Genomic DNA, 51,570 nt, shown 5'->3' with positions numbered 1-51,570 from the left:
GGCCAAGGCGTCCAGGGCGACGAGGCGGCCATTCCTTCGAAGCCACAACCGCAGCAGACAGACATCAGCCACACCCCGTCGCCCCGGGAATCCAGAGCGACTCACTCCAGACAAATCGATCTTAGGGGAGACAGACATGTCCAGGGAGTCTCTGGAGTGGCTGAACGCCAACACCTTGATTGGCTTCACCGAGAAGCGCGGTACGGCCTGGCACTACCGCGCGAGCATGCAGGCCGAGGAACCGAACCACTATCCCGGCCCGATCCCCGTCGACGACGTCAAGCGTCGGCTGTTCGGCTGGGAGGCGCTGAGCAGCCCGGTCTACGTGGAAGACCCGCGCGGCGGGCTGGCCCAGGTGCCCGGACGACAGGCCATCGTGCGCAGCGACAACGGCCATGTCATGGGCATCTTCTCCGACGGGTACGAGCCACATCCCTACGTCGAGTGGCTGATCAACACCGTCTCCCGGCTTCTGGACGCCGATCTGTCGATCGGATCCGCCGGACTGCTCAAGGGGGGAGCGGTCGCCTGGGTGTCGGTCGAGGTGCCCGAGAACGTCGTCACGCCCGAAGGCGTCGAGTTCCGGCCCCCACCTGTTCGGGGCGACCTCCTTTGACGGCTCGCTGGCCACGACGTTCAAGCGGGCGGTGACCAACATCGTCTGCGACAATACGATGGCCGCCGGCCTCGCGGAGCGTGGGCAGCAGGTGAAGATCAAGCACTCCCGGCACTCGAAGTTCCGGCTCGCCGAGGCCCGCGAGGCGCTGCACATCGTGTACGCACTGGCCGACGAGTTCTCGACGGCGGTACGCGACCTGTGCCGGGTCGAGGTCACCGAACGGCAATGGCATGCGTTCCTGGACGCCCACATACCGATGCCCGGTGAGCGAGGCCGCAGCCGCACCATGGCGGAGAACAAGCGAGACATCCTGGCCAAGCTCTGGAACCACGACCTACGGGTAGCCCCGTGGCGTGGTACGGGTTGGGGTGTGGTGCAGGCGGTGAACACGTTCACCCATCACGAGCAGAACGTACGCGGCGCCGAGCGAGCCGAACGCAACATGCTCCGCGCGGTGACCGGCGGCATCGACGAACTCGACCAGGGAACCCTGTTCACCCTGTCCAAGGTGCTCGGCGAAGACGTGATCGCTCGCCTCCGTCCTTAGTCCCGGGACGGCGCGAGGGCTGTTGCGCTGCTGAGAGCGTAGCGTGGCCCTTCGCTCTCAGGAACGCGAGTCACATAGACGGGCTTATCACCGGGGGTGCGGTCTGGGAGGAGAAATGCGTTTCGGCTCTACTCAGGCGACGCCACTGGCGACGAGGTGAGCGCGGATGGCGGACTAGAGCTGACAGGGCCGAGTGGGGCCATAGGGTGTTCTCGGCGGTGGTCCGCGTCTACATCACGGGAGGAGAAACAGGGTGAATGCCGAGACGGCGAACCTGCTCTTCGACGTGGTTGAGCGCCTGGAGAAGAGCATCGTCGCTCGTGACTGCCCCGCAGTCGTCGTGCTGGATGGAGAGCGCCGTCTCGTCCTCAGCGACTACGACTACCTGCGCGATCGAGAGACCGCCGTTGCCTTCGAGCGTAGAGCCGCCGCGAAGGCCGGTGAGATCGGCGTGAGGCGCTGGGTCCTCGCGGTGCCGCAGGTGTGGATCTTCGAGCCGCCCAGCACCGTGGCCACGCGCGCGGTCTCGAACCATGCACTGCGCGAAGGCGAGCAAGAGGCGATCACCTGGATGAGCTTCGACCGTGATGACGGCGTCGACTACGGCCGCGTGGCCTATGCGCGCCGCCCCAGCGGGGAACCGGTCTTCGAAGAGCCGGAGATGTTCGAGGTCGGTGTACGGCCGAGGGAGATCATGCCGGGGTTCACGCTGCTGCGGGAACTCCTCAACGAGTAGCGGGGCCGCCCCCAAAGGGAACGGCCCCTGACCGGTTTCACTTCCTTCGCCAAAAGAGAAGGTGAGATCGGCCATGTCCAGCCTACGGCCCCAGAGTCGACGGTGAAGAGCATTCGGCGGTCACGTCGCGAGGACAGCCACAAGGCAGCCGGCGAACATGAACGGTCCATACGGTATGAGGGTGGATGCGGAGCCCATCCGGCTGATCAGCATGGTCACCGCGTATAGCGCCGCCAGTATGAGCCCCGCGCCGATGCCGACGACCCAGGCGTGTACACCGATGGTCCCGAGGACCCCGCCGACAAGACCGGACGCCTTGACGTCTCCCGGCCCGAGTGCGGTGTTCATCCGGCGGAAGCACCAGTAAAGCGAGAAGGCGCCCATCGCGCCGAGGGCCAGGCCCACGGCGAGTTCTCCGTCCCTGCTCACTATCCCGCCGACGGCCACGAGCGCCAGAAGGATGACGTACGAGGGCAGCGTGAGCGCGTCCGGCAGTCGTCGCGTCCGCAGGTCGATCATGCTGAGCGCCACTCCAGCAGCGGCCATGTAGAGGTATGCGGGGAGAAGCGGAGCAAGACCGATCCGCCAGCCGAGCAGCCCGAACACCGCCGCAGTGATGACCTCGGTTAAGTACGGCATGCCCTTTCGCGGGGCGAAGTGGTTGGCGATGACCCGGGTGGCCCGCCCGATGGGGAGGCCGACGGTGGCAGTTCCCAGGGCAACGCCGATCGTCGACACGATGTCCCCCGCTCAACAGGTGCTCTCGTATGAACCGCAGCGAGAGCAAAGGATAGCTGTGAGTGATCGACCATGTTCAAGCTGTTGCGCTTGCTCCGGCCGCGAGGAACTACACGACCTGCCGGCTGAGGGGAGGATCGGAACGACCAGTAGTGAGAGCGGTCAGCTGGTGAAAGGTGAACAGCGGCAGTTGATGAATGGAAGGCTGGGGCGCGTTGGCGACGTCATCTCACCGTCCCCCTGACCCGAGAGGGAGCCCGATGCCCCCGACCCGCACCCTGCTGCTGCCCCTCGTGCAGGACGCCCTGGCCGGCCTGTACCAACTGGACACGCTGCTCCTGAGGCTCCGAAACGTTCTGGTCCTGGACCACGAGGGGGGGCCGATCCTGGTCCCGGACGCTGAGGGGGTGCCGATCCCCAGCGCGCCCATCGAGGACGTCTCCGAGGCGTACTGGCGGGTGCTCGACGCACTGCCCGAAGGAACGGAGGAGCTGGTGGACGGGACGGAGGAGTACCCGCCCAACATGCTGCTGTTGCTGAGTTCCGACGGTGGGGCGGTGGTGCACCTGACCGCCATTGAGGTGGCCGAATCGGACCTCGCGCTACTCGCCGCGTTCGCCGACGCACTCGACCGCGCGGCAGGCCCGCGCCCCGGCATAGAGTTCGAAGCCCTGACGGAGGCGCTGGGCGAACTCGGGCGGGAACCCTACTACCAGTGGATGCCCGAGGGTGACGAGCCCACCGTCGCCCGCTGGGTGCGGCGGGCACTGTCGCCGATCCTGCGCTCGCCCTTCGAGGGCCCGCACGGCGCCGCTGACCACGAGATGCTGTTCAAGCTGCTGCGGCACGCCGAGGGCTGTGACAGCGTCATCGTGGACCAAGACGAGGAGGAGGCGGCCGAGCGCGCGATGCTGAGCATGTTGCGCGCTGCGCTGCCGATCTGACGGGTCGCCGGGGCCGGAGCGGCCTTGAAGTCTTTCCACGGATAACACCCTGAATGTCTGCGGCATCGATCGCTGAGCTGCGGCTACGCCGGGCTGGGAGTGCGTGAAGAGACCCTGTTATCTGCGGCGAGGGGCTCCCGTCCCGCGAGTCCTTAAGCCTTTGTCAGCAGGCTCTTAAGACGGCCGTACGGCTCCGGCGTAGTCGCTTCGCGACATCGGGGCGATCTGCACGTGGCTGCCGGTGTACGGAGCGTGGACCATCTTCCCCTTGCCGATGTAGAGGCCCACGTGGTGAATCGCCGCTCGGCAGTCGAGACGATGTGCCGTACGGCACGCTCGCCCGCACATCGCGCGGCCTGGCACAGTCGGGCGCGTACGTCCGTGGTGTCCAGATCCAGGCGGCGCAGGGCGCGCAGGTAGCCGCCCAGGATCTCGGAGTCGACGTCGGCCGGGTCCCCGTAGGGAAGGTCCCGGGTGAGCGCCGCGGCGATCATTCGCAGGGTGGGCATCGCCATGCCGACGGCGGCGACCGTCCACGCTCCCTTACGCACCCGTGCCCGCGTGACCAGCTCCCGCCAGACGGCGTCACGCGTCTCGTCGCTGACATGCCGGCTGGTGAGCAGCATCCGCAGCTCCGCGAGGTTCACCTCGCCTCTGGCTCAGGGCCTCCCGAATCGGCCCCACCGGCGTACTCTGCAGGGCCCGGTCATGGCCGGAAGCGTAGGCCGGGCGTGCAGGTCGAGATCGTCACCGTTGGCGGATGCGAAGGGGACGAGCTCGACGCACGTCAGCACGCCGTCATCTGGGAGATCCTTCAATGTCTATTCGAACGGCAGGAGCCGTGAGTTACCCATGGGATGCGCCCGATGCCGAGGCCGCCATCGAAGCCAGCGGGATTCCGCTGGCGGTGGCATGGCTCGGGCGCACCTCCACCGACGATCAACAAGATCCCACTCTGTCCCTGCCGCGTCAGTTGCGTAGCTGCCGGGACGCGCTACCGGACGGGTGCCTGATCGTCGCTCATTTCTATGACGTCGAGTCCGGGCGGATGGATCTCGCCGCCCGGGGTCGTGGGCGAGCGCACGAGGCGTTCGACATTCCGATCGCGCGCGATGGCGGGATTCAGGATCTGCTGGCTGAGGCGAAGCGGCCTGACCGCCGCTTCGCCGCCGTCATCTGCGAGTCAGTCGAGCGGGTGGCCCGGCGTACGTACTTCGGCACCAAGATCGAGTATGAGCTGGAGCAGGCCGGGGTGATGCTGCTCGCGGCCGACGAGCCCTTGCCGCAGCTCGACCGCCCGCGCGGCGGACGCGCACGCAAGCGGGCGACGCCCGTGCTCACACGTCGAGTTAAGCAGGCCGTGGCCGAGTGGTACGTCCTGCAGATGCTGGAGCTGTCGTGGGACGCCTTCTGCGAGCACACCGAGCAGGGCTGGAATGTCGGCAAGCCCTGCTACGGCTATCGCGCCAAGAAGATCCCACATCCGGTCGCAGCCAAGCGCGCCGAAGGCAGGAGCAAGACCAGGCTCGTCCCCCACCCGGTTGAGGGCCCGACTGTCACCCACATCTTCACGCTGCGCGCGGTATACCGGCTCGGGTACGACGCCATTGCCGACAAGCTCAACCTCGAACCCGAAAAGTATCCGCCGCCGATGCCTGTGGACCCTCGTCGTGCGCTGGGCCGGTGGAGCGGCTCGGCAGTGCGGGAGATCCTGTGCAATCCGAAATACACGGGCTACATGGTGTGGAATCGTCGGGCCACGAAGAAGGGCGGCAAGAACAATCCGCCGAGCGAGTGGATCTGGTCGCCTCGCCCCACCCATGAACCGTTGGTGACCAAGGAGCTGTTCCAGTCGGTCACCCCCATCGGGAAGGTCCGGCAGGGGTCTCGGACCACGCCCGGGGCCAGCTCACACCCTCAGACTCACAGGAGTTACCCGCTCCGCTCATACGTGTCTTGTGGGATCTGCGATCGCCGGATGTATGGCAAAACCAAGAAGGATGTGCCGTACTACGCGTGCGAGCCAGACATGCGGCACCACAAGGATCGCCGCGAGTGGTATGCGGGCCACCCGAGGAGCCTGTGGATTCGGGAGGACGACCTGCTGGATCTTGTCCACGAGTTCTTCGCCGAGCGCGTTTTCGGCCCGCACCGTCTGGCCACTCTAGGCGCCAGGCTGGCAGAGAACATCCCGAGGGACGACACGGCGCTTAAGCGTCTGAAGAAGGAGATCCTCGACCTCGACAAGCGGCAGAACAATGTGCTCGCCCAGATCGAGGACCACGTTCCGACGGGCGACGACGACATCGACCGCGACTTCCGCGAACGGCTTCAGCGGCGGTACGCAGACCTGGCGCGTGCCCGCAAGGCCAAGGCCGAGGAGCTCAAGGCGCTGACCGAGCAGAAGCCACAGGCCCGCGAGGATCACAGCGTTCTCGGCGAACTCCCCACCCTGGCCACGAGCCTCGCCGCGGTCCCCGAAGATCTCCAGCGCAAGCTCTTCGACGCCTTCAACCTTGAGCTGCGCTACCGCCCCGCCACCCACGAAGTGCTGATCAGGATCACCGTCAAGGAGGACAACTTGCCCGCGATCAACGCCGCCGCAAAAGAGATCGCCGACCCTCCCGAAGGAGGATCGGCGTCCAGAGAAGTTTCCCTTGTTCTGGGTGCCCCCGGCAGGATTCGAACCTGCGGCACCCGCTTTAGGAGAGCGGTGCTCTATCCCCTGAGCTACGGAGGCGTGATGTGCACCAGTAAGCCTAGCGAAAGGTTGGGCCCGCTCGCGCCTCCACCGGGGGTGTCGTTTCGAGGTCGCCGGTCATCGGCGGGCTGACCTGCGGTAAAGGCATGGCAAGTCGTCGTACGGCGACCAGGGGAGGGTGGTTACCGTCGCTGGCCGTGACCGTAACGAGACGTGGATCCGCGCGTGGGCTGCGATCGGTGGTGCTCGTCGCGGCGCTGCTCGCGCCGGCGATCCTGGCCTCGGGCATGCTCATGGCCGACTTCAGCGGCTACGGGGAACGGGTGCGGAGCGATCTCTCACGCGAGGCGGCCGTACGGGCGGAACCGGCCGGGACGGCGGATGGGAAACCCGCCGGAGCTGCCGGCGAGACGGCGGGAGACCGGGCCTCCGCCGGGACGCTCGGTGAGCGGCCGGCCGTGCTGCCGAATCTCGCGGACGGTCAGGAGGCCCGGGGGATCGCCGTGGTTCCGATGGCGGGGACGGTGCGGGAGCCCCTGCTGAACCCGACGCCGGTGCCCGAGCCGTCCGGTCCCGCGCGTCTCTACGAGGGGATCGTACGGATCCTTCCAGTCGTCCAACCCGTCCGCGAGGTCGTTCACCGGGATGCCCCGAAGGTGAGCCGGCCGGTGGAGAAGCCGGAACCTCGCGAGGAGACGACCTTCAGGTGTGCGCCCGAGTGGCGGGACACGTGGCTGTGGGAGCTCTGCCGGGAACGTGAGGGCCAAGCCGAAGGCGGGCGATGAGCGGGAAACGCGCAAATGCGACGTGACCGGTCAATAGCGCTTATGCGAACCGGGGCTCGGGCACACAGGGCGCTGTAGTAACGTGCGTCCCTGACCCAGGTCACGAGTTCGCAAACGGGGGAGTCGATCGTGCCATCTCCTCGATCAGCCAGGCTGATCGCGGTCGTCACGGTGATGACTTCGCTGGCCGTCTCGGCGCCGTACGGCACGGCGACGGCGGCCCTGGCCGACACCACGACCGCGGAGGGCTCCGCGAACACCCGTGCGGAGGCCGCCGGAGATAGCGTCTTGGCCGGCGTGCTCGACAAGGAGCCCACCACGCTGACCGAGCTGCGGCGGGAGGCTCAGAAGGCGTACAAGTCCATCGAGGACGCGAACAGGGTGCTGGTGGCGCGGCAGAAGAAGTTCGGCGCCGTGGAGAAGGAGCTGGCGACCAAGCTGCAGAGTCTCCAACAGGCCACGGCGGAGCTCAACAAACTGCGCAAGCCGCTGTCCGACCTCGCCTCGTCCATGTATCAGGACCCCTCACTCGACGGAATCAGCCCGTTCTTTCGGGCGGGGAACGGCACCGAGACGCTCCGGAGGATCGCCGACCTCGACCACATCGTCGCCGGGCGGAACAACGTGCTCGGCGACGCGGTGAAGCTGCTGGAGCGGCAGCAGCAGCTCGCCCAGGAGGCGCAGGAGCTCCGGGCGGCCAGCCTCCTGCAGGAGGCGCAGCTGAGCGCACAGGTCACCGCTCTGCGCAAACGCTCCACCACGCTGGTCCGGTCGCTGACCAAGGCGCTGATCAAACTCGGCGTGAAGATCGGCGATGGAACGCAGGGGGCGGGCGGCTGTGACCCGACCAGGATCGGTCAGGCGGAGCAGTATCCGAACGGCCTGCTGCCCAAGAACATCCTGTGCCCCCTGCCGCAGGCCGGAGAGGAACTGCGGGCGGACGCGGCGATCGCCTTCGCCGATATGAACATCGCTTACAAGAAGCGCTTCGGCACCTCGATGTGCATCTCCGACAGCTATCGCAACCTGAGCGAGCAGCAGTCCATCTACTACCGGCGGCCCGGATTCGCGGCTACCCCGGGAAAGAGCAACCACGGCCTGGGGCTCGCCGTGGACCTGTGCGGCGGAGTGCAGAACTTCCGGTCTGTTCAGTTCAACTGGCTGGAGGCCAACAGCAAGCGGTACGGCTGGATGCACCCCGACTGGGCGTATCACAGCCCCTTCGAGCCCTGGCACTGGGAGTACGACCCCAAGCTCGGCTCGCTGCTCTGACGGATACGCGCAGGCCGAAAAGAACGGGTCGCGTCAGTTCGCGTCGAGGTGGACGGCCTGGCCGATGTAGTCGCGCAGCGCGGCCTCGTCCATCCCGTCCAGTGTCTTGATCTTGACGTGGCGGGTCTTCTTGCCGACTCCCTGCAGAAGGCCGTACGGGTCGGACATCTCCGCGCCCCGCTCGAAGGCGAAGGTGAGATGGGTCTTGCTCTGGCTGATGACGGCGAGGATCTTCTTGCCCCGCCAGGCAGGCGAGCCGTACGTGAGACATTCGACCGCCTGGGGGGCCTCTTCGGCCATAAGGGTGCGCAGGGCCGCCACGATCTCGTGGTACTTCGGGTCGAGCGTCGTCTCGACGTAGGTGTCGATCTCGCTGGTGGTCATGGTCATGATCCCCTCGCTCTCCGTTCTCCTGGAGGTCGGCCGTGCGTGTTCTGAGCGCCACAGTATAATCACGATTATTGACAGTCAATGATCGTGACTAAATTTGCGGGGACGGTGAATCGTGACGGTTCCTGACATCGGCGTGCTGGCCGGTCAGTTGATGCGCGCTCTCCAGGAGGAGCTGTTCGAGACCCTCGCCGAGCAGGGGCATCCCGACGTGAGTCCGCGGCACGGAACGGTTCTGGCGTTCCTCGAGCCGAACGGCGTGCGCGCGACGGACCTCGCGGCCCGGTCGGGCCAGCACAAGCAGATCATCGGCACGATCCTCGACGAGCTCGTCAGGCTCGGCTACGTCACCCGCGAACCCGATCCCGCCGATCGCCGGGCCAAGCTCATCGTCCCCACCGAGCGCGGCATCGACGAGATCAACAAAGCGCGCGCCATCCTCGCCGCCATCGAGGAGCGGCACGAACGAATGCTCGGCGCCGAGCGCTACGCCGGGTTCAAGGAGATGCTCCAGCAGGTCACGCGTGACCAGCGGGCCTGGAGACAGGCTGGGGCGAGCACCGCCTGATCGGCGTCATCCGCCGCCGGACACGGCCGATCAGTGGGGGTGAATGGTCACCGAGAGCCTGCCCTGTGCCTGGGCCTGGGCGAGCTGGGCCGCCTGCCCGGGGGTCGTGGCCAGCACGAGCAGCGCGCCGCCGTCCGTACGGCCCGGCGGCCGGGCGATCACCCGCACCTCCTGGGCGACGGTCCGGGCCTGAAAAGGGCCCTCCTCGAAGGCCGCCAGGATGTCGATCACGTCGCCCGGCGAGAGCAGGCGGGCGGCGTCGGGATCGGCGATCCTGACCGGCGTCGCAACCATCCCCGGCGTCCCTGCCATTCCCGGCGTCCCTGCCATCCCCGGCCCAGCGGCCGGAGCCCCCGATTGCGTGGCCGGGGCCCATCGCCCCGCGGCCGGACCACCGCCGGCCGACCCTCCGGACGCCTGACCGCCGGAGCCCTGCCCAACCGGCTCCTGCCCGGCGGATGCCTGCCCGATCAGGGACTGGCGGAACAGGCCCGGGCCGAGCAGCCGCGCGTCGGTGAGGAGTTCGCCCCGGCGCAACGGACCGGCGAGCACGCGGCCCGAGACCGGGGCGCCGGGCGCGTACGCCCCGGCGGGCACCGTGTCGGGCGGGAGCCGTACGACCACGACGTCGGAGGCGGTCAGCCGGCCTCCGGTGAGGTCGCGGGCGGCGGCGAGGACCTCCACCCCGTCAGGACTACGGACGGCCAGCAGCACGCAGGCCACCGCCATACCGGCGAGGACGGCGGCGATCGGACGGCGACGGCGCGCCGTCAGCCGCCTCAGATCACGCATGACCACCTCGTGTCAGGGGAGCTCGATCGGCAGCTTGATCCCGTCGAGGGCGTTGCCGCAGGGGCAGGGGCGCTCCTCCGGAAGGGCCTCGACGACCTGCGCGACCAGAGTGCGCATCCGCTCCACGTTGGCGGCGAAGAAGGCCAGGACCTCTTCGTGGGTGACCCCCTCACCGGCCTCCACGCCGGCGTCGTGGTCGGTCACGAGGGCGAGCGTCGTGTAGCAGAGGGCGAGTTCGCGGGCGAGCACGGCCTCGGGGTGCCCGGTCATGCCGATGATCGACCAGCCCGCCCCCGAGAACCACTTCGACTCGGCCCGGGTGGAGAAGCGGGGCCCTTGGACCACGACCAGAGTGCCGCCGTCGACCGTGTCCCAGCCCGTCTCGCGCGCCGTGGTCACGGCGGCCGCCCTGCCGGAGGGACAGTAGGGGTCGGAGAACGACACGTGCACGGCCCCGCCCGCGTCGTAGTACGTCTGCTCGCGGCCCTGCGTGCGGTCCACGAGCTGGTCGGGGATCACGAGAGCGCCCGGGCCGATCTCCGGGCGCAGGGACCCGACCGCGCTGGGCGCGAGCACCTGGCGGACGCCGAGGGACCGCAGGGCCCACATGTTCGCCCGATAGGGGATGCGGTGGGGAGGGAAGGTGTGGCCGCGACCGTGCCGCGGGACGAACGCGACGGTCCGCTCGCCGATGCGGCCCACGGTGATCGAGTCACTCGGCGGGCCGTACGGCGTCGTCACGTCGATCTCTTCGGCGTCCTCCAGCAGCGAGTAGAACCCCGAACCGCCGATGACCCCGATGTCTGCGCGATTGACCATGGGCCGACCCTAGCGAACGGCGCCGCACACCCGCCGCGTCCCGCCGACCCCTGTGGATAACCTCAGGCGGCGGCGGTGGAGCCGGACGACGACGTGCTCGACGAGGAGGTGCTCGACGAGCTCGTGGAGGTCGCGGGCTCCTTCTTGCCCGAGTCGCCGGACGGCTTCGAGGACGACGTCGTCGTGGTGGACGTGGTCGTCGACGAGCTCGACGAACGGCTGTCGGTCCGGTAGAAGCCGGAGCCCTTGAACACGATGCCAACGGCGGAGAAGACCTTGCGCAGCTTGCCCTGGCAGGCCGGGCACTCCGTGAGCGGGTCGTCAGAGAACTTCTGGACGGCCTCCAGCTGCTCACCGCAAGCGGTACAGGCGTACTGGTAGGTAGGCACTCGCTCCTCCTGAGACTGGCACTCGACCGGGTCGATTGCTAATGGTAAGCAGTCAACAAGCCCAAACGCCACTCCAGCCCGGTTTATTGCCCCGCGCCGTCCCATTCGCTCACCCCACGATCCGCCCGCGAAACCTCCGCACAACCGCCGGGCGACAGCGGTCAGCCGCCGCGTTCGCCGTACCAGCCGGCGAGCTTGCCGCGGCGGCTGACGGCGCGCAGGCGGCGTTCGACCGTCTCCCGCTGGGCGGCCGTGGTGACCACGAGAAGCTGGTCGCCCGCCAGCAGCCGGGTCGTCTGCGTGGGCACGAACGACTGTCCGTTCCGTACGACGAGCGTGACCATGGTGTTCGCGGGCAGCCGGAGCTCGAAGATCTCCACACCGTGCATGAGCGAGCCGCGCGGGATGCGGACCTGCAGCAGGTCGGCGTTCAGTTCCTCCAGCGGCGCGGCCTCCACGTCGAGGTCACGGGCCTCGCCCTCCGCCGTCACGCCGAGCAGCCGCGCGAGGTACGGCAGTGTGGGCCCCTGCACGAACGTGAACACGATGACGATGATGAACACGTCGTTGAACAGGCTCTTCGCCCCGGGCAGGCCGGCGGCCCAGGGGATCGCGGCCAGCACGACGGGCACCGCGCCGCGAAGCCCTGCCCACGACAGGAACACCTGCTCGCGCCACGACAGCGAACCGAGGCGCAGGAGCCGCACCAGCACCCCCGACACCAGCACGGACGCCGGGCGGGCGAGCAGGACCAGCAGCAGGCCCGACACCAGGGCCGGGACGAAAACGACGGGCAGTTCGCGCGGGTCGGCCAGCATGCCGAGCATCACGAACAGCCCGATCTGGGCGAGCCAGGCGGCGCCCTCGGCGAAGCCGCGCGTGGCGGCGCGGTGGGGGAGACGGGCGTTGCCCAGGATCAGCGTCGTCAGGTACACCGCGAGGAACCCGCTGCCGTGCAGCAGCGTGGCCCCGCTGTAGGTGACGAGCGCCAGCGCCAGGACCGCGATCGGGTAGAGGCCGGAGGCGGGCAGCGCGACCCGGCGCAGCGCGTACACCCCTGCCGGTCCCACGGCGAGGCCGACGGCCGCGCCGATGAGCAGTTCGACGGCGGTCTCCAGCAGGACGTGCGGCAGCGAGAGGGTCAGCGTCGGGCCCGCGCTCAGCATCATCACGAGGATGACGGTCGGGGCGTCGTTGAAGCCCGACTCGGCCTCCAGGATCCCGGCGAGCCGGGGCGGCAGCGGTAGCCGTCTCAGTACGGAGAACACGGCCGCCGCGTCGGTCGACGCGAGGAACGCGCCGAGCAGCAACGCCATCCGCCACTCCATGCCGAGGAGGGCGGCGACGGTCACCGCGAGCACGACGACGCTGACCGCGATCCCGACCGTGGCGAGCACGAGCGCGGCCGGCACGGCGTCGCGTACGTGGTTCCAGTTGGTGGTGAGACCGCCTTCGGCCAGGATCACGGCGAGCGCGATCAGGCCGAGTTGCTGGGCCATCTGGGCGTTGTCGAAGTTGATGCCCCCGATGCCGCCCTCGCCGAGCAGCAGGCCGAGGCCGAGGAAGATGAGCAGCGTGGGAAGGCCGGTGCGGTGCGCGATCCGTACGGACGCGATGGCCGCGATGACGACGGCGGCGGACAGGAGCAGCCAGACGTTCAGACCCACCCGCTCCCTTCGCCGTCACTTAGGCCAATCTTGTCACATCTGTACCAATCGGGCGATTCCGCTCGGAAGGGCGGCGAAGCGTACGCGCTGGTCGTGAGGCTCCGTGGGGACCCCTTCCATCAGCTCACCCTCGTGCAGGAGCGCCACCGTCGGTACGTTCGGCCCGACTCGGGCGAGCGCCCGGTCGTAGAAGCCGCCGCCGCGGCCGAGCCGTACGCCGGTGACCCGGTCCACGGCCAGGGCCGGCGCGATGACCAGCGCGGCGGTGCGGATCGCGTCCACGCCGCGCCGGACGTCCACGGGTTCCATGATCCCGTTCGGGCCGGGCGCCAGCGAGTCCGGGCCGTCGTACACCGCCCAGTCGAGGTCGCCGTCCGGGCGCTGCACCGGCAGCATCACCGTGGCGCCGTGCTTCCACAGGGCCAGGATCAGCCCCTGTGTGGACGGCTCGGTGCCGGTCGACCAATAGCAGGCCACCAGCCCCGCCATCTGCACCCACGGCTGGTCGAGGAGTAACTCCCTGATGGCCGCCGACGACTCGCGCAGCGTCCTGGGATCGAGTTCCGACCGGCCGCGCAGGATACGCCGACGCAGGTTCATCTTGTCCAAAGACTGCTCCGTTAGTGTCTACTCATGGCTGACTTCGATCCCGTGACCAAAGCCGTCGTGCCCGCCGCGGGTCTCGGCACCCGCTTCCTTCCCGCGACGAAGGCGACCCCCAAGGAGATGCTGCCCATCGTCGACAAGCCGGCCATCCAGTACGTGGTGGAGGAGGCCGTCTCCGCCGGGCTGCTCGACGTCCTCATGGTGACCGGCCGCAACAAGCGCTCGATCGAGGACCACTTCGACGTAGCGTACGAGTTGGAGGACGCTCTTCGCGCCAAGGGCGACGAGGAGCGGCTCAACCAGGTGAAGGAGCCTGTCGATCTCGCCACCATGCACTACGTGCGGCAGGGCGAGCCCAAGGGCCTCGGCCACGCCGTCCTGTGTGCCAAGCAGCACGTCGGCCACGAGCCGTTCGCCTGCCTGCTCGGCGACGACATCATCGACCCCCGCGACCCGCTGCTCAAGCGCATGATCGAGGTGCGCGCGACCTACGGTGGCAGCGTCGTCGCACTCATGGAGGTGCCGCGCGAGCAGGTCTCCCTGTACGGCGCCGCCGCCATCGAGCCGACCGACGAGGACGACGTCGTCCGCGTCACCGACCTCGTGGAGAAGCCCCCGGCCGACGAGGCGCCCTCGAACTGGGCCATCATCGGCCGGTATGTGATCGACCCCGCCGTGTTCGACGTGCTGGAGCGCACCCCGCCCGGGCGTGGCGGTGAGATCCAGCTCACCGACGCCCTGCGCACGCTGGCCTCGACGGGCCCGGAGGAGGGCGGTCCGGTGCACGGCGTGCTGTTCCGCGGCCGTCGCTACGACACCGGCAACAAGCTGGAGTATCTGCAGACCGTGGTGCAGTTCGCCGCGAACCGGGACGATCTCGCTCCGGAGTTCCTGCCCTGGCTGCGGGAGTTCCTGAACAAGTCCGGACAGTGAGCCGATGAAGCCCGTCGACCGCCATCTCGCCGACATCCTCGCGACGGTGCGACCGCTCGCACCGCTCGAGGTCGAGATCGAGGCCGCCCTCGGCGCCGTATTGGCCGAGGACGTCGCCTCGCCCGTCCCGCTGCCGCCCTTCGACAACTCGGCGATGGACGGCTACGCCGTACGGGCCGAGGACGTGGCCGCCGCGCCCGTCACGCTGCCCGTGATCGGGGACGTGGCGGCGGGCGACGGCGGGCTGAACGCCCTCGGCCCCGGCCTGGTCACCCGCATCATGACCGGGGCGCCCCTGCCCGCCGGCGCCGACGCCGTCGTGCCGGTGGAGTGGACCGACGGCGGCACCGCCCGCGTACGTATCGACAGGCCGGCGCCGGCCGGCAACGCGATCCGGCGGGCGGGGGAGGACGTGCGGGCGGGCGACGTGGTGCTCCGCGAGGGCGCCAGGATCGGGCCCGCCCAGGTGGGGATCCTCGCCGGGGTGGGCCGGCGCCGGGTGCTGGTGCGGCCCCGGCCGAGGGTGGTTGTGCTGTCCACGGGTGCCGAGCTCGCCGAGCCCGGCACCCCGCTGGGCACGGGCCGCATCTGGGAGTCCAACAGCTTCATGCTCACCGCGGCCGTACGGGAGGCCGGGGCGGAGGGGTTCCGGGCCGGTTCGGTGACCGACGACCCCAAGGAGTTCATGGACACACTGGACGCCCAGCTCCTGCGGGCCGACGCCGTGATCACCAGCGGCGGTGTCTCGATGGGGGCGTACGAGCCGGTAAAGGAGGCCCTCTCCCCGCTGGGCACGGTGACCTTCGAGAAGGTCGCCATGCAGCCGGGCATGCCGCAGGGCTTCGGCGTCGTGGGACCCGACCGAGTGCCGATCTTCACGCTGCCGGGCAACCCGGTCTCGTCGTTCGTGTCGTTCGTGCTCTTCGTCAAGCCGGCCCTGCGGGCGATGCAGGGCCTCCCGGCCGGTCCGCCCCCGACCGTACGGGCCACGGTGACCGCGCCGCTGCGGTCTCCCGAGGGGAAGCGGTCATACCTGCGGGCCGTGCTGAGCAGAGATACCGGGGAGACGGGGGAGACCGTGGCGCCGGTCACCCGGCAGGGCTCGCACCAGCTCGCCGCGCTGGCCGGGGCGAACGCGCTGATCGTGGTGCCCGAGCACGTGACCTCGCTGCCCGAGGGCGCCGAGGTGGAGGTGATCCCGCTGTGAAGCTCACTCATGTGGACGAAACCGGCGCCGCCCGGATGGTGGACGTCTCGGAGAAGGACGTCAGCGCGCGCACCTCCGTCGCGACGGGCCGGGTGCTGCTGTCGCCGGAGGCGGTGGCCGTGCTGCGCGCGGGAGACGTGCCCAAGGGCGACGCGCTCGGCGTGGCGCGGATCGCCGGGATCATGGGCGCCAAGCGCACCCCCGACCTCGTGCCGCTGTGCCACCCGATCGCCCTGACCGGTGTGAAGGTCGACCTGGCCGTGGTGGACGAGGGAGTGGAGATCACCGCCCGGGTCCGTACGACCGACAGGACGGGCGTCGAGATGGAGGCGCTGACGGCCGTCACCGTCGCGGCGCTCGCGCTGGTGGACATGGTCAAGGCGGTGGACCCGGCGGCGGTGATCACCGACGTCCGGGTCGAGGAGAAGACGGGCGGCAAGACGGGCCACTGGACCCGTTCCGGACAGGAGTGAGGGCGTTGCGCGCTTTGGTGGTGACGGTGTCCAACAGGGCGTCCGCGGGCGTCTACGAGGACCGCTCCGGGCCGCTGCTGGCCTCCCTCCTCAAGGAGGCGGGCTGCGACCAGGTGGACGGGCCCCGCGTGGTCCCGGACGGGGACGCCGTCGAGGCCGCGCTGCGCGAGGGCGTCGCGGCGGGCTACGACGTGATCGTCACCACCGGGGGGACCGGGGTCACGCCCCTCGACCTCACCCCGGAGATGACCCGCCGGGTGCTGGACCGGGAGATCCCCGGCATCGCCGAGGCCGTACGCCTGGTCAACCGGGAGAAGGTGCCGGCGTCGATCCTGTCCCGCGGCCTCGCCGGGCAGGCCGGCAAGACGCTGGTGGTCAATTTGCCCGGGTCCTCCGGCGGTGTACGGGACGGCATGGCCGTGCTGACCCCGATCCTGGGCCACGTCGTCGACCAGATTCACGGGGGCGACCATGCCCGCTGAGGAGCCCGCCGAGACCGGGGCGCGTCCCGCGTGGCGCGTTGACCGTGTTCCGGTGGATGATTGACGAATGGATCGACTTCGCGGCTGGCCGGCGTCCATGGCCGAGGGGGCCGTCGGGCTGCGGCCGCTGCGCCTGCGTGACGTGCGGGACTGGCGCGACACCCGCCTGCGCAACGCCGAGTGGCTCCGCCCCTGGGAGCCGAGCAACCCCGAGACCCCGCTGTTCCGCACCGGCCTCGGGCCGTACGTCTCGATGGTCGGCACGCTGCGCCGCGAGGCCCGCCAGGGGATGGCCATGCCCTGGGTCGTCACGTACGAGGGACGGTTCGCCGGGCAGCTCACCGTGGGGGCGATCGTGTGGGGCTCGGCCCGCTCCGCACAGGTGGGCTACTGGGTCGACGGCGCGCTTGCGGGGCGGGGCATCATCCCGACCGCGCTCGCCATGGCGGTGGACCACTGTTTCTTCACGACCGGTTTACACCGGCTTGAGGCCAACATCCGGCCGGAGAACCACGCCAGCCGCAGGGTCGTGGAGAAGCTCGGGTTCCGCGAGGAGGGCATCCGCCGGCGTCAACTGCACATCGACGGCGCTTGGCGCGACCACATCTGCTACGCGCTGACCGTCGAGGACGTGCCGCGCGGACTGCTCGTCCAGTGGCGCCGCACGATGAACTCCGCCGCCCGCCGCAGCGAGTCCAGCCCCGGTTAGGAGGCGGCGCCCGGCCGGTTGCAATCGAAGGACAAACCGATCACTAGCGGGTGCTGTGATGCTCCGTGGCGGTAACCGAAACCGCGTCACGGGAGGCATCCACATGAGGAAGCGGGCTCCGTCCATCGCACCCCGGCCGCCGCTGGCCCAGCGGTAGCACGTTCTCACGGCGAGCACCGGCGTGCCTGTGGGGATCACGCGCTCGCACGGGATCGAATTACATGAAGAGCTTTGACGATCTCGCGACACACCGGACTGAATGCTCGTCATTCAGTGACACACAGTCCTACGGTGCGTGACGTGAACACCTCTCCGCCGACACAGGGCCACGGACGTGTTCACCATGCCCATCGCCGGAGGGCGTGGGGGTGGGCGCATGGGTAGCGCCCTGCTCTACCTCGCCATCGTCGTCATGTGGCTCAGCGTGCTGCTGCCCATGTGGCTGCGCAGGGACCGGCACACCGACGACGACCTGTTCGAGGAGCAGGCGGAGGCGTCCACGCTGTCCGAGCGGCCCGCCGCCGACGACTCGCCGGAGGCCGCCGCTGCCGACGACGCCTCCGGCAGCGCCGACGGCACCGGTGACGCGGACGGGGGCGACGCCGACACGGTCGTCACCCCGCCGGCCGCGTCCGCGGACTCCGCAGATTCCGCCGCGTCTTCCGTCGCGGCGCCGGGCGCCGAGGCCGTCATCTCGGACCAGATCGCGGCGGAGCGGCACGCGCGGGCCCGCCGTGTCGCCGCCCACCGTCGCGCCCGGATCCTCGCCCGGCGTCGGCGGCGGCTCCTGTGGAGCATCCTGCTCGTGCTGGCCTCCGTGGTCACCGCGGCCGTCCGCGTGATGCCCTGGTGGGCCGTCGCGCCCTCGGGCATGCTCCTCGTCGGCTACCTCGCCGTGCTGCGCGTGGCCGTCCGCGCGGACAGGGAGCAGCGGGGGAAGGCCGCCCGGGCGCGGGCCGAGCACCTGCGCCGCCAGCGGGAACGCCGTCGCGCCCTGGCCGCGGCGGCCCGCGAGGCGGAGATCATCAAGTTCGAGGCGCGCAAGCGCGTCCAGGTCTTCGACCAGTACGCCGACGGGCGCCGCGCGGCCGGAGACTGATTCGGTGGCGCGAACACCCCGCAGAGTTTGCTAATCTAGTCGAGGTCGTTGGGGCTATAGCGCAGTCCGGTAGCGCACTTCGTTCGCATCGAAGGGGTCTGGGGTTCAAATCCCCATAGCTCCACCACGACAGAGGCCGGTTCCGCCCAGCGGGACCGGCCTCTTTGATCTTCTGGGTGACTAACTGAGTGACTACGCCTTGAAGAGGTCATCCATCGCCTCGGCCCCCTCCAAGAGCACCGGACGAAGCTGCTTGCGGTAGACCGTCTCAGTGACCTTCGTGTTGCTGTGACCCGCGTCGTTCCACCGCCGCACTCCTGAAACAGGCGAACGGCAGCGAGGCGCGGGTAGAGGTGTTCGATTACCTGGTCGACCGCCACCAGCAGCGCGTCGGACCGGCCGTGCATGTTCCGGACCATGCCGTCGCCACCATGCTCAACTACGCCACTACAACGGATATTGATGCCATTGCCTGGCAGATGAGGGCGCAAGGTCGCTACAGCCTTACCGCTCAGGCTCTCCAACAGGCTCTCCAAGCCCGTCGTGATAGCGATGGTGAGGAGCACCCGGACACGTTGAGGAGCCGGAACAACCTGGCGACTGTGCTGGGTGAGCTGGGGCGGTTGGAGGAGGCGGAGGCCGAGCACCGCGCGGTGCTGGAGGTCTGCCGTCGGGTGTTGGGTGAGGAGCACCCGGACACGTTGGTCAGCCAGAACAACCTAGCGACCGTGTTAGAGACTCGTGCAACCGGAAGCGATCAAAGATCTGAACGACTCATCGGTCCTATCCCAGATGAGAAGGCTTGAGCCTGGGCGTGGGAAGTCAGTGAAAAGTCAGCGAGACCGCTGACGCGGGGTCGCTGCGGAGATCACCAGACAGCATGGTGAGCGCATGCGACGCACTCGTTGACACCAACTGGTCAGAGGTGGCGCGCTGTACCAGCGTTCGCGTCGAAGGTCTGGGGTTCAAATGCCCATAGCTCCACCACGACGAAGGCCTGTCAGGTGATCCACCTGATGGGCCTTTCTGCTGCTCAGGGCCCGTACCGCTACCTGCCGGACCGTCCGCTGCCGAGGCCGGTCGGTACGGCTACCGCCTCGTTCTCGCTGCTGGGAGCTCAGCGGGAAGTCGGCGAGGCCTTCGCCGTGAGAATCCTCGACGCCTCCATGACGGAGCGCCCGAAACCCGAGAGCACGACGGCGTCCATCTCGTGCAGCCGTTCGGTCCATCGGCCGTCGTCCATGTCGACGTGCCTGGGCACGCCCAGACAGACGCGCAGAGTTCCTGATCAGGAGCTGAAATGGTTTGCGGCATACTTCCTGGATGAGGACTGATGCCCCGACCCCGCTGGGGTCGATCACCTGTCCGTCCGGGCGATTGGTGATCGCCGACACGGGCTACCTGGGTTCGTGGTCGGGGGATGCGCCGCCGATGGTGGACGAGTCCATGCTCTCCACTGTGGACGACCTGGCGTTACGTGAGAGCATCCGTATGTCGGTTGACCTTGCCGTGGCCGGCCCTGACGCCGAAGCCGCCGCCGAATCCTTCAACCGCCAGTCGGGCACGTGGCTCTATGACATCCCCGGACACGGCGTCGAGCAATTGACCGGCATCTTCGCCGAGCACTGCCGGACACACGGTTTCGATGCTTGGTTGGAACGCCTAGAACCGCGGGTAGCGCATCGTGAGCGTGTCGAGCACGCGGTGCGGGCCGGCGGTTCGGAGTTCATCATGAACGGCGTTCCGGTCGTGGCGATCGGCGGTCTACCCACCGATCGCGAGATCACCGTGACAGCGACTCCCCGAGACTACGGGCGAATCGGTGTGCGGTGGGAGTCGATTTCACTGAGTGTGCGCTCCACGCAGCCCATATCGACCACGTTCCTTGGGCATGTCGGGGTGGATGCGAGCCGACTCAGCCTTATCGATGCCGACGGGCTAGGAGTATGGCGGCATGAGGAGCCCATCGACGGCATGGCCGACGTTGCGTTCTGGGGACGCTCGGTGCAGGAGGCAGTTGCCCACTTCGGCGCCTCACTCCTGGCCAACCCAGGCGAGGACGGGGTGTACGGGTGGGCGAATCTACCCGTCGACGAGGCCGTCGACCGTGCCATTGCCGTGCAGGAGTGGAAACAAGCCGTTCGAGAACGGATGATCGCGGTCGATTTTCGGCCGCACTCCCACCACTGGCAGGTCATGGCCAAAGTCCGAGCCGCGGAGCACGAGGCCGGGACGATCGAGGTCGGCGGGACCCGGACGATGTGCTTGATGACCAGTTGGGGAGACGGGCTCTTCCCTGTCGCGGCCGACCACGATGCCGCCGGGCACCTTGTGCGAATCCGGATCAGGCTGGGAGACCCGCAACGGCAAGCCCAGCTTGAGACGATGTACGACCGATTCAGCCTGGACTGAGTTCGCTGCACCGAGCGCCGGTGTTCAGGGGTGGTGCCCTCACCGAGGTTCGCATCGGTGGGGGTCCGAGGTTCGGATCCACATAGGCTTCACAACGGCCTTTCTACTGCTCAGCGCCATTTTGCCGTAATAATGGAGCGCCCGAACTCGGTGATCGCAATAGAATGAGCCGCAACGCGATGACGGAGACAAGTAGTTCCGGGATCACGCGAGTCAGAGAGCCGCCGGAAGCTGCGAAGGCGGTCTCGCGCCCCGGAACGAAGACCCTCCCGAGTGCGGGGAGGAACGGCGAAACCGCCCAATGCCCCGCCGGTCGGCCCCCGTGATCGGGCCGAGATGAGGCCGCCGCGAAGGCGGCGGCGAAAGTGCGGTGGCACCGGGAGTTCCCTTCTCCCCCGCACTTCCAAGGGATCGCTCATATTCCTCGAGGAGTGTGATGATCTCTCGTACTCTCGCTGCCGACCTGCCCGCGCACGTCGGCCGCCGTGTCCGCCTCGCCGGCTGGCTGCACCGCCGCCGCGAACTCAAGTCGGTGTCCTTCCTTGTGATCAGGGACCGCTCCGGACTCGCCCAGATCGTGCTGCGCGAACCGGTCCAGCTGGTCGAGGAAACCGTCGTCCAGGTCACCGGGACCGTCGCTGCCGCCTCTCAGGCCCCCGGCGGGGCCGAACTGGTCGACCCGATGATCGAAGTACTGTCCACGCCGGTCGAGTCGCCACCGTTCGACCTGTACCGGCCCGTCGTCGCCGGTGCACTGCCCACGATCCTCGACCACGCGCCCGTGGCATTGCGGCATCCCCGGCTACGGGCATCGTTCGACATCGCCGCCGCAGGGGTCGCCGGATTCCGGGCCGCTCTGGACGGGCTCGGGTTCGTCGAGACGTTCACGCCGAAGATCGTGGCCTCGGCGACGGAGTCGGGCGCCAATGTGTTCGGCATCGACTACTTCGGCAAGCCCGCTTTCCTGGCCCAGTCTCCGCAGTTCTTCAAGCAGGCGCTGGTCGGGGTGTTCGAGCGGGTCTACGAGGTCGGGCCGGTGTTCCGGGCCGAGCCGCACGACACCGCCAGGCACCTGGCGCAGTACACGAGCCTGGACGTCGAGCTGGGCTTCATCACGGACCATCGCGACGTCATGGCGGTGCTCACGCGTGCCCTCGGCGGCATGCATGCGGCCGTTACCGAGCGCGCCGGGGCGGCCGCCTCTCTCCTGGAAATCGACGTGCCGAGGGTTCCGGAGGAGATCCCGGCGATTCACTTCGCCGACGCACAGGAACTTCTCGCCCGGCACACTGCCGAGGACCCGCGTGGTGAACCCGACCTGGCTCCCGCGCACGAACGCTGGCTCGGTGAGTGGGCGCTACGCGAACATGGGTCGGAGTTCCTGTTCGTCACGGGCTATCCGATGGTCAAGCGTCCCTTCTACACCCATCCCGACGCGAGCAGGCCGGAGTACTCGCGCAGCTTCGACCTGCTTTTCCGAGGACTGGAACTGGTGACGGGAGGCCAACGACTGCATCGTCATGCCGACTATCTGTCCGCGCTCGCCGGCAGGGGCGAGGACCCGGAGGCGTACCGGGGTTATCTCGCCGCCTTCGCCCACGGCCTGCCGCCCCACGGGGGCTTCGCTATCGGCCTGGAACGCTGGACCTCCCGTCTGACCGGCGCCGCCAACATCCGCCAGACCACCATTTTCCCCCGCGACCTGCATCGTCTCAGCCCGTGACCAGAACCGTCGCTGGGCCTCCAGGACGATAGAGGCCGGTTCCGCCCAGCGGGACCGGCCTCGCTGCTTCTCCGGGTGATCACTTTTTCGCTGGAGTCATGCGGAGGAGACGGGGGAGAATCCTTGGCGTTCCACAGGAGATGCAGGTAGGGCCTTGACGCCCTGCCGAGATTGAGTGGTCGCCGCTTTCCCCGCCCTTTCCGCCCCATGTGGTCCACTGGCCGGAGGAGCCAGGATGAACCTGCAGGGCCGCTTCTCCATCACCAGTCGCATCACCCTGTTCACCGGGGTGATGTCCACGCTGCTGTGCGCGCTGCTGGCACTGCTCCTCATGGCGGCCGTCCACCATTACGCCCGCGACACCGTCACCAGGGAGGTCGCGGCGGCGGGTGGCCGTGTGGCCGTCGAGATGGAGCGGGGACAGCTGGCCTATCCCCTTGCCGAGCACGAGTTCCGTCACCTTCAGGTGCTCGACCCATCCGGCCGCGTGGTCGCTTCGACCCCGGATGTGCGGGGGATGCCGAGAATGGCCCGCTTCACCCCGCCGGACAGCAGGAACAGCGCGACCTGCGTCGTGTGCGGCGGTGTCTTTCCGGCTGCCGACTGCAACATCGTGGTGGCGCAGTGGGCGCACCGCGCCGGCGAGAGATGGATGGTCTACAGCGCTTCCCCGGCAGTGCCCCCGTGGGTCGACGCCCGCTTGGCCGGGCTGGTGGGAGTGGGCGCGGCGGCGCTGGCCGCGGCCATCACCTTCCTCGGCTACCGGAACGTACGGGCGTCGCTCAGGCCGGTCAACGCCATTCGCGCGGAGCTCGACGAGATCAACGGGGACTGCCCCGGTCGCCGGGTGCCGGTGCCGGCCACGGACGACGAGATCCAGGGGATGGCCGAAAGCGTCAACCACACGCTCGGCCGGCTGGACACCGCGCTGCGCCAGGTGCAGAACGCGCTGCAGCAACAGCGACAGTTCGTCTCCAACGCCTCCCACGACCTGCGCACCCCGTTGGCCGCCATGCGCGCGGAGGTGGAGGACGGGCTTCTCGCGCCGGAGGAGACCAGCGTGCCCGAGCTGGGTTCGGTCCTCCTGCCCAGCCTCGACCGGCTGCAGGCGATCGTGCGCGATCTGCTCACCCTCGAACGGCTGGACCACGGCCAGCGCGGCGAGCCGCAGCGGCTCGATCTGGCCGAGGTCGTGGCCGCGGAACTGCGGAACCGCCGTCACCCGGCCAAGCGGGTCGAATCCGCCCTCCAGCCCGGGGTGCTCGTGCTCGGCGACAGGGTGGGGCTCGCCCGCCTGCTGACCAACCTCCTCGACAACGCCGAACGGCACGCCCGGACGACGATCACCGTGTCCGTACGGCACGAGCCCGGCGGCGGCTACGGCGATCGCTACCCGCAGGGCGCGGCGGTGATGGAAGTCGTCGACGACGGGCCGGGCATCGAACGGGACAAGCGCGAGATGGTGTTCGATCGGTTCACCCGGTTGGACTCGGCTCGCAGCAGGGACGCCGGGGGTGCGGGGCTGGGGCTGCCGATCGCCAGGCAGATCGCGGAGACCCACGGGGGCACCCTGACAATCGAGGACAGCCCCGTCGGCGCCCGCTTCGTCCTGTGCCTCCCGTCCGCTCCCGCCGCGGCGACGACGGCACCGGCCGACGGCCTGTCTTCCTGAACCGATCGCCCGGCAGAAGGCCGTCCACCAAAACGCGTTGACGGAGTGAGTGCTCACTCCGTAGCGTTGGAGGCATGACAGAATCCATTTCCCGCCGGCGGGCGCCGGCGATGAGCCCCGAACAGCGCAGGGCGATGATCGTCGCCGCGGCGCTACCGCTGGTCGCCGAGCACGGCGCCGCCGTCACCACAGGTCAGATCGCCCGTGCCGCCGGCATCGGTGAGGGCACCGTCTTCCGGGCCTTCGGCGACAAGGACGAACTGCTCGACGCGTGCATGGCCGAGGCGATGAACCCCGATCACGTGCTGCGCGAGCTGGCCTCCATCTCCCTCGACGAACCACTTGCCGACCGGCTCACCCAGGCGGCCGAGGCCCTGCGCGCCCACCTGGGACGCATGGGGACCGTGGTCGGAGCCCTGCACGGCACCGGTCACCGCCGCGGACGAAGCCGCGGCGACCGGCAGGCCCCCGATGATCGGCCTCCTCCAGGCGGCCGCGAGGCCTCGATGAGGGCGACCCACGAGGCGCTGGTCGAGCTGATCGAACCTGATCGGGCGGCGCTGCGCCTGGAGCCCGAGAGGATCGCCTCGGTCTTCCTGGGGATGCTCTTCACCCGCCTTCACTTCGCGTCCGGCGGCGTGGACCCGTCCCCGGAGGAGCTCGTCGACATCCTCCTCCACGGCACCCTCAAGGATCCGGAGAGCCCTGCATGACCATCACGCTGAACCACACCATCGTCCCCGCCGTCGACAACCGCGAGGCGGCCCGGTTCTTCGCCTCGATCATGGGTCTGGCGCAGCTCCCGCCCGCCGGCCGGAACGGCCACTTCGCGCCCGTACGGGTGAACGAGACGCTGACCCTCGATTTCATGACCGTGGAGAACCCCGCCGGCGTGCATCTGGCGTTCGACGTGGATCCGGCCACGTTCGACCAGATCCTGGAGCGCCTGAAGGAGGCCGGGGTGCCCTACGGGAGCGATCCGGCCCATCCCGACAACGGCCGCATCGATCACCCGCTGTGCCCGCGCGGGCTGTTCTTCGTCGACGCCGCGCGCAACCTCTACGAGGTCATGTCCCCCGAGTGACCGGTCCACGTGAAAACCCAGTTGTCTTCAAGAGATCCTCAAGCCGCGTCTGGGACCTTCGATGAGCACATTCCTTACGGAAAGGCTCATCAGAGATGAACGACTTCGACAAGGCCCTCCGCCCGCTGGACGACAGCCAGCTGGAGGCCGTCACCGGCGGACTGCCCTGGAACTACGACTGGATGAACTACGACTGGCGTGACGCCGTCATCGAGGCCCTGCCGTAACCAGGCGCCACAGCACGCCCGGAGGCCGGTCTCTCGAGACCGGCCTCCGGTGCGTTCCTGGCCACGCGTCACGGACGTGTGGCCGCGACCATGGACGTCTTGGCGTGTGGCCCGCCGTACCAGAACCGCCAGCCGAGGTCGTACACGTGGACGTCGGCGGCCCCGCACTCGCGGAGCACGTCGGCGTAGCGGCCGGCGTTCCTGAAATCGGCCACGCGCAGCCTGCCGCCCGGCTTCAGCACACGCAACGCCTCCCGCACGGCGTCGGCGCGCCCTTCGGCGTCGGTGATGTTGTGCACGGCTAGGCTCGACACCACCAGGTCGAACGTGGCGTCGGGGAAGGGCAGACCCCGCATGTCGGCGGTGACCAGTGCGACCCGGTCGGCGACGCCCTCGGCGCGGGCGTTGGCCAGGGTGGCCTTGCCGCTGTTGCCCGACTGGTCGTGCGTCCACAGGTCGACGCCGGTCGCGTCGCCGCCGGGAACCCGCGCCGCCGCCTTGAGCAGGACGAGCCCGCGGCCGCAGCCCATGTCGAGGACGCGTTCGCTTCCGGTGAGGCCGAGCCGGTCGAGCTCGGCGTCCCACACGCGGAACTTGCCGCGCAGGGTGGTGTGCGCGAACAGCGCCGCGCCGATGATCATCATGCCGCCGCCGATCAGCAGCACCACCGCGGGGACGGCCCACCCGACCGCGAAGAGCACGGCGGCCGGCGCCGTCTCCGCGACTCCGCCCAGCGCCAGTCCGGCCAGCACTCCGGGGGCGTCGACGCCGTACTTCCCATGCGGCTTCACCACGATCACTTTCTACCTTCGGCCGTCCCCCTCGTACAGACCGAAGATCCTGGCGGCGTTGTCGTGACAGACGGCGCGCAGCCAGTCGTCCCCCACTCCGGGGGAGGGGAGGCCAAGGCCGGCCAGGGCCGACAGCGCCTCCGAGTACGGGTAGGGGATGTTGGGGAAGTCGGTGCCGAGCAGGACGCGGTCCTGAAGCTCCAGCAGCAGCGGGACGGCCTCCCGGGGGAAGGGCGCGGTCTCCTCGGTGAAGCGGGTGAAGGCCATCGTGGTGTCCAGGCAGACCGCCGGATAACGCAGCGCCAGGGCGAGGAACTCGGCGTACTCGGGAGTGCCCATGTGGGCGATCACGAGCGGCAGCCGGGGATACCGCGCGAGCAGGGCCGCGATCGGCTCCGGCCCGGTGTGCGGCCCGGGGGCCGGGCCTGACCCGCAGTGCGTCACCACCGGGATGCCGTGGTCCTCCAGCAGCCCCCAGACCTCGTCGAGCAGCGGGTCGTTCGGGTCGTACCCGCCGACCTGGAGGTGCGCCTTGAACACCCGGGCGCCCGCCTCGATCGCCCGCGTGACGTACCGCGCCGCGCCGGGTTCGGGAAAGAACGTCGCCGTGTGCAGGCAGTCGGGCACCCGGGCGGCGAAGCCGGCGGCCCAGTCGTTCAGCCACTCCGCCATGCCGGGCTTGTGGGGATAGAGCATGGAGGTGAACGCCCGCACGCCGAAGGCCCTGAGTCGTTCGACGCGGTCCTCCTCCGGCAGTCGATACGTGATCGGCCAGGTCCGGCCGACCAGCGGCCCGGCGGAGTCGAAGTACGCCCATACCTTGGTCAGGACGCGTTCCGGCATGAAATGGGTGTGGATGTCGATCAGACCGGGCAGGCCCAGGCTCCGCCAGAACGCGTTCACGTGTCGAATGTCGTCGTCTGCGGCAAATATCTCGTCCGGCATGGCCTCACACGCTACCTGCCCCCGCGGCCCGGTAGCGCTCGGCGAGCGCGCACAGGTGAGCGCGCAGTTCGGGCGGGTCGAGCACCGTGAAGGGCACGTCGAGCGTGGTGAGGAAGGCCGTCAGGTTGTGGAGCGAGTCGCCGCCGGTCTCCAGCACGCAGGCGTCCGCGCCGTCGGCGCGCAGCAGGCCGGCCGCGGCGGTGAGCCTCGCGCCCATGACCTCGACGGGCGCGTGCAGCCGTACGACGGCCCGGTGCCTCCAGGCGGCAGAGCCCGTCCCGCGCACGACGTGGGCGGCGGCGTCGCCCTCGGGTGGTTCCCGCGGGGTGAAGCGGGGGCCGTTCGGGGTGCGCAGCCGCACGCGGTCGGCACGGAAGGTCCGCCAGTCGCGCCGGTCGACGTCCCAGGCCAGCAGATACCAGCGCCGCCCGGTGAACACGAGCCGGTGCGGCTCGGCCGTCCGGCGCCCCTCGTTCCCCCGATGGTCCAGGTAGTCGAAGCGCAGGGTCTCGCGGTCGCGGACGGCCGCGGCGATCGAGGTCAGGGTGTCGGGATCCACGGTGGGGCCGTATCCCGGCACCGCGACCGTGGCGGCGCGTACGGCCTCGATCCGGTGGCGCAACCGCGACGGCAGCATGCGCTGGAGCTTGGCGAGCGCGCGCAGCGAGGTCTCCTCGATGCCGGTCACGGTGCTGCCCGCGGCGGCCTGCAGGCTGACGACCACCGCGACGACCTCCTCGTCGTCCAGCAGCAGCGGGGGCAGGGCGGACCCCGCGCCCAGCCGGTAACCGCCGGCCGTGCCGGTGGACGAGTGGATCTCGTAGCCCATGACGCGCAGCCGCTCGACGTCGTTGCGCACGGTCCTGGTGGTCACGCCGAGCCGGTCCGCCAGGTCGGCGCCGGACCAGCCGGGCCGCGCCTGGAGCAGCGCCAGCAACCGCAGCAGCCGTACGGAGGTTTCCAGCATGGCCACAGTCTCCCGCGCATTGCGGAACCATACGTTCCTCAACGGCTCCTAACGTAGGTTCTCGACGAAGGGAGCACACATGTTGCGCGGAATGACGACCGTGAGTTTCTGGGCGGACGACGTCGAGCAGGCGAAGAGGTGGTACGCGGAGCTGCTCGGCGTGGAGGCGTACTTCGAGGGCCGGGGGCCGGACGGGCGGCTCGCCTACGCCGAGTTCCGCCTCGGCGATTACCAGCACGAACTGGGACTGATCGACCGCCGCTACGCGCCGCACGAGGTGGGCGGGCCGGGTGGGGCCGTCGTCTACTGGCACGTGGACGACGTGGCGACGAGCCTGGACAGGCTGCTGTCGATGGGCGCCACGCAGCACGAGGCGCCGACGGAGCGCGGCCCCGGGTTCGTCACCGCCTCGGTCGCCGACCCGTTCGGCAACATTCTGGGGATCATGTACAACGCCCACTACCTGGAGGTCCTACAGGCCCTCCGGTCCTGAGAGGCCTACCCGAGGCCGGCGTACTGGCGGGGGCGCAGGGCCTGGGCGCGCAGCGCGGCGAGCGCGGCGCGCCGCCCGGCGGCCGTGAGCCGCCACGCCACGGCGCTCGCGGCACGCCTCACGGGCTCCCGGCTCGGGTGCTGAAGTGCTCGGGTGGCGATCTCGGGTGCCGAACCTACCGCCTCGGGCGCTGGACCCGCCGCCTCCGGCGCAGGGCCTGCCGCCTCCGGCTCATCGGCCGCGGTGTCCAGGCCGAGGGCGTCGAGGCGGTGCCGGAGCCGGGCGAGCGGGCCGGTGAGATCGGCGCCGCCGACCCGGCCGCCGTCCGTGGCGCGCCAGCCCTCGCCGTTGACCACCTCGGCGACCCGGTCGCGCAGGTCGCCGTCCCGCACCACGTCGCCGTCCACCAGGATCATCAGCGCCGACTCGCGGATGGAGACCTCGAAGTCGTGCTCCCCGGGGGCGGGGACGAGCAGCGTGGGCGTGGCCGCCTCCCACATGGCGGCGCGGTCGTCCAGCAGGTTCCTGCCCGTGGTGGTGAGCACCAGCCGCCGGCCGCTGCGCCGCAGCGCCCCGAGATCGTGTACGGCGATCTGCCGCAGCTCGGTGAGGGCGGGCACGTCGGCCTCGCCGCGTACGACCCCGGACCTGGCCCGATTGCCCCAGCCGAACCGGTCGGCCGCCTCGGCGGCCACGGCACGTCCGACGTTGAGCCGCTCGGTCAGGCGGACCCCGGTGCGGGCCAGGCCGAGCAGCCAGCGCAGCGGTTCCAGGTGCGGCTCGTCCGGAGCCGCGATGGGGGCGTGCAGCCGCACCTCGAACGGCTGGGCGAGCTCGCGGCGGGCGGTGCCGCGCCCGAGCACCCAGCGGTTCAGCCGCTCGCCGTGGACCCGGTGCAGCCAGCAGTCGCCGCCCAGCTCGGCCCGAGGCGAGGTGAGCCAGCGGCGGGTCAGCTCCTCGCGGTCCACCGGGTCGCCGGTGACGATGGCCAGCTCCAGGGCGGCCGCGCAGGCGACGTGCGCCCCGAGCTCCTCCGGCCCCATGATCGAGCTCCACGACAGCTCGGCGATGTCCGGGGGCAGCACCCCGGTGGCCTCGAGCTCACGGTGGTAGGCCGCGGCCCCGGCCTCCTCGCCCTCCCTGGCGTACGTGAGCAGGATCCGGGCGGTGGCCGGGGAGTCGCACAGGGCGGCGTAACGCTCCATGCCCGCGAGCCTGAGCAGCCGGCCGAGGGCCCTGGCGATGGTCGCCTGGTCGCCCGGCACCTTGATCGGCAACGTGTACCAGAGGAACTCGCACACGTCGAACTGGCTGATGGTCTCCAGCGCCTCGCCGCCGGCGAGCCACTCGACCGCGACGCGGGCGGGCTCGGCGATGTCCGGCTCGGAGCGCTCCAGTTGGGCGAGGAGCGCGGCGACGTCAGGTGCGGGCATGACCCGCAGTCTGCCGTATCGACCCCATCGTTGACGACGACCCGGCATCACTCGCGACCACCCCCCCTCTGGGTGCACCCTAGGGCGCACGGTACGCGCCCAACCATACGGGGGGGTCAGATCCACGAGTTGAACAGCATCCTCGCGTGCCAGGAGTCGTACGGGATGGACTCGGCGGCGATCACGGGATAGAGCCAGCCGAAGTTGACCAGAGCCAGGAGCACGAACGCGCCGACCACGGCCGTGCCGACCACGCGCCGGTTGGGCCGGGCCGGATCCTCCCTGCCGATGATCAGCCCGCAGGCCAGCACGAGCGCCAGGATCATGAACGGCACCATCGGCATCGCGTAGAACATGAACATCGTCCGGTTGTCCGCGACGGCGAAGTAGAACCACGGCAGCCACCCGGCGGCGTAGCCGAGCAGCACCGCTCCCGCCCTCCAGTCGCGGGTCGCGACATACCAGGCGATCATGCCGATCAGCGCGAGCAGGCCGGCGTACCAGATGATCGGCGTCCCGGTGCCGAGGACCGCCCAGGAGCAGGAGGCGGCGCCGCAGTTCTTCGGCGACTCGTAGAAGAACGCCACCGGGCGCAGCAGCAGCGGCCACTGCCACGGCTCGGACTGGTACGGGTGGCTCGTCTCCAGGCCGGTGTGGAAGGTGAGCACCTGCTTCTGGTAGTCGAACCACGAGCGGAGCGAGTCGATGACGAAGTAGACCGGGCCGTTCGAGGTGGCCTGGTCCCAGTTGCGGCCGTACCCCTTGTCGGTGACGAACCACCCGGTGAACGACACGACATAGGTGACGATCGGGACGACCGCCATCCACACCGCGGCGAGCGGCAGGTCGCGGCTGGCGACCGCGCCGTACGGCCGGGGCGTTCCGACGGCCCGCCGGGCGCCCGCGTCCCACAGCAGCGTCATGATCGCGAAGGCGGCGATGTAGAAGCCGCCGGTCCACTTGGTGGCCATGGCCAGGCCGAGGCACAGCCCGGCGGCCAGGCGCCAGGGCCGCAGGCCCAGCCGCGGCCCGTCCGCGGGCGACCCCGCCTCGTGCCACTCCGCGAGGCGGCTGCGGGACCAGTCCCGGTCGGCCACGAGGCAGGCGAACCCGGCGAGCACCCAGAACATCAGGAAGATGTCCAGCAGCGCCGTACGGGACAGCACGAAGTGGAGGGCGTCGAGGGACAGCAGCAGGCCGGCCGCGCAGCCGAGCAGCGTCGAGCGGGTCATCCTGCGGGCCGTGCGGGCGAGGATCAGGATGGACAGCGTGCCGAGCAGCGCGGCGGTGAAGCGCCAGCCGAACGGGTTCGCCCCGAAGATCATCTCGCCGAGGCCGATCAGCCACTTGCCGACCGGCGGGTGCACCACGTAGGAGGCGCACTCGCTCACCGAGCCGCACTGCTTGAAGATGTTCTCGTTGCCGGCGAGCAGGAGCTTGTCCGCGCCGTCCACGAACTGCCGCTCGACACCGTATTTGACGGTGGCGAAGGCGTCCTTGGCGTAGTAGGTCTCGTCGAAGACGACCGCGTGCGGGGTGCCCAGCCGGTAGAACCGGAGGAATCCGCCGAAGAGGGCGACCAGGATGGGGCCGAGCCAGCCCCACATGGCGCTGCCGGGCATGGGCGGCACGAGCCGGTCGCGCAGGGAAACCGCGGGAGCGTTCTCCTGTGGTCCCTCTTCCGGCTGCTCGAACGCCTTGTGAGAATAGTCGGTCACGGCCACGCCGACAGATTACTGGTGAGTCCCCGCCAAGGACACGGGTCGCGCGTGGATTGGGGCAACCGGCCGTTCGTCGATGAATGTTTCACGCCCGCCATAGGGTGGACGCGTGCTCGTTCTCGCCGCAGCCCCGATCGGCCAGCCCAAAGACGCGTCCCCACGGCTGCGCGAGGTGCTCGCCGCGGCCGACGTGATCGCTGCGGAGGACACCCGCCGGCTTCGGCGGCTCGCGGCCGACCTGGAGATCGCCATCGGGGGCCGCGTGGTGTCCTACTACGACGCCAACGAGAGTGCCAGGGCCGCCGAGTTGCTGGAGGCGCTGCGCGAGGGCCGGACCGTCGTCGTGATCACCGACGCGGGGATGCCGGGCGTCTCCGACCCCGGCTATCGGCTCACCCGCCTCGCGGTCGAGGCCGGCCTGCCCGTGACGGCGCTGCCCGGCCCGTCGGCGGTGACGACCGCCCTCGCCGTCTCCGGCCTGCCGAGCGACCGGTTCTGCTTCGAGGGGTTCCCGCCGCGCAAGCCGGGGGAGCGGGCCAGGCGGCTGGCGGCGCTGGCGGCCGAGGAGCGCACGATGGTGTTCTTCGAGGCGCCGCACCGTCTGCACGCGACCTTGGAGGCGATGGCGGAGGCCTTCGGCGCGCAGCGGCCCGCCGCCGTCTGCCGGGAGCTCACCAAGACCTACGAGGAGGTGCGCCGCGGCGGCCTCGGCGAGCTGGCCGAATGGGCCGCGGGCGAGGTCAGGGGCGAGATCACGCTGGTGGTGGCGGGACGGACCGCCGAGGAGGCCGCGCCGGGCATCGAGGAACTGGTCGAGGAGGTGGCCAGGCGCGAGGGCGCGGGCGTGCCGCGCAAGCAGGCCATCACCGAGGTGGCCAAGTCGGCCGGCGTCTCCAAGCGCGAGCTCTACAACGCCGTCCACGGCGTCTGACTCCGGAAAAACGCCGTCCACGGCGCCTGATCCCTCGCACAGGGGCCGGGCGCCGCGCGCCGGGTCAGCGGAGCGAGGGGCGGCGGCGCGAGGACGGACGCAGTGACGACAGGCGCAGTGACGACAGGCGCAGTGACGACAGCCGCGGCGAGGGGCGGCCCAGCAGGCCGGCGGCGGTGATGCCGGCGGCGAGGCAGGCGAGCGGCACCGCGGGCAGCAGGTAGCGGTAGTCGAACTCGGCCGTCGCCGCCGGGGCCAGGATCAGCCCCACCGCTCCCAGCCAGGGCAGCAGCTCGGGCCCGCCGAGGTCGCGCCAGCGCCGTGCCACGCCGTACAGGCCGAACAGCAGCAGCAGGCCCAGCACGAGGCCCGGCAGCCGTACGACCTTCTGGTAGCCGATCATGATGTCCGACCACGGCGAGACCACATGCGTCGCGGCCGGGCCGTTCTCGTACGCCTCGGCGTCCTTGTCCGTGGTGCTGTGGTAGGAGCTCCACTTGGGCAGCTTGCGGGTGTACTCGTTGTCGAACTCGTACTGCAGGAAGGTCTTGGCGTCGGGGAACCGCGGGCGGCCCCACTGGAAGGCGCGGAAGAAGTCCTTGGCCACCGCGGCCAGGTAGTCGCCCGGCTGGGACAGGATCGCCCTCTTCGCGAACGCGCTGGCGTTCGCGTTGATCTCCGGGGTGAACTTCATGCCCGAGCCGAAGACGTGGAGCTGGTTCTGGTCGTCCCACCACAGGTACGCCTGCGCGGACAGGCCGCGGTCCTTGGGTGCGACGTTGATGCACATCAGCGCCAGCTCCAGCTCGCGGCGCTCGTCGATGTTCATCTTGTGGCAGTCGGCGAACAGCGACGTCCTCATGTAGAGGATCACCCCGTCGCTGTTGGTCATCGCGAACTGGCCGTTCACCGCCTTGAACCAGCCCATGTACGCGAGCACGGGCAGCGCGCACGCGACGACCATGGCGGCGATCGGCTTCCAGCCCGCCCGCTTGATCACCAAATAGGCCACGACCAGGGCGAGGATGGGCAGGCCGATGCTCCGGGTCAGCGCCGTCAGCGCGAGCAGCAGCCCGACCACGGTCCCGCCCCGCCAGGTCATCCGCTCCCGCCACAGCACGAGCGTCACCACGCCCACGACGAGCAGGATGAACATGGTGTCCGACATGATCAGCTGCTCGAGCTGGATCTGGTAGGCGTCGAACATCACGGGAGCCGCGGCCAGCGTCGCCCCCCAGCCTGGCATCCCAAATCTTCTGGTCAGCAGGGCGTAGATAAGGAACGCCGCCGCCAGGCCCATGAGGTGCTGGGTCAACACCACGAGCGAGAAACTGTGGAACGGCTTGAGCAGCAGCAGCCAGAAGCTGTACCCGTCCGGGCGGATCGGGTGCGGACGCGGGCGCAGCGCCACCGACACGTAGTCGTAGGAGTCGTTGAACCACATGGCCGGGCCGAAGCCCAGCATCGTGACGATCCGCAGCACGAAGGCGACGCCGAGCGCGACCGCGAAGACCCGGTGCCGGCGCAGCAGGGCGAGCGGACGGCCCCAGCCGCCGACCGGGGAGGCGTTCACCGACGGAGGATCCGCGATCGCGACCATCAAAGTCGCGCGGATTCGACCGCCTGCTTCATCCGGCGGGTGAGTCCGCGCTTCCTCCCCTCGAGTTTCGCCGGTGCCTTCCAATGGACACCCGCGGGCGTGTGGTGAAGGAAAACCGCGCCACCCGGGCGGAGTTCCGGCACGTCACCTGCGGGCATACCGCGCACGCCGGCGTGGCCGGCGGGCTGGGAACTCTCCGGGCCGGGCTCGTCCTCTGCGTCGCCGCTTGGCCGGCGACGCGGAAGGCCCGCCGCTCCAGCGGTGGGTGGAGTCACGGTTACAGAATGCCAGCCGTTTCGCGGACTTGACTCGGACGCTACTGGGAAGCGGGCATCATTGGTGTCCTGCCGTCATATGCGAGGAGTTGCGACGTGGAACTTACCGTTGTCATGCCATGCCTCAATGAGGCCGAGACCGTTGAGATCTGTGTTCGCAAGGCACTCACCTGCATGCGTGAGAACGGAATCGACGGCGAGGTGGTCATCGCCGACAACGGCAGCACCGACGGCTCACAACAGCTGGCCCGTGACGCGGGCGCCCGGGTTGTCCATATTGACGAGAAGGGCTACGGCAACGCCCTGATCGGCGGCATCCGCGCCGCCCGCGGCAGGTACGTCATCATGGGCGACGCCGACGACTCCTACGACTTCACCAACCTGATGCCCTTCGTCGAGCAGCTCCGGGACGGCGCCGAGCTGGTCATGGGCAACCGGTTCCGCGGCGGCATCGCCCCGGGCGCCATGCCCCCGCTCCACCGCTACCTGGGCAACCCGGTCCTGTCGTTCATCGGCCGGCTGTTCTTCCCCAGCGAGATCGGCGACTTCCACTGCGGACTGCGCGGCTTCCGCCGCGACTCGATCCTGCGGCTGGGGCTCCAGACCGGTGGCATGGAGTTCGCCTCCGAGATGGTCGTGAAGGCGACCCTGCAGGGGCTCGACGTCCGCGAGGTGCCCACCACCCTGTCGCCCGACGGCCGCTCCCGCCCGCCGCACCTGCGCTCCTGGCGGGACGGCTGGCGCCACCTGCGCTTCCTGATGCTCTACAGCCCGCGCTGGCTGTTCTTCATCCCGGGCTTGGTGCTGATGAGCCTCGGCCTCGTCGCCGGGGCCGCGCTGTCGTTCGGCCCGGTCTACATCGGCAAGCTCGCCTTCGACGTCGACACGCTGGTCGGCGCGTCCGCGATGGTGGTCATCGGCTTCCAGGCCGTGCTGTTCGCGTTGTTCACCAAGGTGTACGCGGCCGAGGAGGGCTTCCTCCCCGAGGACCGGCGCATCCGCAGGCTGGTGGACGTCGTCACCCTGGAGAAGGGCCTGCTCGCGGGTGGCGCCCTGGCCGTGGCCGGTCTCGTCGGCCTGGTGGCCTCGCTCGCCCACTGGGGCGGCCGCGGCTTCGGCGAGCTCATCCCGGCCGAGTCGCTGCGCCTCGTCGTGCCGTCGGCGACCGCGTTCGTCATGAGCTTCCAGACGATCTTCGCGTCCCTGTTCATCAGCATCCTCGGCATCCGCCGTACGCGGGAGAACCCGGTCGACATCGCGGCGTCCGCCGCCGAGGAGGCCGCCGAGGCCGTCAGCCGCGAGTCCGAGACCGCCGGCCGCGAGTCCGTGGCCTAGTAGGTCGCGTCCCTGACGACGCCACCGGCGTTTTAACCCGGGGAGTCATCTCCCCGGGGCCGATAGGATTCGCACATGGCGGCTACAGGAACGACTGCATCCGGGGAGTCGGCGTTCTACGTGACGACGCCGATCTACTACGTCAACGACGCCCCGCACCTGGGCCACGCCTACACGACCGTCGCGGGCGACGTGCTCACCCGCTGGCACCGCCAGCGCGGCGAGAAGGTGTGGTACCTCACGGGCACGGACGAGCACGGTCAGAAGATCATGCGTACGGCCGAGGCGAACGGCGTGTCGCCCCAGGAGTGGTGCGACAAGCTCGTCGAGGACGCCTGGAAGCCGCTCTGGGAGCACCTCCAGATCGCCAACGACGACTTCATCCGCACCACCGAGCCGCGCCACACCGACCGCGTCCAGGAGTTCGTGCAGGACCTGTACGACAAGGGCGAGATCTACAAGGGCGGTTACGAGGGGCCCTACTGCGTCGGCTGTGAGGAGTACAAGTCGCCCGGCGATCTGCTGGAGGGCGACCTGTGCCCGATCCACAAGCGACCGGTGGAGTGGCTGAAGGAGGAGAACTACTTCTTCAGGCTCTCGGCGTACGGCCCGCGCCTGCTGGAGTTCTACGAGCAGAACCCCGACTTCGTCCAGCCCGCCTCGGCGCGCAACGAGGTCGTGCAGTTCGTGAAGCAGGGCCTGCAGGACCTGTCGATCTCGCGGTCGACCTTCGACTGGGGCGTCCCGATCCCCTGGGACCCCAAGCACGTCATCTACGTCTGGATCGACGCGCTGCTCAACTACGCCACGGCCGTCGGCTACGGCTCGGACCAGGCGAAGTTCGACGCCACCTGGCCGGCGAACGTGCACCTGGTCGGCAAGGACATCCTCCGGTTCCACGCGATCATCTGGCCCGCCATGCTCATGGCGAACGGCCTGCCGCTGCCGGGGCGCGTTTTCGCCAACGGCTGGCTGATGGTCGGCGGCGAGAAGATGAGCAAGTCCAACCTCACCGGCATCTCGCCCCGCGACCTGACGAGCCACTTCGGCGTGGACGCCTACCGCTACTACTTCCTGCGGGCGATCCCGTTCGGCCAGGACGGCTCGTTCTCCTGGGAGGACTTCTCCGCCCGCTACACCTCCGAACTCGCCAACGACTTCGGCAACCTGGCGTCCCGGGTCGCGGCGATGATCGGCAAGTACTTCGACGGAAGCCTTCCCGAGGCGAAGGCCGCGGGCCCGGCCGAGCAGGCGATCGCGGACGGGCTCGCCGCGGCGGTGGCCCAGGCGGACGCCATGATCGGTGACAACCTGGACTTCGCCGGCGGCATCGGCGCCATCTTCGACTTCGTCAAGCAGGTCAACGGCTACCTGAGCGACCAGGCGCCGTGGAAGGTGGCCAAGGACGACTCGCCCGAGGGCCAGGCGCGGCTCGCGACGATCCTCTACACGGCGGCCGAGTCGCTGCGCGCGATCGCGGTCCTGCTCCACCCGATCATGCCGGCCACGAGCGCCAAGCTGTGGGCGTCCCTCGGGGCGGAGCCGCACCTGGGCGCGCTCGCCGACCAGCGGATCGCCGACGTCGCCACCTGGGGCAAGCTGCCCGCCGGGGCTCAGGTCGTCAAGGGGGAGATCCTCTTCCCGCGACTGGAGAACGCCTGACCATGTCGCGTGAGCGTCCCGCACCGCCCGAGGCACTGCCGGCGGAGGTGTTCGACAGCCACTGCCACCTGGACATCATGGTCGGCAACCGGCAGGCCTCCTCGGGCGATCCCGTCGCGCTGGCGGCCCAGGCCGCCGGGGCGAGCGTCGAGTCGATCCTCGCCGAGGCGAGGTCGGTCGGCGTGACGCGCCTGGTGACGGTCGGATACGACCTGCCGTCCTCGCGGTGGAACGCCGAGGTGGCCGGCGAGCACCGGGACGTCTACGCGGCCGTGGCGATCCACCCGAACGAGGCGCACGCCTCCACGCCCGAGGTCCTCGCCGAGATCGAGGACCTCGCGCGGTGGCCGCACGTGCGGGCGGTGGGGGAGACCGGACTCGACTACTTCCGCGACTGGGCGTCGAAGGACGACCAGCACGCCAGCTTCCGGGCGCACATCGAGATCGCCAAGCGGACCGGCAAGGCCCTGGTCATCCACGACCGCGACGCGCACGACGACGTGCTCGCCGTGCTCGCCGCCCAGGGCGCCCCCGACGTGGTGGTCTTCCACAGCTTCTCGGGCGACGCCGAGATGGCCAAGCGGTGCGTGGACGCCGGTTACTTCATGTCGTTCTCCGGCCCGGTGACGTACAAGAACGCCGGATATCTGCGCGAGGCGGCGGCGGTGGCGCCGCCCGAGTTGATGCTGGTCGAGACCGACGCGCCCTACCTGCCGCCGACGCCGCACCGGGGCAAGCCCAACGCGCCCTACCTGATCCCGCTCACGCTCCGCTGCCTCGCGGAGGTCAAGGGCATGGACGTCGCCGACCTCGCCGCCCGGATCTCGGCCAACGGCGAGACCGTCTTCGGCGCCTGGTAGAGCGGGAGACACTGGAGGCATGAGTCTGCTCGGGCCGGTCGAAGTGCGTGCGCTCGCGGAGAAGCTGAACATCCGGCCGACGAAGAAGCTGGGGCAGAACTTCGTGATCGACGGCGGCACCGTCCGCCGCATCGTCCGGCTCGCCGAGGTCGCACCGCACGACGTGGCGATCGAGGTCGGGCCGGGGCTCGGCTCGCTCACCCTCGCCCTGCTCCCGGAGGTCGCCGAGGTCGTCGCCGTGGAGATCGACCCGGTGCTGGCGGAGCAGTTGCCGCTGACGGTCGCCGAGCGGGCCCCGGAGGTGGCCGGTCGGCTGACGGTGGTGCGTGCCGACGCGCTCAAGGTCGGGCCCGCCGAGCTCGGGACCGAGCCGACCGCGCTGGTCGCCAACCTGCCGTACAACGTGTCCGTGCCGGTCGTGCTGCACCTGCTGGAGGTGCTGCCGTCGCTGCGGCGCGGGCTGGTGATGGTGCAGTCGGAGGTCGCCGACCGGCTCGCCGCGACGCCCGGCTCGCGCATCTACGGCGTGCCGTCGGTCAAGGCCGCCTGGTACGCCGACGTGCGCCGGGCCGGTCCCGTCGGGCGCAACGTCTTCTGGCCGGCCCCCAACGTCGACTCCGGCCTGGTCTCCCTCGTACGGCGTGAGCCGCCGGCGACGACGGCCACCCGCGAGGAGGTCTTCGCCGCCGTCGACGCGGCCTTCGCCCAGCGCCGCAAGACGCTGCGGGCGGCCCTCGCCACCTGGGCGGGATCGCCGGTCGCGGCCGAGAAGGCGCTGGTCGCGGCGGGGATCGACCCGTCGGCGCGCGGGGAGCAGCTGCGCGTCGAGGACTTCGCCCGCATCGCCGAACAGCGGGCCGCGGCGGCGGCGAACTAGATCGGCCGGCGGCCGAGGTAGGCCAGCAGCACGGCCACCTCGTCGGCGTCGTCGCCGGCTTCCAGAGCGGGAGCGTACGCGCCGTAGGCCCGCAGCGGTTCGACGATCCGGGTGGCGACCTCCATCAGCGGCCGGGCCATCTGCGGGGTGAGCGGCGAGGGCTGCCCCGTGGCCATGGCGATGTCCCAGGCGTGCACCGCCGCGTCGAGCGCGCACGCGCCGGCCGCGAGCCACGCGGGCATGGGCCCCTGGGGGAGCGGCACCGGCACCTGCTCGGCGTCGCCGTCCACGGTCGCCCAGGCGCCCGCCGAGGCGTCCAGCGCCGTGGCCAGGTGCGCCGCGGGGTCGCCTTCGATGTGGCCGGAGGGCGAGAACGGGTCCTCGGAGGGCCACGGCCCACCGGTGATCGCGGCGGCGTAGGCGATCTGGTCCCCTGTCGCGTGCTGCAACACCTGGGTGACCGACCACTTCTCGCATGGAGTCGCGGCGTCCCACGCCTGGCTGCCGACGCCCGCGACGGCGTCGCGCAACGCGTCGTGCGCCTGGGTCAGCAGGGTCCGCCAGCTCGCCGTCGTGGTCTCGCTCATCGGTGCTTCCTCTCCTTGGAAGGAACGGAATATTCCGTTCCGATAGACATCACACTAGCAGAACGGAATGTTCTGTTCCACTGCTACTGTTACCGCATGCCGAAGCAGATGGACGACCACGGTTCCGTCGGCCTCGCCGGGCGGCGGGGGCAGGCCGCACGCAACGACGCCGCCATCCTCGACGCCGCCAAGGAGGTCTTCCTCGCCGATCCCAAGGCGCCGGTCGCGGCCGTCGCGGAACGGGCCGGGGTCGGGATGAGCGCGCTCTACCGGAGATATCCCGGCAAGGAGGACCTGCTGCGCAGGCTGTGCCACGACGGGCTGCGCCGCTGGATCGAAGAGGCGGAGGCCGTCGAGGCCGAGCCGGACGCATGGAAGGCGCTCGTCGTCTTCCTCGAACGGATCGTCGACGCCGACGTGCACTCGCTCACGGTCCACCTCGCCGGCACCTTCACGCCGACCGAGGAGATGGGGCGTGACGCGCGGCGCGCCGCCGGACTGATGGGCCGGATGGTGGAGCGGGCCCACGCGGCCGGACGGTTGCGCCGCGACGTGGTCGCCGACGACATCGGTCTCGTGCTGGAGGGGTGCGCCGCCGTCCGCGTGCCCGACCCGGAACGTACGCGGGAGCTGCGGCGGCGCTTCCTGTCGATGGTGCTCGACGGTGTCACCGGAGCCGATGCGGCCGCTCTCCCCGGCCCGGCTCCGGAGCCGGGCGAGCTGAACTGGCGGTGGCGGCACCCATCGGTTAGACAAAGCTGACCGAATTGGATCATTACGGACATGCATCGGCTCTTGCGGCCGGTCTGGGGGCAAGACGACGATCTCCGGTACTTGTGGCACTTTTCTCCGGAGGACTCATGCCCCTCACGCGTTCCGCCGTCCTGGCCGCCGGTCTGGCCGGCGCTCTCGCCGCCGCGGTCGCAGGCGCGGCCGCCACGCCCGCGACCGCGCAGGCCGGTGCCTACGCCGCCACGGCGACGGCGACCGTGTTCGCCCCCAACCCCGTGCAGCAGCTCGGCCTGCAGGACCTCGCCGACGCCAAGGACGCCGACCGGCCCGAGTTCGGGCCCGCGTATACGAAGGTCACGCTGACCGATCTCGACGGCTCCGGCACGCTCACCGGCCGGTACGTCCGGGTGAAGAGCTCGACCGGCGCCGCCGCCAAGGCCGCGGGCGGCGCCTTCCCGGCCTACCACCGTGACGTGGACCAGTTCGAGCAGGTCATGGGCTACCACTGGGTGACCACCGCACAGCACTACATCCAGTCGCTCGGCTTCGGCAGCACTCTGCGGCCGGTGAACGAGCGGCAGATCGAGTTGCGCATCAACCAGTACGGCAGCGACAACTCCTTCTTCCGCGAGGACAAGGCCAACATCACTCTCGGCAAGGGCGGTATCGACGACGGCGAGGACGCCGAGGTGATCGTCCACGAGTACGGCCACAGCGTCCAGGACGGTCAGGTGCCCGGGTTCGGCACCACGCTGGAGTCCGGCGCGATCGGCGAGGCCTTCGGCGACTACCTGGCCGTGGCCGTGAGCAGCTGGGCGACCGGGGTTCCGACCAGGACCGACGAGGCGTGCGTGGCCGACTGGGACTCGGTGAGCTACTCGCCTGCCCCGCACTGCCTGCGCCGCCTGGACGGGACCAAGCACTACCCCGAGGACGTCAGGGGCGAGGTCCACGCCGACGGCGAGATCTGGTCCCGCGCCCTGTGGGACATCCGCCGGGCCCTCGGCGACCGGAAGGCGAGCACGCTGATTATCGAGGCACAGTTCGACTTCGCTCCCGACACCACGTTCAAGGCGGCGGCCGAGGCGACCGTCGCCGCGGCCCGGCGTCTGTACGGCGCGAGCGCGGCCGGTGCTGTGGCCGGGGCGTTCGCGGATCGCGGCATCCTCTGAGCGCCGTGCCCCGTCCGGCCGGGCGGTTCGGGCGGGGCACGCCCCGGGCACGCCCACGCCCGGGGGTGCGGGCGCTCTGACGGAGCGACTTTGACGTGATCAACTAGCCTTCCCGTTCCGTCGGATCAGTGTGATTTGCATCACATTGAGGAGTCGAATGGATCAGTGACGCTCCGTGACAGACCTGCGACGGCGACATCTGTGATCAGCGAAAACGTGACGGCGCTCGGAGGTCGTCGGGCGGCGACGGAAGTCGCGATCTTGACCGGCTGATCAGACTGAAACGACTTAAGGCGGTCACAAGCCGCAAATCCTTAGATAGCTTCTTACTCGTCCTTTACTGACGGATGGGGCGCAAGTGGCGCCCGACGATCAGACCAGGGAGTAGTAAGTTGAAGCGCACCCTCACCCTCGGCGGCATCGCGGTCGGCATGCTGGCCGCCGCCGCTGTCGCCACCCCCGCTCAGGCCGACTCCGACGTCGCTCCGCCCATCAACCTGGCCAACACGAACTTCGCCGCCAAGCAGGTGGCGGCGTTCTGGTACGGCCAGAACAAGGCCAATCTCGTCAACGCCACCCCGTACAACGTCGAGACCACGCTGCCCACCAAGCACGTCTCGACCGGTGGCGCCTCCGCGGACAGCAAGGCCGGCGTCGTCGGCTCCAGCGGTGACAAGAAGGCGACCAGCGGCACGTCGAAGAACGTCAACCTGCCGAAGACCACCGGCAAGGTGTTCTTCATCGGCGCCGACAAGAAGCCGCACTGGTGCTCGGCCACCGCGGTGCAGAGCCAGTACAAGAACCTGGTCGCGACCGCCGGTCACTGCGTCTACGACACGGTGAGCAACAAGGACACCCTCGACAAGTGGGTGTTCATCCCGGGTTACTACCAGGGCAAGACCCCGTGGGGCATCTACGTGGGTAAGACCGCGTACACCCACTACGACTTCGACGTGTACGAGGACGGCGACCGCGACTACGCGTTCGTCACCGTGTACAACGGCGTCCTGCCCACCAGCGTCTCGACCGACAAGGTCAAGAACTGGGTGGACAACCGCACGTTCGAGACCAGGGCGGAGGCCGAGAAGGCCCAGAAGGAGCTGGAGCTCAAGAGCACCGGCTTCGCGGGCAAGATCGTGCCGGTGGTGGACTACAGCAAGCGGGTCCCCCTCCGCACGCCGGACTCGGCGAAGGCGCCCGCCACGCGCGACCAGCTCGGCGGCAACACCGACGCGAACCGGACCACCCTGGAGAACCAGGCCAAGGAGCACGGCACCTCCACGTACCAGGACAAGACCTGGGGCACGGTCGTCAGCCGCGTCTCCAAGGGCGAGTTCGGCAACGGCGGCTGGTCGTCCGACGGCAAGGCCTTCTACTTCGCCAAGGACAACGGCTGGTACAAGGCGACCTACTGGGGCAACTTCGACGTCGACTACAAGCTGCGCGGCAGGCTGGTCGACATCGCGCTGAAGGACGTCGGCACCCTCGGCAGCAACGTCGGTGGTCAGGGCCTGGCCTACAACCAGAAGATCGGCACGGGGATCTTCGTCTTCGGTTACCCGAGCGGGTCGCACCCGGACGGCAACTACGCCTTCACCGGCAAGACCCTCAAGTGGAGCTACGGCAAGACCTTCAAGGCCGCCGCTCCGTCCATGAAGGCCGAGGAGCTCGTGGGCATCAAGTCCTCCTTCACCGGTGAGGGCTCGATCGGCTCGTCCTGGCTGTACCGCTACAGCAGCACCAAGCGTCTTGGCTACCTGAACGGTGTGACCATCGCGGTCTCCGACACCGACGGCAACAAGCGCATCGACACCAGCGTCTCCCCGTACTTCGACGGTGAGACCCTGGCCGTCTACCAGTACGCCGCGAAGTTCGCTTCCGGCAAGATCGTCTGAGACTAGCTCTCTGACAGTCTGACTGGACCACAGGAAAGGGCCCGGCCTCCAGCCGGGCCCTTTTCCGTATGCGCGGGCACGGCTGATCAGCGGAAACTCGCGAGATGTTCCGAGGGGCGTGTGACGCTAAGCTCGGATCTCATGGTCAGGCACAGACGACGTGGCCCCGCCCGTCGCCCAAAACCAGGACGACACGCACCAGGACGGCACGCACGAGGACGGCACGAGCCGGTGAACGGGCGATGAGCGCGATCACGGTGCGCGTGCCGGCGAAGGTCAACCTCCAGCTCGCGGTCGGCCCGCTGCGCGAGGACGGCTACCACGACCTGGTGAACGTCTTCCACGCGGTCTCGCTGTTCGACGAGGTCACCGCCGCCGAGCCGGCCGACGGGGTTCTCTCCGCCGCCCCGCTGAGGGTCAGGGTCGAGGGAGACCACACCGGAGAGGTTCCGGTGAGCGACGACAACCTCGCCGTCCGGGCCGCCAGGGCGCTGGCCGAGCGGGCGGGCCGTTCCTACCGGGCCGATCTGCTGATCCGCAAGTCGATCCCCGTGGCCGGAGGCATGGCCGGAGGGAGCGCCGACGCCGCCGCGGCCCTCGTGGCCTGCAACGAGCTGTGGGGCCTCGGCCTGCCCGTCGAGGATCTGATGGAGATCGCCGCCGACATCGGCAGCGACGTGCCGTTCGCGCTGCTCGGCGGCACCGCCGTGGGCACCGGGCGCGGCGAGCGGCTCGCCCCGCTGGAGACCGCCGGGGTCTTCCACTGGGTCTTCGCGCTCGCCGACGGCGGCCTGTCGACCCCGAGGGTGTACGGCGAGTGCGACCGGCTGCGCGAGGAGGCGGGGGTGGCGGCGCCCACGCCCGCGGTGAGCGAGGCACTGCTCGCCGCCCTGCGCGAGGGCGACGCGAAGGCGCTCGGGCAGGCGCTGTCCAACGACCTCCAGCCCGCCGCGCTGGCGCTGCGTCCCTCGCTCGCGGACACGCTCGCCGCGGGTCGTGCGCACGGGGCGCTCGGCGCGCTCGTCTCCGGGTCCGGCCCCACCTGCGCGTTCCTCGCCGAGTCGGCGGAGCGGGCGCACGAGCTGGCCGGCCTGATCAAGGACGTGGACGGCTGCCGGGCCGTCGTCACCGCCCACGGGCCCGTCCCCGGGGCCACCATGGCCGGATAAGCTTTACGAGCGATGAATCTGGTCAATCTGGAGTCCGTCTCCCACGCCTTCGGGCCCAAGCCCCTGCTCGCCGACGTCTCTCTCGGGCTGGAGCAGGGCGACCGGATCGGCGTCGTCGGCCGCAACGGCGGTGGCAAGACCACGCTCATCTCGATCATCGCCGGAACGCTCAAGCCCGACAGCGGCCGGGTCACCCACACCCGCGGGCTGCGGGTCGGCACGCTCTCCCAGCGTGACCAGTTCGACCCGGACGCCGCTGTGAAGGACATCGTCCTGGCCGGCCGGGCCGAGCACGAGTGGGCCGGCGACGCGGCGATCAGGGAGATCCTCGCCAACCTGCTCGCCGACATCGACCTCGCGGCTCCCGCGGGCGCGCTGTCGGGCGGTGAGCGGCGCCGTACGGCCCTGGCGCGGCTGCTTGTCGAGGAGCACGACCTGCTGATCCTCGACGAGCCCACCAACCACCTCGACATCGAGGCGATCGCCTGGCTCGCCGGGCACCTCGTCCAGCGCAAGTCCGCGCTGCTGGTCGTCACCCACGACCGGTGGTTCCTCGACGCGGTCTCCACCCGCACGTGGGAGGTCGTGGACGGTTCCGTCGAGCGATACGAGGGCGGCTACGCGGCGTACGTGCTGGCCAAGGCCGAGCGGGCGCGGATCGCACAGGCCGCGGAGGAGCGCCGGCAGAACCTCATGCGCAAGGAGATCGCGTGGCTGCGGCGCGGTCCGCCGGCCCGGACTTCCAAGCCCAAGTTCCGGATCAACGCGGCCGAGGCGCTGATCGCGAACGAGCCGCCGCCGCGGGAGACCGTCGAACTGCTGAACTTCGCCTCGGCACGGCTCGGCAAGACCGTCGCGGACCTGGAGGACGTGACGCTCCACGCGGGCGGCCCCGGTGATGGAGAGGGCGTCGGGCCGCTGGTGCTCGACCACTGCACGTACCAGTTCGGCCCGGGAGACCGGATCGGCCTGATCGGCGTCAACGGCTCGGGCAAGTCGTCGGTGCTGCGCCTGCTGTCCGGCACGGTCGAGCCCGACTCCGGCCGGATCGTGCGCGGCAAGACGGTGCGGCTCGCGCACCTGTCGCAGGAGCTCGCCGAGCTGGACCCCGCACGGCGGGTGCTGGAGACGGTCGAGGAGATCCGCAAGTACGTCCAGGTGGGCAAGAAGGAGTGGTCGGCCTCCCAGTTGCTCGAACGCCTCGGCTTCCGGGGCGAGGCCCAGTGGAAGGTCGTCGGCGACCTTTCGGGCGGTGAGCGCCGGCGACTCCAGCTCCTCCGGCTGATCATGGACGAGCCGAACGTGCTGCTGCTCGACGAGCCGACCAACGACCTCGACATCGAGACGCTCACCGAGCTGGAGGACCTCCTCGACGCCTGGCCGGGCACCCTCGTGGTGGTCAGCCACGACCGGTACTTCCTGGAGAGGGTGGCCGACCGCTGCGTCGCGCTCCTGGGGGACGGCAAACTCTCGATGCTGCCGGGCGGCGTGGACGAATACCTGGAACGCCGTGCGTCGGGCGCCGCGTTGTCGGCCCGGGCGGCCTCCGCCGCGAGCGCTCCCGAGCGGGCCCCGCAGTCCCGGCAGGACGACCAGCCGGCGCCTGCGGGCGGGCTGTCCGCCAAGGAGCTGCGGGAGCTGCAGAAGGAGCTCAACCGGCTGGAACGGCAGATCGACAAGTTCGGCGAGCGCGAGGTGAAGCTGCACGCCGAGATGGCCGAGGCGGCGAGCGACTTCGAGCGCCTCGCCAAGCTTGACGCCGAGCTCCGCGAGATCGCCGCGCAGAAGGAGGCGGCCGAGCTCGAATGGATGACGGTGGCGGAGCGCCTCGAAGGGCAGTAGAGCGTCGCCGGAGTCGCCGGCGAGGAGAAACGGAAAGGGGCCCGGCGTGATGCCGGGCCCCTTCGCGTACGCGGTGGCGAATCAGACGATCTTGCCGGACCAGTTGTTGGCGGCGACCTTGTACACGCCGTAGGTCTCGCCGTCGAAGTACGGGGAGACGCTGGTGTCGTAGCGCTTGTTGCCGTCGCGGTCGGCGACGCCGATGGTCACGCCGTTGAGGTAGCCGAGCCGCTTGGTGTTGCTGTAGCGGTACAGCCACGCCGAGCCGAGCGCGCCCTCACCGGTGAACGACGACTTGATCCCCACGAGCTCCTGGGCGTTGATGGTGAGGGAGCTGGCCTTGAAGGTCTTGCCGTACGACCACTTGAGGGTGTTGCCGGAGAAGGCGTGGTTGCCGTCCGGGTGCGACCCGCTCGGATAGCCGAACACGAAGGTGCCGCTGCCGATCTTCTGGTTGTAGGCCAGGCCCTGTCCGCCGACGTTGGAGCCGAGGGTGCCGACGTCCTTGAGGCCGATCGACAGGGTCCGGCCGGTCAGGCGGTAGTCGACGTCGTAGTTGATCCAGTAGGTGCGGACGACGTACTTGTCGCCCTTCTTGAGGTAGAAGGCCCTGCCGTCGGCCGACTCCTTGCCCTCGACCCAGCCGTCGGGCTTGGAGGTGTACTCCTTGTCCGTGACGCCGGTGCCCTCCTTGAAGGGCCCGTCGGCGGGAGTGCCCTCGGGGTTGAGCTTCTTCCACTCGTCCCGCTTGACGTAGACCTTCCGCGACTCGCGGGTGCCCTCCTTGACCACATGGTCGGTGTCGAGGACGGGCCGAATACGCAGGTGGGAGTAGGCGCTGTCCCTGTCGAGCCTGGCCTTGGCCCGCCTCGCCTCACGGGAGGTCTCGTACGTGCGGGCGTAGCTCTTGCTGGAGCCGCCGGTGGGCAGGACGCCGTTGTAGACCGTGACGAACGCGTAGTCGCGGTCGCCGTCCTCGTACACGTCGTAGTCGTAGTGGGTGTACGCCGTCTTGCCGACGTAGATGCCCCACGGGGTCTTGCCCTGGTAGTAGCCGGGGACGAAGACCCACTTGTCGAGGGTCGCCTTGTTGCTCTTGGTGTCGTACACGCAATGGCCGGCGGTCGCCACCAGGTTCTTGTAGTGCGACTGGACCGCGGTCGCGGTGCACCAGTGCGGCCTGTGGTCGGCGCCGATGAAGAACACCTTGCCCGTGGTGCGGGGCAGGTTGACGTTCTTCGTGCTGGTGGTCGCCTTCTTGTCGCCGCTGGACCCGACGACGCCGGGCTTGCTGTCCGCGGACGCCCCGCCGGTCGACACGTGCTTGGCCGAGACTCGGGTCTCCACGTTGTACGGCTTGGCGTTGCGGAGGTTGGCCATACGCTCGCCGAACCAGAAGGCGGCGACCTGCTTGGCGGCGTAGTTGGAGCTGGCAAGAGTGTCGTGCGGTACGGAGTCCGCGTGTGCGGGGGCTGCGACGACCGCGGAGGCCAACAGGCCGACCGCGATGCCGCCGAGGGTGAGGGTGCGCTTCACGGGGTGTTCTCCTCGATCTGTCGGGGGCACAAAATGCGCCCACTCGTCAGTAAAGGGACGGTAAGAAAGCTAGCGGAGGAGTCAGGCGGAAAGTAGCGCCGAGAACCGCTCCGCATGCGCACCCGCAATGATCGAAGGCGAATCCGATCCTGAATGTTTGCTGTGTTTCCGCTGATGAGATGCTGATTTCAAGATGCTTTCATCACGCTGAGTCACTGATCGCTTGAGCGGCAAATGTGACGTAAATCACAATGGCGGGATGGAACCGTGCGCCGCTGTGATCACGTCTGATTTTGCCCACGCGCGGCGGTCCGGGGATCCGGGAGGCGATCCCGGCGGAGCGGAGAGCCGGCGACGCGGACGAGCCGGGAAACGGAAGAAGGGCCCGGCAGACTGCCGGGCCCTTCACATGAGGTCGAGCGCTCAGACGATCGCGCCGGACGCGGTGGCCGCGGCGACCTTGTAGACGCCCAGGGTCTCGCCGTCGAAGTACGGCGAGATGCTGGTGTCGTACCGGTCGTTGCCGTCGGTGTCCGAGACGCCGATGGTCACGCCGTTGAGGTAGCCGAACCGCTTGCGGTTGTCGTACTTGAACAGCCAGCCGGAGCCGAGCGCGCCCTCACCGGTGAAGGAGGACTTGATGCCCTGGAGCGCCTCACCCTTGATGGACGGTGCCACGGCGGGGAAGGTCTTGCCGTAGCTGTACTTGAGGGTCTTGCCGGTGAAGGCGTAGTTGCCGTCCGGGTGCGACCCGCTCGGGTAGCCGAACACGTAGGTCGGCTGGCCGACCTTCTGGTTGTACGCGAGACCCTGGCCGGGGACGTTGTCGCCGAGGGCACCGACGTCCTTCAGCGTGATGTCCACGATCTTGCCGACCAGCTTGTAGTCCAGGTCGTACTTCGCCCAGAAGTTGATTTTGTAGTAGCCGTGGTCGTAGATGAAGTAGACGCTCTTCCCGTCCTCGGAGACGCGGAACACGAGGTCGCCGATCTTCACCTCGTCCTTGGCCGAGTCGTACTCGGTGAGCGAGACGCGGGTGACCTTGATCCCGGTGCCGGGCGCGGTCTTGAAGTCGGTCGTCTCCCCGCGGCCCTTGTTGAGGATCTCCACCGCGTCCTTGGTCGCGGGGGCCTTGTTCTCAGCCGTCAGAGCCGCCGCCTGGAGGTTCTGCCAGTGCGCCCAGGTGCAGACGTCGATCCACGTCTGCTGGTATTCCTTGTTCTTCTTGTCCCTGACGACCGTCTCGGGCTTGGACACGAACGGCACGATCTTGCCGGCCCAGCCCGTCTCCTTGGTCTCGACGTCCTTCTGCGCCTTCTCGGCCTCGGCAAGGGTCTTGAAGACCCGCTTGTCGACCCAGTTCTTGACGCTGTCGGTCTTCACGTCGGTGACCTGGACGCCGTTGTAGACGGCCACGAACGCGTAGTCGAAGTCGCCGTCGGCGTAGACCTCGTAGTCGAAGTGGGTGAAGGCCGTCTTGCCGACGTAGATGCCCCACGGGGTCTTGCCCTGGTAGTAGCCCGGGACGAAGACCCACTTGCTCATCGTGTCCTTCTCCTTCACTGTGCTGAAGACACAGTGACCGGCGGTGGCCACGAGGTTCTTGTGCCCGCTCTGAATGGCGGTGGCGGAGCACCAGTGCGGCTTGTTGTCGGCGCCGACGAAGAAGACCTTGCCGGAGGACCGGGGCAGGTTGACGTTCTTCGAGGTGCCGGTGGGCTTCTGGTCGCCGCTGGACCCGACGACGCCCGGCTTGACGGAGGTGGGCTCCTTCGGCAGGTGGGCGACGACCTTGGACGAGACCTTGGTCTCGACGTTGTACGGCGTGGCGTTGATCAGGTTGGCCATCTTCTCGCCGTACCAGAACGCCGCCACCTGCTTGGCGGCGAAGTTGGTCTCGGCCAGGGGCTTGGCCGGAACCTTCTCCGCCTGGGCGGGGGAGGCGACGACGGCGGAAGCCAGCAGGCCGGCCGCCACGCCGCCAAGAGCGAGGGTGCGCTTCACTTTTTCTCCCAGGTCTGGCGTGGGGCGTGACTTTTGCCCCATGCGTCAGTAAAGGATGAGAATAAAGTTATCGGAGGAGATCATTGGGGCGTAAGGGCTGTTACTGGAGCGATGCGTGACAGCCACCCGCGATATAGGAAAAGGGCCCGGCTGGAGGCCGGGCCCTTTCCTTGTGGTCCAGTCAGAGCGTCAGAGAGCTAGTCTCAGACGATCTTGCCGGAAGCGAACTTCGCGGCGTACTGGTAGACGGCCAGGGTCTCACCGTCGAAGTACGGGGAGACGCTGGTGTCGATGCGCTTGTTGCCGTCGGTGTCGGAGACCGCGATGGTCACACCGTTCAGGTAGCCAAGACGCTTGGCGTTGCTGTAGCGGTACAGCCACGAGGAACCGATCGAGCCCTCACCGGTGAAGGAGGACTTGATGCCCACGAGCTCCTCGGCCTTCATCGCCGGAGCGGCGGCCTTGAAGGTCTTGCCGTAGGCCCACTTGAGGGTCTTGCCGGTGAAGGCGTAGTTGCCGTCCGGGTGCGACCCGCTCGGGTAACCGAAGACGAAGACCCCGGTGCCGATCTTCTGGTTGTAGGCCAGGCCCTGACCACCGACGTTGCTGCCGAGGGTGCCGACGTCCTTCAGCGCGATGTCCACGAGGTGGCCACGCAGCTTGAACTTCACGGCAGCCTTGACCCAGCAGGTGGCCTTGTACCAGCCGTGGTCCTTGATGAAGTAGACGACACCGTCGACGAGCTTGATCGGGGTCTCGTCGTTCCCCACCGCCGCGACGTACTCTTCCTTCGAGATACGGGTCGCCTCGAAGCCGTGGTGCCAGCTCGTCTTGTACGACGACGACTCACCACGAACCAGCGACCCGACCTGCGCCAGGTCGCACACGTCGCCGCACCAGCGGTTCCACGCGATCGCGATCTTCTGGGACTCCTGGCCGTACTTGGCGATCTCGTAGTCCTCCGGCACGAAGGGGACGATCTCGCCGGACCAGCCGGTGGTCTTGAGCTCGAGGTCCTTCTTGGCCTTCTCCGCCTCGGCGCGGGTGTCGAAGACGCGGTCCTTGACCCAGTTCTTGACCTTGTCCACGGCCACGTCGGTGACCTGGACGCCGTTGTACACGGTGACGAACGCGTAGTCGCGGTCGCCG

General features: G+C 69.4%; 50 protein-coding genes, 2 tRNA genes and 2 pseudogenes. 34 read left to right on the top strand and 20 right to left on the bottom strand.

The genetic code is table 11. The features are described 5' to 3' along the window. The first annotated feature begins 136 nt into the window (after nt 1-136). The 3 genes from IL992_RS47305 (at nt 137) to IL992_RS43485 (ending at nt 1,902) form a co-directional block, all read left to right on the top strand. Entirely contained in the window at nt 137-616 is a 480-nt protein-coding gene (locus tag IL992_RS47305) for a DUF932 domain-containing protein (RefSeq protein WP_226874853.1), read from the top strand. Beyond that, complete coding sequence (locus IL992_RS47300; protein WP_226874863.1) at nt 594-1,166, top strand: DUF932 domain-containing protein; 573 nt, start codon at nt 594-596, stop codon at nt 1,164-1,166. Before IL992_RS47305 ends, IL992_RS47300 begins: the two co-directional genes overlap by 23 nt. A gap of 253 nt (nt 1,167-1,419) precedes the next feature. Next, nucleotides 1,420-1,902 (top strand): hypothetical protein, encoded by a 483-nt coding sequence (locus IL992_RS43485; protein WP_193209123.1) that lies wholly within the window; start codon nt 1,420-1,422, stop codon nt 1,900-1,902. Nucleotides 1,903-2,022: 120 nt separating this feature from the next. Here the strand turns inward: IL992_RS43485 and IL992_RS43480 are convergent, their stop codons facing one another. After that, nucleotides 2,023-2,640, bottom strand: a complete 618-nt coding sequence (locus IL992_RS43480) for a prepilin peptidase (RefSeq protein WP_193209122.1) — start codon at nt 2,638-2,640, stop codon at nt 2,023-2,025. A 260-nt stretch (nt 2,641-2,900) separates the two neighbouring features. Between IL992_RS43480 and IL992_RS47295 the strand changes: the two genes are divergently transcribed. Next, on the top strand, nt 2,901-3,584 hold the full coding sequence (locus IL992_RS47295; RefSeq protein ID WP_226874852.1) for a hypothetical protein: 684 nt from the start codon (nt 2,901-2,903) through the stop codon (nt 3,582-3,584). Between the two features lie 152 nt (nt 3,585-3,736). Here IL992_RS47295 and IL992_RS49310 read toward each other — a convergent pair whose 3' ends face one another. After that, the gene (locus tag IL992_RS49310; protein ID WP_319019212.1) at nt 3,737-4,231 is read right to left on the bottom strand and encodes a hypothetical protein; all 495 of its coding nucleotides are present in this window, start codon (nt 4,229-4,231) and stop codon (nt 3,737-3,739) included. A gap of 113 nt (nt 4,232-4,344) precedes the next feature. Between IL992_RS49310 and IL992_RS49210 the strand changes: the two are divergent. Beyond that, nucleotides 4,345-5,430, top strand: a pseudogene (locus IL992_RS49210) (recombinase family protein); the annotation flags it as partial. Nucleotides 5,431-5,748: 318 nt separating this feature from the next. Here IL992_RS49210 and IL992_RS43460 read toward each other — a convergent pair. Both IL992_RS43460 and IL992_RS43455 read right to left on the bottom strand, forming a co-directional pair. Next, complete coding sequence (locus tag IL992_RS43460) at nt 5,749-6,129, bottom strand: hypothetical protein (RefSeq protein WP_193209120.1); 381 nt, start codon at nt 6,127-6,129, stop codon at nt 5,749-5,751. 122 nt (nt 6,130-6,251) lie between these two features. Further along, a tRNA-Arg gene (locus IL992_RS43455) sits at nt 6,252-6,324 on the bottom strand. A 158-nt stretch (nt 6,325-6,482) separates the two neighbouring features. Here IL992_RS43455 and IL992_RS43450 point away from each other — a divergent pair. Then, a complete protein-coding gene (locus IL992_RS43450) occupies nt 6,483-7,070 on the top strand; it encodes a hypothetical protein (protein ID WP_193209119.1) in 588 nt (195 codons plus the stop codon). A 129-nt stretch (nt 7,071-7,199) separates the two neighbouring features. Then, nucleotides 7,200-8,342 carry a D-alanyl-D-alanine carboxypeptidase family protein gene (locus IL992_RS43445; protein WP_193209118.1) on the top strand — a complete coding sequence of 381 codons (1,143 nt, stop codon included), beginning with the start codon at nt 7,200-7,202 and terminating at the stop codon, nt 8,340-8,342. Nucleotides 8,343-8,375: 33 nt separating this feature from the next. On the opposite strand, the gene IL992_RS43440 is transcribed toward IL992_RS43445, so the two are convergent. After that, entirely contained in the window at nt 8,376-8,732 is a 357-nt protein-coding gene (locus tag IL992_RS43440; RefSeq protein ID WP_193209117.1) for a DUF1801 domain-containing protein, read from the bottom strand. Nucleotides 8,733-8,847: 115 nt separating this feature from the next. Between IL992_RS43440 and IL992_RS43435 the strand changes: the two genes are divergently transcribed. Continuing rightward, nucleotides 8,848-9,300: a MarR family winged helix-turn-helix transcriptional regulator gene (locus IL992_RS43435; RefSeq protein ID WP_319019211.1), complete on the top strand. Its 453-nt coding sequence runs from the start codon at nt 8,848-8,850 to the stop codon at nt 9,298-9,300. A gap of 30 nt (nt 9,301-9,330) precedes the next feature. Here the strand turns inward: IL992_RS43435 and IL992_RS47290 are convergent, their stop codons facing one another. From IL992_RS47290 to IL992_RS43410, 5 genes are all read right to left on the bottom strand, one after another. After that, a complete protein-coding gene (locus tag IL992_RS47290) occupies nt 9,331-10,092 on the bottom strand; it encodes an SAF domain-containing protein (protein ID WP_226874851.1) in 762 nt (253 codons plus the stop codon). A gap of 12 nt (nt 10,093-10,104) precedes the next feature. After that, on the bottom strand, nt 10,105-10,911 hold the full coding sequence (locus tag IL992_RS43425) for an S-methyl-5'-thioadenosine phosphorylase (RefSeq protein WP_193209116.1): 807 nt from the start codon (nt 10,909-10,911) through the stop codon (nt 10,105-10,107). 62 nt (nt 10,912-10,973) lie between these two features. After that, nucleotides 10,974-11,300, bottom strand: a complete 327-nt coding sequence (locus IL992_RS49205) for an FmdB family zinc ribbon protein (RefSeq protein WP_193209115.1) — start codon at nt 11,298-11,300, stop codon at nt 10,974-10,976. Nucleotides 11,301-11,461: 161 nt separating this feature from the next. Further along, nucleotides 11,462-12,967: a potassium/proton antiporter gene (locus IL992_RS43415; RefSeq protein ID WP_193209114.1), complete on the bottom strand. Its 1,506-nt coding sequence runs from the start codon at nt 12,965-12,967 to the stop codon at nt 11,462-11,464. A 33-nt stretch (nt 12,968-13,000) separates the two neighbouring features. Continuing rightward, nucleotides 13,001-13,567 (bottom strand): 5-formyltetrahydrofolate cyclo-ligase, encoded by a 567-nt coding sequence (locus IL992_RS43410; protein WP_193209129.1) that lies wholly within the window; start codon nt 13,565-13,567, stop codon nt 13,001-13,003. Nucleotides 13,568-13,600: 33 nt separating this feature from the next. Here IL992_RS43410 and galU point away from each other — a divergent pair, with 33 nt between their 5' ends. The 15 genes from galU to IL992_RS48110 all read left to right on the top strand — a co-directional run bounded on the left by galU (nt 13,601) and on the right by IL992_RS48110 (nt 25,594). Next, nucleotides 13,601-14,506: a UTP--glucose-1-phosphate uridylyltransferase GalU gene (galU, locus tag IL992_RS43405; RefSeq protein ID WP_193209113.1), complete on the top strand. Its 906-nt coding sequence runs from the start codon at nt 13,601-13,603 to the stop codon at nt 14,504-14,506. 4 nt (nt 14,507-14,510) lie between these two features. Further along, nucleotides 14,511-15,713 carry a molybdotransferase-like divisome protein Glp gene (gene glp, locus IL992_RS43400; protein ID WP_193209112.1) on the top strand — a complete coding sequence of 401 codons (1,203 nt, stop codon included), beginning with the start codon at nt 14,511-14,513 and terminating at the stop codon, nt 15,711-15,713. Beyond that, entirely contained in the window at nt 15,710-16,186 is a 477-nt protein-coding gene (gene moaC / locus IL992_RS43395) for a cyclic pyranopterin monophosphate synthase MoaC (protein ID WP_193209111.1), read from the top strand. The genes glp and moaC overlap by 4 nt, the downstream gene beginning before the upstream one ends. A 5-nt stretch (nt 16,187-16,191) precedes the next feature. Further along, nucleotides 16,192-16,668: a MogA/MoaB family molybdenum cofactor biosynthesis protein gene (locus tag IL992_RS43390; RefSeq protein ID WP_193209110.1), complete on the top strand. Its 477-nt coding sequence runs from the start codon at nt 16,192-16,194 to the stop codon at nt 16,666-16,668. 67 nt (nt 16,669-16,735) lie between these two features. Beyond that, nucleotides 16,736-17,377 (top strand): GNAT family N-acetyltransferase, encoded by a 642-nt coding sequence (locus IL992_RS43385; protein WP_193209109.1) that lies wholly within the window; start codon nt 16,736-16,738, stop codon nt 17,375-17,377. A gap of 376 nt (nt 17,378-17,753) precedes the next feature. Continuing rightward, on the top strand, nt 17,754-18,476 hold the full coding sequence (sepX, locus tag IL992_RS43380; RefSeq protein ID WP_193209108.1) for a divisome protein SepX/GlpR: 723 nt from the start codon (nt 17,754-17,756) through the stop codon (nt 18,474-18,476). A gap of 50 nt (nt 18,477-18,526) precedes the next feature. Continuing rightward, a tRNA-Ala gene (locus IL992_RS43375) sits at nt 18,527-18,603 on the top strand. Between the two features lie 226 nt (nt 18,604-18,829). Beyond that, nucleotides 18,830-19,282 (top strand): tetratricopeptide repeat protein, encoded by a 453-nt coding sequence (locus tag IL992_RS43370; protein WP_193209107.1) that lies wholly within the window; start codon nt 18,830-18,832, stop codon nt 19,280-19,282. 198 nt (nt 19,283-19,480) lie between these two features. Then, nucleotides 19,481-19,810, top strand: coding sequence for a hypothetical protein (locus IL992_RS43365; protein WP_193209106.1), 330 nt, complete (start codon nt 19,481-19,483; stop codon nt 19,808-19,810). After that, complete coding sequence (locus IL992_RS43360; protein WP_193209105.1) at nt 19,800-20,888, top strand: hypothetical protein; 1,089 nt, start codon at nt 19,800-19,802, stop codon at nt 20,886-20,888. Before IL992_RS43365 ends, IL992_RS43360 begins: the two co-directional genes overlap by 11 nt. A 436-nt stretch (nt 20,889-21,324) precedes the next feature. Beyond that, complete coding sequence (gene aspS / locus IL992_RS43355) at nt 21,325-22,611, top strand: aspartate--tRNA(Asn) ligase (RefSeq protein WP_193209104.1); 1,287 nt, start codon at nt 21,325-21,327, stop codon at nt 22,609-22,611. 235 nt (nt 22,612-22,846) lie between these two features. Next, a complete protein-coding gene (locus IL992_RS43350) occupies nt 22,847-24,283 on the top strand; it encodes a sensor histidine kinase (RefSeq protein ID WP_226874850.1) in 1,437 nt (478 codons plus the stop codon). A 74-nt stretch (nt 24,284-24,357) separates the two neighbouring features. Further along, nucleotides 24,358-24,996, top strand: coding sequence for a TetR/AcrR family transcriptional regulator (locus IL992_RS43345; protein WP_226874849.1), 639 nt, complete (start codon nt 24,358-24,360; stop codon nt 24,994-24,996). Further along, nucleotides 24,993-25,367, top strand: coding sequence for a VOC family protein (locus tag IL992_RS43340; RefSeq protein ID WP_193209103.1), 375 nt, complete (start codon nt 24,993-24,995; stop codon nt 25,365-25,367). Before IL992_RS43345 ends, IL992_RS43340 begins: the two co-directional genes overlap by 4 nt. A 95-nt stretch (nt 25,368-25,462) precedes the next feature. Beyond that, on the top strand, nt 25,463-25,594 hold the full coding sequence (locus IL992_RS48110) for a hypothetical protein (RefSeq protein WP_256862202.1): 132 nt from the start codon (nt 25,463-25,465) through the stop codon (nt 25,592-25,594). Nucleotides 25,595-25,662: 68 nt separating this feature from the next. Here IL992_RS48110 and IL992_RS43335 read toward each other — a convergent pair whose 3' ends face one another. From IL992_RS43335 to IL992_RS43325, 3 genes are read right to left on the bottom strand one after another with little or no spacing between them, the layout of a single operon-like run. Then, complete coding sequence (locus tag IL992_RS43335) at nt 25,663-26,388, bottom strand: class I SAM-dependent methyltransferase (protein ID WP_193209102.1); 726 nt, start codon at nt 26,386-26,388, stop codon at nt 25,663-25,665. Nucleotides 26,389-26,397: 9 nt separating this feature from the next. Further along, nucleotides 26,398-27,330 carry an amidohydrolase family protein gene (locus tag IL992_RS43330; RefSeq protein ID WP_193209101.1) on the bottom strand — a complete coding sequence of 311 codons (933 nt, stop codon included), beginning with the start codon at nt 27,328-27,330 and terminating at the stop codon, nt 26,398-26,400. A gap of 4 nt (nt 27,331-27,334) precedes the next feature. Beyond that, a complete protein-coding gene (locus IL992_RS43325; RefSeq protein ID WP_193209100.1) occupies nt 27,335-28,297 on the bottom strand; it encodes a helix-turn-helix transcriptional regulator in 963 nt (320 codons plus the stop codon). A 91-nt stretch (nt 28,298-28,388) separates the two neighbouring features. Here IL992_RS43325 and IL992_RS43320 point away from each other — a divergent pair, with 91 nt between their 5' ends. Further along, the gene (locus tag IL992_RS43320; RefSeq protein ID WP_449843680.1) at nt 28,389-28,790 is read left to right on the top strand and encodes a VOC family protein; all 402 of its coding nucleotides are present in this window, start codon (nt 28,389-28,391) and stop codon (nt 28,788-28,790) included. A gap of 5 nt (nt 28,791-28,795) precedes the next feature. On the opposite strand, the gene IL992_RS43315 is transcribed toward IL992_RS43320, so the two are convergent. Further along, nucleotides 28,796-30,223, bottom strand: coding sequence for a hypothetical protein (locus IL992_RS43315; RefSeq protein WP_193209098.1), 1,428 nt, complete (start codon nt 30,221-30,223; stop codon nt 28,796-28,798). A 116-nt stretch (nt 30,224-30,339) separates the two neighbouring features. After that, the gene (locus IL992_RS43310) at nt 30,340-31,947 is read right to left on the bottom strand and encodes a dolichyl-phosphate-mannose--protein mannosyltransferase (protein WP_404804823.1); all 1,608 of its coding nucleotides are present in this window, start codon (nt 31,945-31,947) and stop codon (nt 30,340-30,342) included. 106 nt (nt 31,948-32,053) lie between these two features. Here IL992_RS43310 and rsmI point away from each other — a divergent pair, with 106 nt between their 5' ends. Then, nucleotides 32,054-32,875, top strand: a complete 822-nt coding sequence (gene rsmI / locus IL992_RS43305; RefSeq protein WP_193209097.1) for a 16S rRNA (cytidine(1402)-2'-O)-methyltransferase — start codon at nt 32,054-32,056, stop codon at nt 32,873-32,875. Between the two features lie 64 nt (nt 32,876-32,939). On the opposite strand, the gene IL992_RS43300 is transcribed toward rsmI, so the two are convergent. Then, nucleotides 32,940-34,448, bottom strand: coding sequence for a hypothetical protein (locus IL992_RS43300; RefSeq protein WP_319019210.1), 1,509 nt, complete (start codon nt 34,446-34,448; stop codon nt 32,940-32,942). 398 nt (nt 34,449-34,846) lie between these two features. Here IL992_RS43300 and IL992_RS43295 point away from each other — a divergent pair, with 398 nt between their 5' ends. The 4 genes from IL992_RS43295 (at nt 34,847) to rsmA (ending at nt 39,484) form a co-directional block, all read left to right on the top strand. Continuing rightward, complete coding sequence (locus IL992_RS43295) at nt 34,847-36,085, top strand: glycosyltransferase (RefSeq protein WP_319019209.1); 1,239 nt, start codon at nt 34,847-34,849, stop codon at nt 36,083-36,085. 75 nt (nt 36,086-36,160) lie between these two features. Beyond that, nucleotides 36,161-37,747 (top strand): methionine--tRNA ligase, encoded by a 1,587-nt coding sequence (gene metG, locus IL992_RS43290; protein WP_193209095.1) that lies wholly within the window; start codon nt 36,161-36,163, stop codon nt 37,745-37,747. A gap of 2 nt (nt 37,748-37,749) precedes the next feature. Continuing rightward, the gene (locus IL992_RS43285) at nt 37,750-38,607 is read left to right on the top strand and encodes a TatD family hydrolase (RefSeq protein WP_193209094.1); all 858 of its coding nucleotides are present in this window, start codon (nt 37,750-37,752) and stop codon (nt 38,605-38,607) included. 19 nt (nt 38,608-38,626) lie between these two features. After that, nucleotides 38,627-39,484 (top strand): 16S rRNA (adenine(1518)-N(6)/adenine(1519)-N(6))-dimethyltransferase RsmA, encoded by an 858-nt coding sequence (gene rsmA / locus IL992_RS43280; protein ID WP_193209093.1) that lies wholly within the window; start codon nt 38,627-38,629, stop codon nt 39,482-39,484. On the opposite strand, the gene IL992_RS43275 is transcribed toward rsmA, so the two are convergent. After that, nucleotides 39,481-40,071 carry a TIGR03086 family metal-binding protein gene (locus IL992_RS43275; protein WP_193209092.1) on the bottom strand — a complete coding sequence of 197 codons (591 nt, stop codon included), beginning with the start codon at nt 40,069-40,071 and terminating at the stop codon, nt 39,481-39,483. The two genes, rsmA and IL992_RS43275, sit on opposite strands and share 4 nt — an antisense overlap. Before the next feature lie 96 nt (nt 40,072-40,167). On the opposite strand from IL992_RS43275, the gene IL992_RS43270 reads away from it, so the two are divergent. The 5 genes from IL992_RS43270 to IL992_RS43250 all read left to right on the top strand — a co-directional run bounded on the left by IL992_RS43270 (nt 40,168) and on the right by IL992_RS43250 (nt 46,881). Continuing rightward, nucleotides 40,168-40,833, top strand: a complete 666-nt coding sequence (locus tag IL992_RS43270) for a TetR/AcrR family transcriptional regulator (RefSeq protein WP_226874848.1) — start codon at nt 40,168-40,170, stop codon at nt 40,831-40,833. A 98-nt stretch (nt 40,834-40,931) separates the two neighbouring features. After that, entirely contained in the window at nt 40,932-41,975 is a 1,044-nt protein-coding gene (locus IL992_RS43265) for a M4 family metallopeptidase (protein ID WP_193209091.1), read from the top strand. A 392-nt stretch (nt 41,976-42,367) separates the two neighbouring features. Next, complete coding sequence (locus tag IL992_RS47285; RefSeq protein WP_226874847.1) at nt 42,368-43,870, top strand: trypsin-like serine peptidase; 1,503 nt, start codon at nt 42,368-42,370, stop codon at nt 43,868-43,870. 242 nt (nt 43,871-44,112) lie between these two features. Then, nucleotides 44,113-45,039 (top strand): 4-(cytidine 5'-diphospho)-2-C-methyl-D-erythritol kinase, encoded by a 927-nt coding sequence (locus IL992_RS43255; RefSeq protein WP_193209090.1) that lies wholly within the window; start codon nt 44,113-44,115, stop codon nt 45,037-45,039. A 12-nt stretch (nt 45,040-45,051) separates the two neighbouring features. Continuing rightward, nucleotides 45,052-46,881 carry an ABC-F family ATP-binding cassette domain-containing protein gene (locus IL992_RS43250; protein WP_193209089.1) on the top strand — a complete coding sequence of 610 codons (1,830 nt, stop codon included), beginning with the start codon at nt 45,052-45,054 and terminating at the stop codon, nt 46,879-46,881. Between the two features lie 81 nt (nt 46,882-46,962). On the opposite strand, the gene IL992_RS47280 is transcribed toward IL992_RS43250, so the two are convergent. The 3 genes and pseudogenes from IL992_RS47280 to IL992_RS47270 all read right to left on the bottom strand — a co-directional run. Beyond that, on the bottom strand, nt 46,963-48,417 hold the full coding sequence (locus tag IL992_RS47280; RefSeq protein ID WP_319019208.1) for a trypsin-like serine peptidase: 1,455 nt from the start codon (nt 48,415-48,417) through the stop codon (nt 46,963-46,965). A 423-nt stretch (nt 48,418-48,840) separates the two neighbouring features. After that, nucleotides 48,841-50,421, bottom strand: a complete 1,581-nt coding sequence (locus IL992_RS47275) for a trypsin-like serine peptidase (protein ID WP_226874846.1) — start codon at nt 50,419-50,421, stop codon at nt 48,841-48,843. Between the two features lie 203 nt (nt 50,422-50,624). After that, a pseudogene (locus IL992_RS47270) lies at nt 50,625-51,570 on the bottom strand (hypothetical protein); the annotation flags it as partial.

Source organism: Microbispora sitophila (assembly GCF_014892245.1).
Taxonomy (GTDB): Bacteria; Actinomycetota; Actinomycetes; order Streptosporangiales; family Streptosporangiaceae; genus Microbispora; species Microbispora siamensis.
The sequence above is the reverse complement of the archived record's forward strand: the minus strand, read 5'-3'. Positions and strand labels throughout refer to the sequence as shown.

Excerpts from the sequence above, each read along its gene's own strand:
- IL992_RS43285 (WP_193209094.1), top strand. The coding sequence starts at position 37,750 with ATGTCGCGTGAGCGTCCCGCACCGCCCGAGGCACTGCCGGCGGAGGTG.
- IL992_RS43360 (WP_193209105.1), top strand. The coding sequence starts at position 19,800 with ATGAGGACTGATGCCCCGACCCCGCTGGGGTCGATCACCTGTCCGTCC.
- metG (WP_193209095.1), top strand. The coding sequence starts at position 36,161 with ATGGCGGCTACAGGAACGACTGCATCCGGGGAGTCGGCGTTCTACGTG.
- IL992_RS43255 (WP_193209090.1), top strand. The coding sequence starts at position 44,113 with ATGAGCGCGATCACGGTGCGCGTGCCGGCGAAGGTCAACCTCCAGCTC.
- aspS (WP_193209104.1), top strand. The coding sequence starts at position 21,325 with ATGATCTCTCGTACTCTCGCTGCCGACCTGCCCGCGCACGTCGGCCGC.
- sepX (WP_193209108.1), top strand. The coding sequence starts at position 17,754 with ATGGGTAGCGCCCTGCTCTACCTCGCCATCGTCGTCATGTGGCTCAGC.
- IL992_RS43330 (WP_193209101.1), bottom strand. The coding sequence starts at position 27,330 with ATGCCGGACGAGATATTTGCCGCAGACGACGACATTCGACACGTGAAC.
- IL992_RS43385 (WP_193209109.1), top strand. The coding sequence starts at position 16,736 with ATGGATCGACTTCGCGGCTGGCCGGCGTCCATGGCCGAGGGGGCCGTC.
- galU (WP_193209113.1), top strand. The coding sequence starts at position 13,601 with ATGGCTGACTTCGATCCCGTGACCAAAGCCGTCGTGCCCGCCGCGGGT.
- IL992_RS43265 (WP_193209091.1), top strand. The coding sequence starts at position 40,932 with ATGCCCCTCACGCGTTCCGCCGTCCTGGCCGCCGGTCTGGCCGGCGCT.
- IL992_RS43250 (WP_193209089.1), top strand. The coding sequence starts at position 45,052 with ATGAATCTGGTCAATCTGGAGTCCGTCTCCCACGCCTTCGGGCCCAAG.
- IL992_RS43410 (WP_193209129.1), bottom strand. The coding sequence starts at position 13,567 with ATGAACCTGCGTCGGCGTATCCTGCGCGGCCGGTCGGAACTCGATCCC.
- IL992_RS43440 (WP_193209117.1), bottom strand. The coding sequence starts at position 8,732 with ATGACCATGACCACCAGCGAGATCGACACCTACGTCGAGACGACGCTC.
- IL992_RS43345 (WP_226874849.1), top strand. The coding sequence starts at position 24,358 with ATGACAGAATCCATTTCCCGCCGGCGGGCGCCGGCGATGAGCCCCGAA.
- IL992_RS43320 (WP_449843680.1), top strand. The coding sequence starts at position 28,389 with ATGACGACCGTGAGTTTCTGGGCGGACGACGTCGAGCAGGCGAAGAGG.
- IL992_RS43425 (WP_193209116.1), bottom strand. The coding sequence starts at position 10,911 with ATGGTCAATCGCGCAGACATCGGGGTCATCGGCGGTTCGGGGTTCTAC.
- IL992_RS43275 (WP_193209092.1), bottom strand. The coding sequence starts at position 40,071 with ATGAGCGAGACCACGACGGCGAGCTGGCGGACCCTGCTGACCCAGGCG.
- IL992_RS43325 (WP_193209100.1), bottom strand. The coding sequence starts at position 28,297 with ATGCTGGAAACCTCCGTACGGCTGCTGCGGTTGCTGGCGCTGCTCCAG.
- glp (WP_193209112.1), top strand. The coding sequence starts at position 14,511 with ATGAAGCCCGTCGACCGCCATCTCGCCGACATCCTCGCGACGGTGCGA.
- IL992_RS43270 (WP_226874848.1), top strand. The coding sequence starts at position 40,168 with ATGCCGAAGCAGATGGACGACCACGGTTCCGTCGGCCTCGCCGGGCGG.
- IL992_RS48110 (WP_256862202.1), top strand. The coding sequence starts at position 25,463 with ATGAACGACTTCGACAAGGCCCTCCGCCCGCTGGACGACAGCCAGCTG.
- IL992_RS47290 (WP_226874851.1), bottom strand. The coding sequence starts at position 10,092 with ATGCGTGATCTGAGGCGGCTGACGGCGCGCCGTCGCCGTCCGATCGCC.
- IL992_RS47295 (WP_226874852.1), top strand. The coding sequence starts at position 2,901 with ATGCCCCCGACCCGCACCCTGCTGCTGCCCCTCGTGCAGGACGCCCTG.
- IL992_RS43350 (WP_226874850.1), top strand. The coding sequence starts at position 22,847 with ATGAACCTGCAGGGCCGCTTCTCCATCACCAGTCGCATCACCCTGTTC.
- IL992_RS47305 (WP_226874853.1), top strand. The coding sequence starts at position 137 with ATGTCCAGGGAGTCTCTGGAGTGGCTGAACGCCAACACCTTGATTGGC.
- rsmA (WP_193209093.1), top strand. The coding sequence starts at position 38,627 with ATGAGTCTGCTCGGGCCGGTCGAAGTGCGTGCGCTCGCGGAGAAGCTG.
- IL992_RS43340 (WP_193209103.1), top strand. The coding sequence starts at position 24,993 with ATGACCATCACGCTGAACCACACCATCGTCCCCGCCGTCGACAACCGC.
- IL992_RS43315 (WP_193209098.1), bottom strand. The coding sequence starts at position 30,223 with ATGCCCGCACCTGACGTCGCCGCGCTCCTCGCCCAACTGGAGCGCTCC.